The organism is Quadrisphaera granulorum (assembly GCF_003149145.1).
GTDB classification, from domain to species: Bacteria; Actinomycetota; Actinomycetes; order Actinomycetales; family Quadrisphaeraceae; genus Quadrisphaera; species Quadrisphaera granulorum.
Genome location: NZ_QGDQ01000028.1, coordinates 1 through 56219, shown reverse-complemented (window position 1 = coordinate 56219; position 56219 = coordinate 1). Strand labels below are relative to the sequence as shown.

The following is a 56219-nucleotide window of genomic DNA, read 5'->3' as shown; positions in this document are numbered from 1 at the left end:
GGGTGGACGTCGACGGCAGGGCGTGGGCGCGGCTCGAGGTCTCCGACGACGGCCCCGGCATCCCCGAGCACCTGCGCGGGAGCGTCTTCGACAGGTTCACCCGCGCCGACGACGCCCGTAGCGGTGGTGGCAGCGGACTGGGGCTGGCGATCGCCCGGGGAATCGCCCGCGCTCACGGCGGTGACCTGCTGCTCGTCGACGCACCACGTGGGGCGACCTTCCGGCTGCTGCTGCCGCTCGTCGAGGAGACCGACGGCTCTCACCACGAGACTGCCGGCTCTCACGGGGTCCGCCCGAACAGCCGCTTCTGAGAGGTTCTTGAGCGCCAGTCTCCAGGTCTCGCTGACGCGGGGCGCCGACGATCGACGTCGACGATGGAGGAGGAGCGCTCGTGACCAGCACGACCAGCACGCGCCGCGACGGCACTGAGCTGAGGCCTGAGATGTGGCCCGACATCAGGCCTGGCGTCGGGCCGGACGTGGGACCCGACCTGGGGCAGCGCGCCCGGTGGGACGCGCGCGTCCGCCTCGGCGTGCTCGCCGGTGTCTGGGCCAGCCTCCTGCTGGTCACGTACTGGTGGGTGACCGGCGGCGGCGTGCAGGACCTGGTCGGTTGGGCCAGCGGCTTGACGTCCCTGGGACGTCTGACGGGGCTGCTCGCCTCGGACCTGCTGCTGCTGCAGGTGCTGCTCATGGCCCGTGTGCCGGTGGTGGAGAGGGCCTTCGGGCAGGAGCGTCTCGCGCGGACCCACCGGCTGGTCGGCTTCACCTCCTTCACGGCGATGCTCGCCCACGTCGGCCTCATCACCTGGGGCTACGCGGCCGGTGACCTGGCCGCCGTGCCGGGTCAGCTGTGGGACCTCACCGTCAGCTACCCCGGGATGCTGCTGGCGGCCGCCGGCACCGCGTGCCTCGTCATGGTGGTGGTCACCAGCGTCCGCGCGGCCCGCAAGCGTCTGCGCTACGAGTCGTGGCACCTGCTCCACCTCTACGCCTACGCAGGCGTCGGCCTGGCCCTGCCGCACCAGCTGTGGACGGGCCAGGACTTCCAGGGCTCGACGGCGCGCACGGTCTTCTGGTGGGGGCTGTGGGCGGCGTGCGCCGTCGCCGTCCTCGTGTGGCGGGTGGCGCTTCCCCTGTGGCGCAGCGCCCGCTACCGCCTGCGGGTCACCGGTGTGGTGGACGAGGGCGACGGCGTCGTCTCCGTCCACATGACTGCCCGTCGGGGTTCCGGCCTGGCCGCCGAGGCAGGGCAGTTCTTCACGTTCAGGTTCCTGTCCGGGGCGGGCTGGACGCGCGGTCACCCGTACTCGCTGTCGGCGGCGCCGGACGGACGCACCCTGCGCATCTCCGCCAAGGAGGTCGGTGACGGCAGCGCCTCGCTGCGTCACCTCCGTCCTGGCACCCGGGTGCTCGTGGAGGGCCCGTACGGACGGCTCAGCGCCCGCGCCCGCACGCGGCGCAAGGTCGCGCTCATCGGCGCCGGAGTGGGCGTGACCCCGCTGCGGGCACTGGCCGAGGCGCTGCCGTACGCCCCCGGCGAGGTGGTGCTCGTGCACCGCTACTCCGGACGCGACCACGCGCGGCCACTGTTCGAGCGCGAGCTGCAGCACCTCGTCGAGCGGCGCGGTCTGGAGGTGGTGTGGATGCCGGGACGCCGCCGCGCCCCGGGCTCCTGGCTCGGCGACGGTGTCGGTCCCGTCGACGACACGACGGCGCTGCTGCAGTGGGTGCCCGACATCGCCCAGCGAGACCTGTTCGTGTGCGGGCCCGAGGAGTGGGCCCGCGACGTCGTCGCCAGCGCCCGTGCGGCGGGGCTACCCGCCGAGAACGTCCACGTCGAGAGCTTCGGATGGTGATGAGCAGATGACCACCTCGCACAACGCCCGCGCCACCCGCCGCAACGTGGTCTGGGGCATGAGCAGCCTGTCGGCACTGGTGCTGCTGTTCGGTTACCACACCTCCACCGAGCAGGCCTCGGCCGCTCCTGCGGTGGACGGCGCTGCCGCGGCCGGCACAGCCACCTTCGGCGCGGCCAGCTCGGGTAGCGCGCCCAGCTCGACGTCCAGCTCGTCCGGTACCGCGCCACGCTCGGCGACGGCACCGGCGACGGCACCCGCCACCAGCAGCGCGTCCACGCCCGCCACGGTCACCGGGCAGGCGGTGCAGACCCGCTACGGGCCCGTGCAGGTGCAGCTGACCGTGAGCGGCGGGAAGGTCACCGCCGTCGACGTCCTGCAGTACCCCGACCACAACGGCAGGGACCAGCAGATCAACGCTCGGGCGCTGCCGATCCTCGTCAACGAAACGCTGTCGGCCCAGAGCGCGAAGATCGACATGGTCAGCGGAGCGACCTACACCAGCAACGGGTACGTCACCTCCCTCCAGAGCGCCCTCGACCAGGCGGGGCTGGCGTGAACCCGCAGCTGGCCCGGTACGTCGAGCACGTCATGGGCATGCCCGTGAGCCTGGCGCTGCGCGGCCACCACACCGCCGACGCCGCCGCGCAGGACGCCTGGCGCTCCGTCATGGACCACCTCCGCGAGGTCGACGCCGCCTTCAGCACCTACCGCCCCGACTCCTGGATCAGCCGCCTTGACCGGGGTGAGGTCACGGTGGCCGACTGCCCACCCGAGGTCGCCGAGGTGCTGGCCCTCGCGGAGCAGGCCGAGCGCGACTCCGGCGGGGCCTTCAGCGCCCACCTGCCCGGACCTGACGGGCGGCGCCGGCTCGACCCCAGCGGCGTGGTGAAGGGGTGGGCCGTCGAGCGCGCCGCCACCGCGCTCGCGGCGCTGCCGGACACCGACCACTGCCTGTCCGCAGGCGGAGACATGACCTGCCTGACCGTCGATCCTGACGCTGAGCCGTGGCGCGTCGGCATCGAGGACCCCCACGACCCGACCGCGCTCGTCGCCGTCGTCCCGATCTTCTCCGGCGCGGTGGCCACCTCCGGCACCGCCCACCGCGGGCGCCACCTCGTCGACGCACGCACCGGTCTGACGCCGCGCGGTGTCGCCTCGGTGACCGTGGTGGCCCCTTCGCTGACGATCGCCGACATCGACGCCACTGCCGCCTACGCCCAGGGGCCTGACGCCGCGGCGTGGCTGGCGCGCCGTCCGGGTCGCTCGGGGCTGGTGGTCTGGGAGAACGGGACGACGACGGTGATCGAGCCCGTGCCCGTCTCGCTGGTCAGCCCCGTCTCGCTGGTCGGCCCCGTCTCGCTGGTCAGCCCCGTCTCGCTGGTCAGCCCCGTCTCGCTGGTCAGCCCTGTGGCCTGCGCCCCGCAGTGATCGGGAGCAGCACGCTGACGGCGGTGCCCTGCTCCGGGTGCGCGCACGGCATGTCGAAGCGCTCGTGCGCGCGGTGGTGAGCGCCGCGCGAGCACAGCCGCAGCTCGCCGCCGCTGGCCGCCACCAGTTGCTCCACCACCGACAGCCCGAGCCCTGATCCGGGGCGTTCGCGTGCCTCGCCGCTGCGGGCGAAGCGGAGCAGCGCGGTGGGCAGGAACTCCGCCGGCATGCCGGCGCCGTCGTCGGAGACGGTGAGCACCGCCACGGTCTCGCCCGCAGAGGAAGGACGGGCGACGGCGCGGCCTACACCCAGATGCACCGCCACGTGCGGCCCGCCGTGCCGCGCGGCGTTGGCGAGAAGGTTGAAGAGCACCTGCCGCAGCGCGCGCACGGGCATGCGCACGGCCATGCGGACGGGCACGGCGTCGTCGTCGTGCCCGTCGTCGTCGACAGTGGTAGCCCACCGAAGCGGCAGGCCGTCGACGCCGTCCCCTGACAGTCGTGCCACGTCGGTGACGATGGCCGCGAGGTCCGCCGGCTCCGGTGGGTGATCCGACGATGACGATGTCGATGATGACGACGCCGACGATGACGGGCTGAGGTCGAGCAGCTGCTGCGCGAGCGCCTGCAGCTCGCGGAGGTCGACGTCGAGCTCGGCCAGCACCACCTCCAGCTCCTCGCGGCTGCGGGGCCGGCGGCGGGCGAGCTCCACTCGGGTCCGCAGCAGCGTCAGCGGAGTGCGCAGCTCGTGGCTGGCGTCCTGCACGAAGCGCCGCTCACGAGCCATCGCCGCGTCCAGGGCGGCGAGCATGTCGTTGAGCGTGTGGCCGAGGCGCGTTACTTCGTCGTCGCGGCTCTCGGGGACGTCGAGCCGCACGCCCGGCTCACCGGCCGCGACGGCGAGCGCCCGGGTGCGGTACTGCTCGACGGGGCGCAGCGCGAGCAGCGCGAGCCGGTCTCCGACCAGCGTGGTCAGCACGAGCGTGGTGAGGCCCACGAGCGCCAGCTGGGCGAGCAGCTCGCGCAGCGCCTCGTCGCTGGCTGCGCGGCTCGTGGCGACGACGAGAACGGCGGCCGGCCCCGTGCCTGCCGTTCCCGTGCCTGCCGCTCCGGTCCCGCCCGCAGCATCCAGCGGCACGGCGTACAGGCGCAGTTGCCGCTCCGCGGTGGGTAGCGGTGAGCCGACGTCGTAGAACAGCGGACCGGTCAGCGCCTCGCGCACCGCGTGCTCGGGCAGCAGCGGCGCGGTGCCGATGGCGCTGCCCGCAGCCAGGACCCGCCCGGTGGCGTCGAGCACCTGGTGCTGCGAGAGCGCCGCGCCGTCGTCGGCGTCGCCGTCCTCGATCGACCCGTCGGGCCGCACGAGCGGTGCCAGCTCGGCGGAGTCCGCGCGCAGGTCACCGTTGATGCGGCGGTCCAGCGCGACGTCGACCCGCCAGAAGATGAGCGCCCCACCGGCGCTGAGCACGAGGGCCATGACGACGGCGAAGCCCGCCACCAACTGGGCCCGCAGCGGCAGCCGCCGCAGCCGCGCCACCACCGGGCCGACCAGAGAGCTAGCCACCGGCGGGGTCGAGCCGGTACCCGACACCACGCAGCGTCTGCACGGCGTTGCGCCCGAACGGCCCGTCGATCTTGCCGCGCAACCGGCCGACGTGGACGTCGATGACGTTGCTGGCGATGTCGGTGTCGCCGTCCCACACCTCGTCGAGGATGCGGTACCGCGTTACCGTGCGGCCGGCCTCGCGCAGCAGGAGCGCGAGGATGTCGAACTCGCGCGCGGTGAGCACCACCTCGGTCGGCCCGCGGAAGGCGCGCCGGGTCTGCGGGTCCACTACGAGGTCACCGGCACGCTGCGCGGCCACCACCGACGGGTTGGCCCGGCGGTGCAGCGCCCGCAGGCGCGCCAGCAGTTCGGCCACCTCGAAGGGCTTGGCGAGGTGGTCGTCAGCGCCGACGTCGAGCGCGGCGACCCTGTCCTCCAGCGCCGTGCGGGCGGTGAGCATGAGCACCGGCACAGCGTGTCCCTCTGCGCGCAGCCTCTGCAGGACGGCGGGGCCTTCGAGGTCGGGGAGCATCCAGTCGAGGACGACGACGTCGACACCGCCCGCGCGCACCGCCGCGAGCCCGCTCGCGCCGTCGTACACGGCGGAGGCGCTCCAGCCCTCCTCGGTGAGCACCTGCACGAGCAGCGCTGCCAGGCGCGACTCGTCCTCGACCACGAGCACCCGCACGTCGTCCCACCCTCCTGCGCCGTCGCTGGGGGCCATCGAACCAGCGACCTGTCGCATCAGGCGTTGGCATCAGAGTCGACGGCCGCGGCGACGGTCCGACGGGTGCCGCGACCGGCCGAGTCGTCATCTGGGCGACAGGTGCGCTGCCCAGACTCGGAGCAGCTCTGCCGAGCACTCCCCGTACCCCGCTGGAGACACGCATGCCCTCATCCCGGACGCCGCAGACGCCCCGGACATCCGTCGCGTCGGCCGCTGTGTCGGCCGCCGCACCTGCGCGGCGGGGGCTGGCGAAGGTGCCCGAGATCACCGTGGCGTTCTGGCTGGTGAAGGTGCTCACCACGGGCATGGGCGAGGCCGCCTCTGACTGGCTCGGTGAGACGAGCCTGGTGATCGGCGGCGCTGTCGGCGTGGGGTCGCTCGTGCTGGCGCTGTGGTGGCAGCTGCGGGCGCGGGAGTACTCCGCGGTGCGCTACTGGACGGCGGTCAGCGCCGTCGCCGTCTTCGGCACCATGACCGCCGACATCACCCACGTGGTCACGGGGCTCTCCTACGCCCTGACCACGGCGGGCTGGGCTGCTGCCGTGGCGGTGGTGTTCACGGTGTGGTGGCGCGTGGAGGGCACGCTGTCGATCCACGACGTCGACACGCCGCGCCGGGAGCTCTTCTACTGGACCACGGTGCTGGCGACCTTCGCCCTCGGCACCGCCGCCGGTGACCTCACCGGGTTGGCGCTGGGCTGGGGCTTCCTGCCCGCAGGTCTGCTGTTCGGCGCGGCGATGCTCGTGCCGCTCGTCGCGTGGCGGCTGGGCCTCAGTCCGGTGGTGGCGTTCTGGAGCGCGTACGTGCTCACCCGTCCGTTCGGGGCGTCCTTCGCGGACTGGCTCGGCAAGCCCGCGCACATCGGCGGTGGGGTGGGTCTCGGTGACGGTCTGGTGACCGTGGTGGCGCTGGCGGCCATCGCCGTCCTGGTGGGGTTCCTGGCGGTGACGCGCGCCGACGTTCAGACGCGTGGTTCCGCCGCAGCGCTGGAAGAGTGAGCCCTGTGGGCGTGCTCGATCCACAGCACCTGCTGGCGTCGTTCGGCGCGGTGGGGCTGTTCGTCATCCTCTTCGCCGAGACGGGGCTGCTCATCGGCTTCTTCCTGCCGGGAGACTCGTTGCTCTTCACCGCCGGTCTGCTGGCGGCCACCCCGGCGACCAGCGCCGCACACCTGCCGCTGGGCCAGGCGCTGATCGCGGGAGCCGCGGGCGCGCTGATCGGGGCGCAGGTCGGCTACCTCATCGGCCGTCGCGCGGGGCCGGCGCTGCTCGACAGGCCCGACAGGCCCAAGCTGCAGGCCGGGGTGCGTCGCGCCGAGCTCGTGCTCGCGCGGTACGGCCACGGGCGGGCGGTGGTGCTGGCCCGGTTCATCCCGGTGGTCCGCACGCTGATGAATCCGCTCGCGGGGACGGTCGGCGTGCCGGCGGGGCGCTTCACGCTGTGGCAGGTGGTCGGCGGGCTGGTGTGGAGCCTGGGGGTGACCCTGGCGGGGTACGTGCTGGGCACGCGGATCCCGGGGATCGACGCGTACTTGCTGCCGATCATCGCCGTCGTCGTGCTCGTCTCGCTGATCCCGGTGGCGGTGGAGCTGCTCCGGGCTCGCCGCAGTTCCTGACCTCCCGGTGATCATGCAGAAGACCCGCACTTTCGGCCGAGAAGTGCGGGTCTTCTGCATGATCACGGGCGCGCCAGCCCGGTGCCCCACGTTCAGACGAGGAGCGCCAGGCTCACCAGACCCGCGACCACGCAGTAGATGGCGTACAGCCGCAGCGACCCGTGGGCAAACCACCGGTCCAGGAAGCGCACCGCCACGTAGGCGCTGATCCCGGCGAGCACGCTGCCGAGCAGCACCTGCCCGCGAATGCCGTCGCCCATCGGACCGAACAGCTCCGGCAGCTTCAGCAGCCCGGCCGCGGCGATGACGGGCGTGGCCAGAAGAAACGAGAAGCGGGCGGTGTCCTGGTGGCGCAGCCCCGCGCGCAGCCCCGCGACCATCGTGACGCCTGAGCGGCTGATGCCCGGTGCGAGCGCCGCGATCTGCGCCGACCCGACCAGCACGGCGGTGCGCAGTGACAGCGCAGCCAGGCGCCGGTCCGTCGCGAGCTCTGATGACGACAACGCGGACGCAGGCGCGGCTACGCCGCCGCGGGCGCTCCGCTCGACCAGGAACAGCACGACCCCGTTGAGCACGAGGAACACCGCCGTCGGCACGGGCCGGGCCAGCAGCGTGCGCAGCGGATGCTCGAGCGCGAGGCCCACGAGCCCGACCGGCACCGTCGCCGCGATGAGCAGCCAGCCGAGGCGCGCGTCGGGGCCGGTGATCCGCCGGTGACGCACCGAGGAGGTCAGCCCGACGGCGATGCGCGCCCAGTCGCGGCGGTAGAAGAGCAGCAGCGCCGCGGCCGTGGCCACATGCATCCCGACGATGAACGCCAGGTAGGGCGAGCCGGGGGCGGAGACGTCGAGGTCGCGCGCCCAGGTGCCTCCGACCAGCGCCGGGACGAGCACCGCATGACCGAGGCTGGACACGGGGAACAGCTCCGAGACGCCCTGCAGGATTCCGACGACGGCGGCCTCGATCCAGCTCAGGTGGTGCGCTGCGGCGGGCGCCGCGGACGCCGTCGCGAGGACGGCGGTGGTGATGGGCTGCACAGCGTGCTCCTTGAGGTCATCAGCGGCGGGCTCGGCCGACGCTAGGACTGGTGTCTGACGCGCAGATGACGACGGCGCCCCCGCCCAGCACCTTGGATGCGAAGCCCCAGGTGCCGTGCAGGTGCGGGCACTTCAGGGAGTGCCGGTCGGCAGTACCCGCGGGGCTCCCAGCAGTGTCGTCACGAGCACCGCCACCACGCTGCCCGCGGCGATGAGCCCGGCCAGCACGATGAGCTGGAACCGCGCCGCGTCCAGCGGACTCGCGCCGCCGAGCAGTGCACCGATGAATGCGCCCGGCAGCGTCACCAGCCCCGTGGTGCGGGTCTGGTCGAGCACCGGAACGAGTGACTCGGCCACCGCGGCGCGGGCCACGTCCAGCACGGCCCGCCGTGGGGTGGCGCCCAGGGAGAGCCACGCTTCCACCTCGTCGCGCCGCGCGATCAGCCCCGCCAGTAGGTGCCGCCCGGCGAGCGTCGCCGAGGTCATCGTGCCGCCGAGCACGATGCCTCCGAGAGCCACCACATAGCGCGCCTCGAACGGCAGCACCCCCACCGCGAAGACCACCCCGAGGACGACGACGGCGCCCGCCGTGCACGCCAGCGCGACGGCGCGTCGCGCGGCGGCGAGGCCCTGCAGCGACGCCAGTCGGCGTGACGCCGTCCACACCGCGGTGGTGAGCATCACCGCCAGTACGGCTGCGGACGCCAGCGGTGCGTGGTCGAGCACTCCGCCCAGCACCAGCCCGATCGCGGCGAGCTGGACCCCGCCGCGCAGGACGGCCGTGAGCGGGGCCGCGCCGACCCTCACCCCGGCGACGCGCAGCACGACGACGGCGACGGCGAGCAGGACGACGACGCCGACGAGGAGCCGTACAAGCTCGTCCGAGGTCACACCCCAGCATCCCCGACGGTCAGCGAGCCACGCTGCGCGCGCTGTCAGAGGGTGAAGCGTCCGGTGAGCTGGCGCAGGCGCGCCGCCGAGGTGTCCAGCGAGGCGGCGGCTGCCGCCGTCGTGCTGGCACCCTCGCCGATCTGCTCGGTGCCGGTGGCGATGCCGGCGATGTTTTCCGAGATCTGCGCTGAGCCGGTGGAGACCTCCGTGACGTTGCGAACCATCTCGGACGTGGTGGCCGACTGCTCCTCCACAGCGGCGGCGATGGTCGCCTGCACCTCGTCGATCCTGGCGATGACGTCGCCGATGCCGCTGACCGCGGAGGCTGCTGCCGCCGCGTCACCCTGAGTGGCGGACACCTTGGCGGTGATGTCCTCGGTGGCCTTGGCGGTCTGCCGCGCGAGCTCTTTGACCTCCCCGGCGACCACCGCGAAGCCCTTGCCCATCTCCCCGGCGCGGGCAGCCTCGATGGTGGCGTTCAACGCCAGCAGGTTGGTCTGCTCGGCGATGGAGGTGATGAGCTTGACGACGTCGCCGATCTCCTTGCTGGACACCCCGAGCCGCTCGATCGCGCCGCCCGCCGAGCCCGCCGCGGTCACCGCCGAGGCGGCCATCTGCGAGGCCTCGCTGGTGGCGGTAGCAATCTGGGTGATCGCCGCGGTCATCTCCTCACCGGCGGCCGCGACCGTCGAGATCGACACCGTGACCTCCTCGGAGGCCGCGGCGACCACCTGGGCCTGCGAGCTGGACTCTTCCGCCCCCGAGGCGAGCTGGGCCGCGACCCCCGCGAGGGTGCTGGCCGAGGTGCCCAGGTCGTTGGCTTCGTCCCGAATGGCCTGCAGCACCTCCCGCAGAGCGCTCACGGAGGCGTCCGTGGAGGCGGCCAGCCGGCCGATCTCGTCACGCCGGTGCAGGCCCACACGCCCGTCGAGCCGTCCCTGCGCGAGTCCGTCGACGACGTCGACGACGCGGGCCAGCGGACGACTCACCGACCGCGCCATCACCGTCGCGATGACGATCGCCAGGAGCATCCCGAGCAGGGTGCACGCCCCGAGGAAGAGCAGTGCGTCGCGGTGGTCGGCACGGCCCTGCGACGTCATGGCATCGGCCGCGCGAGCTTCAGCCTCGACCACCGCGCTCAGGGCGTCCGTGACCCGCTTCGCCGCTGGCACGGTGGTCTGCGTCCGCAGCGCGGCGAAGCCCGCGCGGTCGCCGGCCTGCAGGCGCGCCACCAGGGGCGGAAGCGTCTGCCGATAGGCGGCCAGGGCGTCCGTGTAGGACGCCCGCTGGGCGCCGCTGGTGCTCGGTGAGGTGCCGAGGTAGGCCTGCCAGGCCGCGTCGAGCGCGTGCTGGTCGTCATCGAGCGACCGCAGCGCCGTCGCTATGGCGGCGGGGTCAGGAGCGAGGGCGGCAGCCGACATGTCGAAGCGCACCTGCAGGAAGGCGGTCCACGTGCGCTCCGTGGTCTGCACGGATCGCAGCCCGCTGACGTCGAGGTCGATCAGGCGATCCTGGGCCTCACCCAGCTTGACGGCTCCGATGCCGGCGACGGCGAGCAGCAGCGCGCACACCATCGCGAAGCCGAGGTGGAGCTTGGCTGCGATGCGCAGATCGGTGAAGCGGCGGATCACGAGTTTTCCCCCTGGTCTCGAGTGGACGGCCCGAAGCGGACCCCACGGTGTTCTCGTCGGGATGAGAGCTACTGCCCATGGGTCTTTCGTCCTCCCCGGGGAGGACCTGCGTCGTGCTCTTGTCCGTGAACAGATGCGGCGACGGGACGCCCGCGAGTGGCTCCCGCTCCGGCCGGAGGGTCGTGTCAGTGGTCAGCTCACAGGCCTGGAGGCCTCGGCGGCACGCAGCACCACCTGAGCCTCCGCCGCGTCCGCGACGTACGTGACCGGGAAGCCCGTCCTGTCCGACAGCCGTTGCATCTGCATCGCCACGAGCGGGTTGTTGGCGATGAACGCGCACCGCACGAGTCCGTGGGCCACCGCCGCCGCCATCATCGACTGGTGCGTCTCCTGGATGCGCGCCGACTGCGCCGGGTGCTGGCTGAAGTCGACCAGGAACGTCCACCCTGCGGGTGCCGTCTCGTAGGCGGCGCTGAGTTCCCGGACGTACGCCGCGCAGGTCTCGTCCGACCAGATGCCGGTGCACGTGTCCGTGAGGCGGTTGCTCGTCCGGTCCCAGGAGATCCGGAAGGTCCCCTCCTCGCCCGCGCTCGCGACGGCGATCGACGAGGTGACTGAGGTCATCTGCAGTCCCATGCGCTCGATCTCGCGCACTGCCAGCCGGCTGCGCCGGGCCGCGTCGACGTTCAGCTGGGCCCGCTCGGCGACGGTGACGATCTCCTCGGCGATGCGGCCCGCCTGCGATGCCACTCCGGCTGTCGCGCGGCTGACCTCCTGGGTGACCTGGGTCTGCTCCTCGACAGCTGAGGCAATGGTGAGCTGCGACTGCATGATCTGGTCGATCACCGTCCGGATCACCTTGACGGAGGTGACTGCTCCGGCGGAGTCCTCCTGGATCTGGCCTACCATGCGGCTGATGCGGTCGGTGGCTTCGGCGGTTTCCCGCGCGAGGTCCTTCACCTCGTTGGCGACGACGGCAAAGCCGCGGCCCGCCTCACCCGCTCGCGCCGCCTCGATCGTGGCGTTGAGAGCTAGCAAGTTGGTCTGCTCGGCGATGGAGGTGATGACCTTCACGACGTCGCCGATCTGCGCCGAGGAGACGCCGAGAGCCTCGATCGACTGGCTCGCGACGGTGGCGGAGGCGACGGCCTGCCGCGAGACGTCGCTGGCCTCGGTGGTGGAGCGGGCGATCTCCTCGATGGAGGCCATGAGCTCGTACGAGGCGGTCGCGGCAACCTGGACCCCAGCGCTCACTTCTCCGGCGGAGGCGGAGATGGCCTGCGCCGCGCGGGTGGTGGCCTCCGCGCCGTCCGCGAGGGTGTCGCCGATGATCCCGAGCTCCTCCCCGGCGACCGTCAACAGCCGGGCCTCGGGGGCGATCTGGGCCAGGGGAGAGGCGAGCGAGGCCAGTGCGTCGGCCACGGCCTGCGACCCGTGCCCTGCTGCCCGCAGCTGATCGAGGTGGTCGAGGCGACCGGAGGCCACCTCGGCGCACCACCGGGCGAGCACGCGGCTGGCCCGGGCTGATCGCTGGGCAGCCACCCACCACGCGAGCGCCGCGGCGGCCGCGGCGACGCCCGCGAGGCCCCACCGCAGACCACCGCCGGTGGCGCCGGTGGCGGCGGAGGCGAGGGCTGCAACGCAGGCCACTGCGGTGAGCACAGCACCAGCTCCGGCGAGGTGGTTCCGTGACGTTCCCATCGGGGTCAGCTCCTTGTTCGACTGCATGTTCGACTGCCTGCTCTGCTCTGGCAGTGACGCACGGCGCGCTCAGCGGTGAGTACGGTGAGCAGCATCGGCACCGCCGTGGCGTCCTCGAGGGAGGACGGGGAGTCACGGGACGTAGGGCCCGCGATGGCGAGCCTTCCGACTCCGAAGGCGTGCTGGTCCCCAGCCGCGGTGACGCAGGGGCATCTCGGTGGGCCGTGCGCGCACGGCGCGGGTACTGTCGCCGATCGGCCCGCACCGCCCGTCGAGGGTGAGAGCACGACCGTCGACGGGGACGCTCTGGGGCAGCGAGATGGGGGATGACCGTGGACGCTGCCCGGGAGTGGCTGCTGCAGAAGGTCGCCACGACGCGGGAGCAGCGCCTGAGCGAGCTGCTGCGAGAGCTGCTGGAGCAGCTGTTCCTAGCCACCTCGGAGGGCGCGTCGTTGCGCCGGCTCAGCGGCGACGGGCTCCGCCTGCCACCGGTGGCCTGGTACCACCCCCACCAGGAGCTCAGGGATTCCGTCCCCCGGATCATGGAGGCGACCGCCGCCGTGGAGGACAGCGGCACCTGGCGCTCCGTGGTCCGCGAGCGCCAGGTGATCCGCTACCACGTTCCGAGCGGTCGCCTGCCCGTCGACGTGTCAGCGGTCCAGAGCGAGGTGCTCACCCGCTACCGCGTCCGCGCTGGCATCGCCGCGCCGGTGATCGGCTCGGCCGACGAGGTCGTGGGGGGTGTCGCACTGATCCGGTTCGGCGTGGACGCCCCGTTCACCGATCGCGACGAGGAGCTGCTCACCACGTTCGCGGCGGAGGTCAGCGGTCTTGTGGACGTGCTGCGTCGCATCGTGACCGACTGATCGACCGAGCACCTGACCTCGGCGGCGTGCCCCTCAGTGACGGGTGCGGGACTGCTGACCGTGCGAGCTGCTCTCACCGCTGCGCGGCGCTGGGAGGAGCGGCACCGGGATGTGCTCAGCGGAGAGCCGGTGACGGAACACCCACAGCGACCACGCCTGGTAGGCCAGCACCAGCGGTACGAGCGCCACGGCCACCCAGGTCATCACCCCGAGCGTGTACGGCGTGGAGGAGGCGTTGCGGATGGTCAGCGAGAAGGCCGGGTCGGTGGAGCTGGGCATGACGTCGGGGAACAGCGACCCGAAGATGAGGACGACGGCGGACACGATGACCGCGCACGTCGCCGCGAAGGCCAGGCCCTCGCGACGACGGGGGACGGCGACGACGACGCCGACGAGCGCCACCGCCGCGACGGCCACCGCGGCCCACGTCCACGCCGTCCCGTGCGCCAGCTGGGTCCACAGCGCCCAGACCGCGGCGACGACGAGCACGGGCACCGAGAGTCGCTGCGCCAGTGCGCGGGCGCGCCGGCGGACCGGGCCCAGGGTGCGCAGCTGGAGGAACAGCGCCCCGTGCAGCAGGAACAGGCCCAGCGTGGTGAGTCCTCCGAGCAGCGCGTAGGGGTTGAGCAGCGTCAGCAAGTTGCCCGTGAACTGGTGCTGGGCGTCGAGGGGGACCCCGGCCACGATGTTGCTGAACGCCACGCCCCACAGCAGCGCCGGCACCGCCGACCCGACCACGAGGCACGCATCCCACCGGCGCCGCCAGGTCGGACTGTCGACCTTGCTGCGGTACTCGAACGCGACCCCGCGGACGATGAGCGCCAGCAGGATGAGCAGCAGCGGCAAGTAGAACCCACTGAACAGCGTGGCGTACCACTCGGGGAACGCCGCGAACGTCGCGCCGCCGGCCACGAGCAACCACACCTCGTTGCCGTCCCACACCGGGCCGATGGTGTTGATGATCTGGCGGCGCTCGCGGTCGTCGCGGGCGAGCACCGGGATGAGCATCCCGACGCCGAAGTCGAAGCCCTCCAGCACGAGGTAGCCGGTCCACAGGACGGCGATGAGCAAGAACCAGACCAGTTGCAGGTCCACGGTGGAGCTCTCCTTCAGGCGTCAGGTCAGGGTGGCGTCGGGTCAGCGCAGGTCAGCGCGGATCAGTACGCGACGGGCAGCGGGCGTTCTGCGGGACTGGCTCCCGGCGGCAGCGGGGCGGTGGCGGTGACCAGCTCCGCCACCTCCTCGTTCGACGGGGCCCCGTGGCTCACCGCGCGCCGGATGAGCCCGAACCACACCGCGGCGAGCACCCCGTAGACGGCGGTGAGCGCGACCAGGGAGATGGCGACCTCCCAGGAGTCGACGCGGGAGACGCCCTGCGCGGTGAGCAGGCGGACGTCGGCGGGACCCGTCGGGTTGGGCGCGACCACCCACGGCTGGCGGCCCATCTCGGTGAAGACCCACCCCGTGGCGTTGGCGAGGAACGGCATCGGCAGCGCGAGCAGGGACAGCCGCCCGAACCATGCCTGCGACGGCGTCCGGCCACGGCGCAGCAGCCACAGCGCGGCGAGGGCGAGGGCGGCGGAGAACACCCCGAACCCGATCATCAGGCGGAACGTCCAGTAGGTCACCGGTAGCAGCGGCGTGTAGTTGGCGGGGCCGTACAGCTCGACGTAGCGCGCCTGGACGGCGCGCACGCCCTCCAGCGTCGCGTGCGTGTCACCGGTCGCGAGCCAGCTCGTGAGGCCCGGCACGGTCAGCTGGCGCACGTCGCAGTTGTTGCCGACGTCGCCGACGGCGATGAGAGAGAAGCCGGCTCCGGTCTCGGTGTCGCACAGCGCCTCGGCGGCCGCCATCTTCATGGGTTGCTGGGCGAACATCAGCTTGGCCTGGGCGTCACCGCTCACGGCCACCCCGACGCCGCCGACGAGCAGCGCCACCAGCCCGACGACGAGCGCCGGCCGGAACGCTGCGGCGTCGGCGCGCCCGGTGACCCTGCCGCCGCCTTCGCGGCGCAGCAGGTGCACGCACCACCACCCGGACACCCCCGCGACGAACGTCCCGGCGACCACGAGCGCACCCGTCACCGTGTGGGGGAAGGCGGCCAGCAGCGTGGGGTTGGTCAGCACCGCGCCGATGTCGGTCATCTCCGCACGCCCCGTGGTGGGGTTGTAGGTGACACCCACCGGGTGCTGCATCCAGGAGTTGGCGGCCAGGATGAAGAACGCTGAGGCGTTCACGGCCAGCGCGACCGCCCAGATGCACCCCAGGTGCACGAGCTTGGGCAGCCGGCCCCACCCGAAGATCCACAGCCCCAGGAACGTCGACTCGACGAAGAACGCCGCCAGTCCCTCGATGGCCAGCGGAGCGCCGAAGACGTCACCGACGAAGCGGGAGTACTCGCTCCACGCCATACCGAACTGGAACTCCTGGACGATGCCGGTCACCACACCGATGGCGAAGTTGATGAGCAGCAGCTCGCCGAAGAAGCGCGTCATCCTCAGCCAGTGGTCGTGCCCGGTGCGGACCCACGCGGTCTGCATCACGGCCACCAGCGGTGCGAGGCCGATCGTCAGCGGCACGAAGATGAAGTGGTAGACGGTCGTGATGCCGAACTGCCACCGCGCGAGGTCGAGGGTGTCCACTCAGCCACTGTCGGCCGCTGCGGAAGCTCAGAGCAGCGGCGCCGGTCCCGGTCTGCCAGGACCGAGGTCCCGGATGCGCCGCTGACCCGCGAGGACGCGACGACCGGCCGTGCGCACCGCGGTCGCCTACGGTGGAGTGGTGGGTGCAACCTCCTCGCCGGTGCGGGTCTTTCTCCTCGATGACCATGAGGTGGTGCGCCGCGGGGTCGCTGATGTGCTGAGCACGGATGAGGCGTTGACCGTGGTGGGGGAGGCCAGCACCGCCGCCGAGGCGCTCGCCCGGGTGCCGGCGCTGCGGCCCGACGTCGCCGTTCTCGACGTTCGCCTCCCCGACGGCGACGGCGTCAGCGTGTGCCGGGAGCTGCGTTCGCAGCTGCCGGAGCTGAAGGTGCTGATGCTCACGAGCTACAGCGACGACGAGGCGCTGATGGACTCGATCATGGCGGGTGCGTCGGGGTACCTGCTCAAGCAGGTGCTCGGGCAGGACCTGGTGGCGGCGGTGCGGACCGTGGCGGCGGGCGGTTCGCTGCTGGATCCGCGTGCGACCTCCCTCGTCATGGAGCGGCTGCGGCGCGGCGCCGAAGACCCCGGCCCCTTGGCTCAGCTCACCGAACGCGAGCGAGAAGTGCTCACACTCATCGGTGAGGGGTTGACCAACCGGCAGATCGGGGAGCGGCTGTTCATCGCCGAGAAGACCGTCAAGAACAACGTGTCCCAGCTCCTGGCGAAGCTGGGCATGGAACGGCGTACGCAGGCCGCAGTGCTGGCCACCGAACTCAAGGGCAGCACCGAACTCAGGGGGAGTACGGAACTCAAGGGCACCCGCGCACCCGACCGCCGCCGCTGACCCCCGGCTACCCCGCCGCGACGACGGCGTCCAGCGGGGCGGACCACAGCAGACGGGTGCCGCCCTCGGGGCGCTGACGCACCTCGAAGGTGCCGCCGCGTCGCTCGGCCCGCTGCTCCAGGCCGGCCAGCCCGCTGCGCGCCGCTCCGGCCTCGATGCCCACGCCGTCGTCGTCGACCTGGACCACCACGGCGTCAGCGCCGCTGGCCGGGTCCGTGGCCGTCGCGTCGACGGTCACCACGAGGTGCGCGGCCCGTCCGTGGCGGACGGCGTTGCTCGTGCCTTCGCGCACCACGGCGATGACGTCGGTGGCCAGCGTTCCGGTGACGAGCACGTCGACGGCCCCGGTGGTCCGCACCGTCGTCGCGGCGCGCCCGGTGAACTCCTCGACCACGGTCAGCAGCTGACGGCGCAGGCCTCCGTCGGAGCCGGGCGAGGTGTGCAGCCCGAAGATGGTGGTGCGGATGTCGCGGACCACCTCGTCGAGCTGGGAGACCACACCCGCCAGACGCGTGCGGACCTCCTCCTCGTCGGGGCGGTGCAGCCGAGCGTTGAGAGCCTGCAGCGACAGCCCGGCCGCGAAGAGCCGCTGGATCACGTGGTCGTGCAGGTCGTGCGCGATCCGGTCGCGGTCTTCCAGGACGGCGAGGCGCTGAGCATCGGTGTGCAGCGCCGCGTTGGCGAGGGCGGTGCCCGCGATGGCCGCGAGCGCCTGGGCGACCTCGGAGTCTTCGCGGGTGAAGCAGCCGGCGTCACGGTCGGGGAACTTCTCGGTCAGGTAGAGGTTGCCGAAGACCTCCCCGCGCACCACCACCGGCACGCCGAGGAAGCTGCGCATCGGCGGGTGACCGGGCGGGAAGCCCACGGCCTGGGGATCTGCGGTGAGGTCGTCGACGCGCAGGGGCCGGGGGTCGGCGATGAGCCGTCCGAGCACGCCGCGGCCCTCGGGCAGGTGGCCCAGGGACGCGGCGACCTCGGGGTCCATGCCGGTGTGCACGAACCGGTCCAGTCCGCGGCCGTCGGCGGAGATCACCCCGAGCGCTCCGTAGCGCGCGCCGACGAGGTCGGTGGCGGCCTGCAGCAGGCCCTGCAGGACGGCGTCGAGGTCGAGGTCGTTGATGGCGACCACCGCGTCGAGCAGGCGGCGCAGGCGGGCTTCCACGGGTACCAGCCTGCACGCCCGGGTGCCCGGTCGGCGAGCGTCCTCCAGGGTCCGCGCCGCGGAGGACCTCGGACCCTGGTCGGTGAGGAAGGTCCCGCCTAGCGTCACCGGCGTGAGCGCTGCGACGTCTCCTGCTGCCCTTCCGAGTACCAGCGCGATCGTGCGGGTGTTCCTCCTGGACGACCACGAGGTCGTCCGCCGAGGAGTTGCCGACATGATCAGCACGGTTCCGGAACTCCGGGTGGTGGGGGAGGCGAGCACCGCGGCTGAGGCGTTTGCCCGCGTGCCCGCACTGCGGCCCGACGTCGCCGTTCTCGACGTTCGCCTCCCCGACGGCGACGGCGTCAGCGTGTGCCGAGAGCTGCGTTCGCAGCTGCCGGAGCTGAAGGTGCTCATGCTCACGAGCTACAGCGACGACGAGGCGCTGATGGACTCGATCATGGCGGGGGCCTCGGGGTACCTGCTCAAGCAGATCCTGGGGCAAGACCTCGTCGCGGCCGTGCGCATCGTGGCGGCGGGCGGTTCACTGCTGGACCCGCGCGCGGCCTCCCTCGTGATGCAGCGGCTGCGGCGAGGCAGCGAACCGACAGGTCCGCTGGCGCAGCTGTCGGAGCGGGAGCGGGAGGTGCTCGCCCTGATCGGTGAGGGGTTGACCAACCGGCAGATCGGGGAGCGGCTGTTCATCGCCGAGAAGACCGTGAAGAACTACGTCTCGCACCTGCTGGCCAAGCTGGGTCTGGAGCGGCGCACGCAGGCCGCGGTGCTCGCGTCCGAGCTCAAGATCGGTGGCGGTATCGGCGGACACCGCTGAAGGCGCGCCCGGGCCGCGGGGGTAACCCGGGGGCGCGCAGCCGTCAGACCTGGCCGTCGTCGTCGTCCTCGGTCAGCCGGCGACCGGCGATGACCTGGACCGACACCGCCAGGTAGGTCGCCACCGGGGACGGCGCCCAGGGCACGAGCCCGTCTTCGCGCAGCTGTGCCGCCAGGTGCGGGTCGGCGAGCAAACGGGCCGGACCGACGACGGTCACGGACCAGCCGGTGCGGGTGACGGGGTCGGTCTGGTCGACCTCGAAAGCCACCACGGCTCCCCGGACGGCAGCCGTGACCTTGTCCCCGGGGGTCGCGGCGATGACGACGTCGGTGCCGACCACCGTGAAGTTCACGGGCACGACCGCCGGCAGGACGGCGTCGGTGTAGGCCAGGCGCCCGACCCGCTGGCTCCGGAGCCGCTCCCAGCTTTCGGCCGTGTCGAGGGTGGGGAGCCACCGCCCGTCACAGGTGAGGTGCAAGGAAGCGCCCATCAGCACGCTGGCCCCCGCGGAGCGAGTGGCGCCGTCACCTCGGAGAGAGCTCATGACGACATCTCACGCGGGGGCTGCCACACGGGCCAGGGCCGATCGGCCCTCCGTGCCGGCCGTGCGTCTCGGATCGACGTGGTCCCTCAGCGCGGGTCCGCTCGGTGCTGACGGGCGCTTCGCGCCGGCTACCGGGCCTCAGCGCACGTCGAGGAGCACCAGCAGGTCGGCCACCTGCTCGGTGAAGAAGACGAGCATCGCCTCGTCGTCGTCGGTGAAGGCGGCGTCGCGCCCGAAGCGCAGCAGGGCGGCCCCGCCGAGCAGCTCGCCGTCCCGCCCGAGGACGGGCGCGCACATGACGGCACGTAGGGGATAGCGCTGCGACCACTCGACCTGCTCGGCCGTCGCCTCTGCCGCGGCGGTGCCGGGTGGCAGGTGCCACCGGGTGGGTCGCAGGTTCTCGACCACCGGACGCCACAGCCCCGCATCGCTCAGATCGGTGGTGTGGCTCATGATCTTGCCGATGGCTGCCCGGGCGTTGGGGTCGGGGTGGAACCACGCCACGGGCACCAGGCGCTGGCCGTCGTCGGACAGACGCCGCAGGGTCACCGCCTCCCCGCTCGCCATCGACAGGTGCTCGACCAGTTCCTGCAGCACCCCGCGGAGGCCGATGTCGCGCGTGCTGCTCACCCGGCCGGCCAGCCAGTCGAGGGCGGCGGTCGTGCTCACGCGGCACCTCCGGGTCGGTCGTCTGCGCGACCGTATCCCGAGGTCCCTCCCACCGCGGAGCGGGTCGCCAGAAGTCCGGCGTTCGGGACCAGCGGTCGTGGTCACGGGACCTTCGCCGGTGCTGGCCGGCTCCGGTCCGGCTCATGATCGGCACCGGAGGTGGGTGATGAGCAGTGAGTCTTCGCGAAGCCGGCACGGGACACTCGCGGCGGAGCCGTCGGTCCGTCCGGGCGTGGTCGTCGGCTGGAACGGATCGCTGAGCGCGCGGGAAGCGGTGCGGTGGGCGGCGATCGAGGCGGTGTCCCGGGGATGCCCTCTGACAGTCCTTCACGCAGCGGGGTCCTACGTCGACTGGATCGATCCCGTGTCGACTCCCGACGTCGCAGCGCTGGCCGTCGAGGTGGCGGCGGAGGGTGTGCACCTGGCCCGGGAAGTGGTGCGCGCCTGCTCGCCCCCGGGCGACGGCCCGGCGGGCACCGTCGTCCACCACGTCGTCGACCTGAGCGTCGCCCGACGTGCGCTCCTCGACGCCTCGCGGCGGGCTGAGCTGCTCGTGGTGGGTGACCGAGGTCGTGCTCAGCTGGCTGCGGTCGTGCTGGGGTCCGTGGCGGCCACTGCCGCCGCCCGAGCGCACTGTCCCTTGGTCGTCGTCGGTGAGGGCAGCCGGTACCTCGCCGGTCCGGTGCGGCCGGTGGTCGTCGGCGTGGACGGGTCTCCGGCATCACGGGCGGCCGTCACGTTCGCCGTCGGTGCCGCGGCTCGTGCCGGAGCGGCTCTGCGCGTCCACGCGTCATGGCTCAAGTCGGTGGCTCCGCTGGACGGGCTGGCCGACGGGCCGGCCGAGGGGCCGGCTGGTAGAGCCCTGGACTCGGCCGCTGGTGCGGGACCATCCACGGATCGGCGCGGCATGTCCGGAGCACAGGAGGCTGCCTACCACGCGGCGGTGCAGGCGGCGGCGGAAGCCGCAGACCTGGCTCGGGCCGCGCACCCCGAGGTGTCCGTCGAGGTCGAGGTCTCCGACGAGCTCCCCGTCGCCGCCCTGGTGACGGCCTCGTTGCGGGCCGGACTGGTGGTGGTGGGGTCCCGAGGACGGGGAGCCGTCCGCAGCCTCCTGCTGGGGTCCACCAGCCGCGAACTGGTGCATCGCTCGCACTGCCCGGTGGCTGTCGTGCACGCCGTCGAGCAGTCCTGAGGAGGAGGTCCGCCCGGTCCACAGGGACCGGGCGACCCGGTCATCGCGGACCTTCGGCCCTCCGCCGTGGGCCCAGGCGGCGGAAGCATCGACGCGAGGCCCCGACGTGGGGGCCGCCGCCCGGGGCCGCCGCCCCGCCACCTCTCGGAGGTCCGTCGTGAAGGCTGCCGTCGTCACCGAGTTCAAGGCCCCGCTGGAGCTGCAGGAACGCCCAGTACCGGTCCCCGGCCCCGGTCAGGTGCTCGTGCGTCTGGAGGCGAGCGGCCTGTGCCACACCGACATCCACGCCGCCCACGGCGACTGGCCCGTCAAGCCCACCCCACCGTTCGTCCCCGGACACGAGGGCGTGGGTGTCATCGAGGCCCTCGGCGCGGGAGTCACCGACCGCACCCTCGGCCAGCGGGTGGCCGTCGCCTGGCTCGGGTCTGCGTGCGGCGAGTGCCGGTACTGCATCAGTGGTTGGGAGACGCTCTGCCTGGAGCAGCAGAACTCCGGCTACTCGGTGGACGGCGCCTTCGCCGAGCACGCCGTCATCGGCTCCGCCTTCGCCAACCCGGTACCCGACGAGGTCTCCTCGATCGACGCCGCACCGCTGACGTGTGCCGGGGTCACCACGTACAAGGCCGTGAAGGTCGGGCGCGTGCAGCCGGCAGAGACCGTCGCCGTCTTCGGCATCGGAGGGCTCGGCCACCTGGCACTGCAGTACGCACGCATCGCCGGTGGCTTCGTCACCGCCGTCGACATCACCGAGGAGAAGCTCGCCCTCGCCAAGGAACTCGGCGCCGACCACCTCGTCAACGCCGCCAGCTCCGACCCCGTCGCCCAGATCCAGGCGCGCGGCGGCGCGGACGTCGCCATCGTGCTCGCCGCCTCGGCGCGAGTGTTCGACCAGGCCTACCGGTCCCTCCGCCGCGGCGGACGTCTCGTGTGTGTGGCCCTGCCTGCCGAAGGGGACATGTCGCTGCCGATCTTCGACACGGTGCTGTCCGGCAAGTCCGTCATCGGGTCCATCGTCGGCACCCGCAACGACCTCCAGGACGTGTTCGCCTTGCACGCCGCGGGCCGCACCCGCGTCATCACCGAGACCCGCCCGCTGGAGACCGTCAACGACTCCTTCGCCGACGTGCTCGCTGGGCAGGTGCCGGCGCGGGTGGTCTTCACCTTCTGACCCCCTGACTGCACCAACCGCGCGGAACCACAGCGCGGAACCACAGCGCGGAACCCCTGACCAGAACGACCACGACGACGACGTCGTGGTCGTTCTGCGTGTCCGCCCGCGGTGACCGTGGGCGCCGGTAACGGGGTGTCCGGCGCCGAAGGCCCGTCGTTCGCGGACCAGCGTTCCGGCGGCACCGGGACCGACGTCCTGACCTGATCGGCCGCACGGGGGGTGCGCGGTCTGCGCCCCCTGTCTGCCCGGTCAGCGCAGCCGATCCAGCCGGAGCGCCGCACTCGCGGCGCATCCCACCAGCCCTGGAGGCGCACATGGCCGTCCACCTCAGCCTGGAGACCGTCGCGACGGCGCTGCGGGCGCTCGTCGGTGAAACAGCGTTCCCGTCCATCACGACCCGCGTGCTGCTGCGCACGGGGGTCAACCTGCGGTCCCCCCGACCCGACCAGCTCGCCAACGCCGGAGCCGTCAGCACCGTCGTGGGTGCCCTGTCGGAGCTCGGCTACCGGGTCTGACGCAGACGTCGTTGCCGCCGAACGTTCCTCGCCGCGGGCGGTGTCGCCCGCACCCCTGATCCAGCTCCACCCCAGCAACCCGAAGACCCCGACGAGCCCGACGACGCCGACGACGCCGACGACCCGTCGTCACCATCTCAAGGAGAACACCGTGAACCGCATCGAGCTCTTCACCACACCGACCAGCACGTCCGCTGCCGCCGCGTCCGACGTTGTCAGTGGCGCTCCCGGCAGCAGCCAGGAACGAGTCCCCCTCGCCCGCGCGTTCTGGTCGGCGGAGAGCCGCGTCGCCAGCGAGCTCGACCCTTCGGAGGCGGCCGGCGAGGTCGCCTTCGACCTGCGGCTCGGCCTGCAGGCGGAGGCGGCGTCGCTGGTCCTGCTGTTCGCGTCCTCCGACATCGAGCCCGACCCGCTGATCGCGACCATCGAGGACGCGTTCCCCGAGGCGATCGTCGCCGCCTGCTCGACCGCCGGAGAGTTCACCGACGAGAGCACGGGCACCGGGGGAATCAGCGCGCTGGCCCTGCCGGCCACGGGTGTCCGGAGGGTCGCCGCCGCGCTCGCGCCGCTGGGTGGCGGCGCCAAGGCCGGGGGGGGCCTCGCCGTCGCGGACCTCGAGCGCCAGCTCGGCAGCCGTCTGCGCGACCTCGACCCCGCCCGTCACGTGGGGATCCTGCTGGTCGACGGGGTGCACGGAGACGAGGAGGCGGTCAACGAGGCGCTCGGCAACGCGGCCCCCCTGCTCGACGTCGTCGGAGGATCCGCCGGCGACGATCTCGCCTTCGCCGGCACGTGGGTGGCGCTCGGGAGCCGCATCAGCGCGCACGGCGCCGTCGTCGTCGTCCTGGAGCTGGAGGGGCCGTTCACGGTCTTCAAGACGTGCAGCTTCACCAGCACCGGACGGCGGCTGCGGATCACCGCCGCCGACCCGGCACGGCGCACCGTGCTGGAGTTCGACGGCCGGCCGGCGGCGCAGGCCTACGCCGATGCGCTCGGGGTGCCGGTGGCCGAGCTGGCGAGCCGCTTCATGGACTCACCGCTGGGGCTGATGGTGGACGGCGAGCCGTGGATCCGCTCGCCGCAGCGCCTCGAGGGCGACGCGGTGGTCCTGTACTGCCAGGTGCTGGAGGGCATGGAGGTCGAGGTCATGGCCTCGGGAGATCTCATCGCCGACACGCGCGCCGCTCTCGACGCCGCCGTGGCGCGCGTCGGCGGCACTCCTCGCGGGGCGGTGGTCTTCAACTGCATCCTGCGGCGGCTGGAGATCGATACGCGGGGCCTGGGCCGGGCTTTCACGGGCATGTTCGCCGGGATGCCCACCGCGGGTTTCCACACCTACGGGGAGTCGCTCGTGTCGCACATCAACCAGACGGCGACCGGCATCGTCTTCGGCTGACAGTTGTGATGTAGGTCGGAGCTCACCGGGGGTCGGGTGGTGCAGGTCACCACCCGACCCCCGGCGGTGTCGCGGGCACCTCGCCGAGGAGGACGATGGGTGGACAGGCGGACCGGTGGCCGAGGTGCAACGAGGCACTCCCGGAGCCGCGGAGGGAAGCAGCATGGGCAAGCACGTGGACGACGACCGCGGCCAGCAACCATCACCGCGGGGGGCTCAGGCACCGATGACGATGCTGATGCCGGCCCTGCCGAGCAAGGCGCGGGCGAGCGAGCCGCACGCCCCCGACGACGCTTCGGGCAGCGGCCCGGGGGGTGGGTCGCCGGAGCCCGGGCAGCGGCTGCGCCGCGTCCGCGAGTCGATGGGGCTGACCCGCGCCGAGGTCAGCGCCCGCGCCCGCATGGACGAGGGCTACCTGACCTACCTCGAGGAGACCTCGGCGCAGCCGTCGGCGGGGGCCGTCCTCAAGCTGGCAAGGGCTCTCGGCACCACGGTGGAGCACCTCCTCGGAGTGCAGGTGCACGACCAGCCTGGCTCCTTCGCGGCCTCCGGAGGTCACCGCTCCGGCGCGCCGGACCCGCGTCGCTGCTGGGAGATGGTCGGTGACCGGGGCGTGGCGAGGGTGGTGCTCCAGGCGCGCACGTCCGCCGGGGAGCCGTCGCTGCGGGTGGTCGACTACATGGTGTCCGGCGCCGCCCTGGTCTTCTCGGTCCGCGCCGGCAGCGGCGTCGTCGTTGCGGCACGCGATGGCGAGCAGGCCCTGGTGGAAGTCGATCACCGAGACGGCTGGACGGTGCTGCTGGGAGGCCCGGCGCGACTGCTCCCACCCGATGACGCGGCGGTCTCTTCCTACCCCTGGGAGCGGGTGCCGGACTCGATGCTCGTCTCCGTCGAGCCGACCTGGCTGACCGCCCGCAGGCTCAGCGCCAGCTGACCGCCGCGCCGTTGGCGAGCACTCGACGGCCGCCGCCGCTACGGATCGATCCGGGTTGGCTGCCCACCGGGCTTCAGGCTCACCATCGACGGCGAGGGAGGTGGCGCGGATTCGCTTGAGCGTCGCGTGGGGCCGACCGTGGACGCTGGCTTCCGGGATGGGGCCTCGAACCGAAAGTCAGCGTCCACGGTCACGCCGGGAGGGGAGTGTCAGGAGCGCGGCTCCACGAGGTGGTTCGCGTACGCGACCGTCGTGAGGAACGGCGGGAACTCCTCGGCGAGTGCCACCTCGCGGAACACCGCCGCCGCCTCGTCGAGGTGGTCGCCCTCGCGCCGCGGCAGCCACTCGACGACGTCGTCCAGCACCTCCTCGACGCGCTCGCGGGTGACGGGCCGGCCGTCGTCGGCGGTGACGGCTCCCCACCGGATCCACTGCCACACCTGCGCCCGGGAGATCTCCGCCGTGGCGGCGTCCTCCATGAGCCCGTCGATGGCGACGGCGCCGGCACCGCCCAGCCACGCCGCCACGTACCGCAGGGCGGCGGAGACGTTGGTGCGCAGACCGTCGGAGGTGATCCGCCCGGACACCGACGTGAGGTCGAGCAGTCGAGCTGCCGTCGTCGGGTCCGAGGGCAGGGACGCCGAGGGCAGGGACTCCGAGGGCAGATGCTCCGGCGGCGACGCCTCACCGCCGCGGGTGCGCTCGGCGTCGAACGCCGCCTGCGCCACCGACACCAGCCCCGGGTGCGCCACCCAGGAGCCGTCGAACCCCATCGCCGCCTCGCGGTCCTTGTCGGTGCGGACCCTTTCCAGCGCCCGCGCCGTCGCGGCGGGGTCGGACCTCTGCGGGATGAACGCGCTCATCCCCCCGATCGCCTGAGCCCCGCGCCGGTGGCACGTCTGGACCAGCAGCTGGGCGTAGGTGGCCATTGGTGGCACGGTCATGGTGACGTCGGCGCGGTCGGGCAGCAGCCACCGCGGGCCGCGCTCCCGGAAGGTCTTGATGGCCGAGAAGATGTAGTCCCACCGCCCGGCGTTCAGCCCGGCGCAGTGGTCGCGCAGCTCGTAGAGGATCTCTTCCATCTCGAAGGCGGCGTGGATCGTCTCCACGAGCACCGTCGCGCGCACGGTCCCGTGGGCCAGGCCGAGGTGCTCCTCGGTGACGGTGAACACCTCGTCCCACAGCCGCGCCTCGAGGTGGCTCTGCAGCTTGGGCAGGTACGCGTACGGACCCTTCCCGGAGGCGACCAGCTCGCGGGCGCACCCGGTGGCGAACAGCGCCCAGTCGACCAGCGACGCCGACGCCGGGCAGCCCTGCCCCGACGGGTCGCGCGGGTCGACGATCCGTAGGTGCTTCTCCGCAAGGTGCCACCCCCGAGGCCGCATGACGATCGTCGTGTCGCACGCCATGACCTGCTCGCCCGCTGTGCCGTCGGTGCTCACGGGCAGCACCTCGTAGCGGCGTCCGTCCGCCGCGGTGTGCGTCAGCTGCCCGCGGACGGCGTCGCGCAGCACCAGCTGGGAGGTGACGACGTTCTTCCACGTGGGGGAGCAGGCGTCCTCCAGGTCCGCCAACCACACGCGCGCGCCGCTGTTGAGGGCGTTGACGGCCATCTTCGGCTCGCACGGCCCGGTGATCTCCACCCTGCGGTCCTCCAGGCCGGGTCCGGGGCCTGCGACCCGCCAGGACGGGTCGCGCCGGACCTGCTCGGTCTGGGGCAGGAAGCCGGGCGTGAACCCGCCGTCGATGCGCTTCTGCCGCTCGACGCGTGCCGCGAGCAGCTCGTGGCGGCGTCCCGCGAACCGGCGGTGCAGCTCACCGATGAGCGCGAACGCCTCCTCGGTGAGCACCTCCTCGGAACGCTCGGGCAGGCTGCCTCGCACCTCGACGCCGTGGCTGCGCAGCAGCGGCCGCCGCTGGCCGTCGCCGTCGTCGTCCTGAGGGTTGCTGGGGACGACGACGAGCGGCGCCGTCCACCCCCGCATCCGCGCGAACCCCGTCCGTGCACCGAAGTCGCGGGTCTGGGTCTGCTGTGTCGTCTGCGCGCTCATCAGTGGGCCTGCCCTTCGGACTCGGTGGAGAACTGCCCGTCGAACTGCTCGGCCTCGGTGGAGCCATGCAGCGCGAGGGTCGTGCTGGCGGGGTCGACGGCGGTGGAGACCCTGTCGAAGTACCCGGTGCCGACCTCGCGCTGGTGGCGGGTGGCGGTGTAGCCGTCGGCCTCGGCGGCGAACTCCGCCTCCTGCAGTTCCACGTAGGCGCTCATCGCGTGCTCGCGGTACCCGCGGGCCAGCTGGTACATGGAGTGGTTGAGGGCGTGGAAGCCGGCCAGGGTGATGAACTGGAAGGCGTAGCCCATGCTCGCGAGCTCGCGCTGGAAGCGCGCGATGGTGGCGTCGTCGAGGTGGCGCTTCCAGTTGAACGACGGCGAGCAGTTGTACGCCAGCAGCTTGCCCGGGAACTTCGCGTGGATCGCCTCGGCGAACCGCCGCGCGAGGTCCAGGTCCGGCACGCCGGTCTCGACCCAGAGCAGGTCGGCGACCTCGGCGTAGGCGAGCCCGCGCACGATGGTGGTCTCCTCGCCCGGGCGGGTGCGGAAGAAGCCCTCGGCGGTGCGCTCGCCGGTGAGAAAGGGCCGGTCGCGCTCGTCGACGTCGCTGGTGATGAGGTCGGCGGCAAGGGAGTCGGTCCGGGCGATGATCACCGTGTCGGTGCCTGCGACGTCGGCCGCCAGACGGGCCGCAGCGAGGGTGCGCAGGTGCTGGGACGTGGGGATCAGCACCTTGCCGCCCAGGTGGCCGCACTTCTTGGCGGACGAGAGCTGGTCTTCCCAGTGCACGCCCGCGGCACCCGCCTCGATCATCGAGGTCATGAGCTCGTAGGCATTGAGCGGACCACCGAAGCCCGCCTCGGCGTCGGCGATGATCGGCGCCAGCCAGTCGCGGGTGGCCGTACCGCCGTTCTCCAGCCTGTCGATCTGGTCGGCGCGCAGCAGGGCGTTGTTGATGCGGCGGACGACCGTCGGCACGGAGTCGACCGGGTACAGCGACTGGTCGGGGTAGGTGTGCCCGGAGGTGTTGGCGTCCGCGGCGACCTGCCAGCCGGACAGGTAGATGGCCTCCAGACCGGCGCGGACCTGTTGGACGGCCTGGTTGCCCGTCAGCGCGCCGAGCGCGGGCACCCACTCGCGGGTGTGCAGCTGGTCCCACAGGCGCTGCGCGCCGCGGCGGGCGAGCGTGTGCTCGACGGCGACGGAGCTGCGCAGCGCCACGACGTCGTCGGCGGTGTGGGTGCGGGTGATGCCGGCCCAGCGCGGGTCGGACGCCCAACGGGCGGCGATCTGCTCGGCGGTCTCGGTCTGGTCGCCCGGCAGCGGTGCGCGGGTCGAGCCGGTGGAGGGGGACTGAGCGGTCTGGTGGGGCTGAGCCGTGGGGCGGTCTGCGAGCGTGGTCATGGTGGTCTCCTGTGCGGTGGCGGTGAGGGGGTTCCGCCCGGCGCTCCACGGGTCTGCGCAGCGCCGGGCAGAAGGTTGGTGGGAGGTTGGTCACCCGCCAGCAGGACGACGGTTCGTCGTCGTGAGAGGACTCTGCCCGCCCGCTTCTCGTCGTCGCCAGGGTCTCCCCCGCAGAAGTTCGGGGCTTCTTCTGCTTCCGCGAAGTGCAGCCGGTCTGTCACCCTGAACCGGTGAGCACTGACGCCACCGCCCGCCCGACTGCCCCGGAGACGGGCCTGGACGCCCTGACTGTCGGACGCCGGGTGCGGCACCTGCGCACCGCGAAGGGCATGACCCTGGAGGATCTGGCTACCGCCGTCGGGCGCGCCCCCAGTCAGGTGTCGGTCCTGGAGAACGGCAAGCGCGAGCCGAAGCTGTCGCTGCTGCAGGCGGTGGCCGGCGCGCTGGGATGCCCGCTGGCCGAGCTGCTGCAGGAGGCGCCGCCGTCCCACCGCGACGCCCTGGAGATCACCCTGGAACGCCACCAACGCGGCGCGGTGTTCGCCGGGCTCGGGCTGCCCGAGGTGCGCGTGGGCCGCGGGCTGCCCACCGACGTGCTCGAGCTCGTGGTGGGGCTGCAGGAGGAGGTGCTGCGCCTGCACGCCGAGCGGTCGGCCACCCCCGAGGAGGCCCGGCGCGCCAACGCCGAGCTGCGCGCGCAGATGCGCTCCCGCGACAACCACGAGCCGCAGCTGGAGGAGCGCGCCGCGGAGCTGCTGCGCGCCGTCGGCCACACCGGCGGACCGCTCTCACAGGGCCGCGCTGCCGCGCTCGCGACGCACCTGGGGTTCTCGCTGCACTACGTCGGCGACCTCCCGCCGACCACCCGCAGCGTCACCGACCTCGAGCACGGCCGGATCTACCTGCCGGCCTTGCGCGTCGGTGGGGCGGGTGGGTCGGGCGACCCGCGCACCACGCTGCTGCAGGCCCTCGCCAGCATCGTGCTCGGGCACGAGGAGCCGCGCTCGTACGCCCAGCTGCTGCGCCAGCGCGTCGAGTCGAACTACCTGTCGGCGGCGCTGCTCATGCCGCAAGACTCCGCCGTCGCGTTCCTGCGCGGCGCCAAGGCAGACCGGGAGCTGTCCGTGGAGGACCTACGCGACGCTTTCGCCGTCCCCTACGAGACCGCCGCCCACCGCTTCACCAACCTGGCCACCGTGCACCTGGACCTCCCGGTGCACTTCATGAAGGTCGACCGGGCCGGGCGGATCCTCAAGGCCTACGAGAACGACGGCGTCCGCTTCCCCACGGATGCGCTGGGTGCGGTGGAGGGCCAGCCGGTGTGCCGGCACTGGACCGTGCGGACCGTCTTCGACATCGCCGACCAGCTCAGCCCCTACCACCAGTACACGGACACCGCCGCCGGCACGTTCTGGTGCACGGCGCGCACACAGCCGAGCTCCTTGGGCGACTCCCTGGACCACTCCGTCGCCCTCGGCGTGCCGTACGCGCACGTCAAGTGGTTCCGCGGGCGCGCCACCACCGAGCGGGCGACCTCGCGCTGCCCCGACCCGGCGTGCTGCCGGCAGGCCGCGCCCGACGTCGCCGCGCGGTGGGAGGGCCGCTCATGGGCGAGCCCGCGCACCCCTGCCAGCCTGCTCGCGTCCACGCCGGTGGGCTCGTTCGGCGGTGTGGACACTCCTGCCGTCTACGACTTCCTCCAGGCGCACGCCCCGAAGCGCTGACGCCCACGCCAGGAGCTCACGTCAGTTCGTCGTCGCCTTCCAGCAGCGCGGCAAGGCGGGCGAGGTCGCTGCGGACCAGCTCCGCATCGGTGCGGAAATCCTCCTCGCTGACCCCGTCGCGGTGGAAGAGGGTGAACACCACCTCACTGCCGGTGCCGTTGGCGAGCACGCGCAGCGGGTTGTGGACGACGGTGCCGTCGGGCAGCGTCACGTCGTGGTCGAGGACGCCGGCCTCCAGCGGGCCAGTGAAGGCGACCTCCACGCGGCCCATGGGCGAGTCGGTGAACCATCGGCCGCCCTCCTCGCGGACGCCGGCGGCCAGGCCCGAAGCCCAGCGGGGTAGCTGGGCGGGGTCACCGGCGAGGGCCACCACGCGCTCGGGTGGAGCCTCGATGGAGCACGTGAGGTGCAGCGCCGGCCAGACCACACCGGGGAGCGTAGGTCCGTTCTCCGGAGCACACCTCCGGGCCGATCCGGTGACCAGGCCGTCGCCGCTGCGCGTTCGGGTCTACGGCCGACCTGTCGGACACGATCAATGCTTCCTCGACCCGATACGTTGACGACCATGTCGTCTGGATGCCGCTCCGCGTTCACCGCGTGGTCGCCGCTGCGATCGTCCGGGCACCTGACGGCGCGGACCGTGCGAGAGGCTGGCACGGCCGGCGTCGGTCAGTCCCACGTCACGGTCGGTGGGCCGGGGGAGGCGCACACCGTCGCACTCGACGACGCGTTGGTCGTCCAGGCTGCCGAGCTGGCCGAGCAGCTGCTCAGCACCCTCGACGACGGTGGTTCTCGCTGGCGCCACACGCAGGCCGTCGCGGCGCGAGCGTTTGAGGCGGCAGACGCGGTGGCTCCCGAGCAGGTGAACCTGCTGCTCGCCGCGGCGTGGTTGCACGACATCGGCTACGCCCCGGCGATCGCCCACACGGGCTTCCACCCTGTCGACGGCGCCGTCCACCTGCAACGCTCGCTCTGGCCTCCAGCGGTCGCCGGGCTCGTGGCCCACCACTCCGGAGCGCGATTCGTGGCGGCCGTCAGTCAGCTGCAGCACCACCTGGAGCCGTTCGCCCGGCCCGGGTACTGGTCGGGCCCGGTGGCCGACGCGCTCACATGGGCCGACCAGACGACGGCGCCCGACGGCCAGCGGGTCACCGTGCGTGAGCGCCTCGACGAGGTGATCCAGCGGCACGGCGCCAGCAGTCCCCAGGCGCGCTGCCACGCCCAGCGCGGTCCGGCGCTCATCGCCGCGGTGCGCGCCACCGAGGACAGGCTGATGCTCGCCCGCGCCGCGCACGTCAGCACCGCCTGACGGCAGCCGCCCCCTTCCTGGCCGCGTGAGAGGTGATGTGAGGTCCGAGGGGCTGTTCGGTGTGACATTCCGGAATGTGAGGTTTCCGGGGTGTGAATGTTCAGTCGCCCCTCAGTCGCTGTTCAGGAGCTCCGCACATCATGAGGTGCATGACACCTCACCGCACGACCGGGGGAGCGGGCGCGCGTGTCGAGCGCGCCGATCCCGTCGCCGTCGTGCGGCGATGGGAGGAAGAGCAGGGCCGTCGCCTGGTCGATGCCACACTCGCGTCCTGGGACGACCTCGACAGCGAGGCCGTCATCCTCGCCCGCACCGCCTGGCGGGCACCGGTGCCCGGGGGTACGGCGTTCTGGGCGCGGCGGCGGTACCTGAGCTTCGACGCGGAGGGTGCCCCCGATCGTCTTATCGAGGTGCAGCTGCTCAGCGGTCCCCAGCCGTGCGTGCGCGCCCGCCACTCTGATCTGCTCGTGGCCGGAGCGCTGGGGGATCGGTACTGGATCTACGCCCTCACGAGCGGCTCCTCTGGCGACGTGCACCTGCGCACGCTGCAGGATCCGGCCAGTTCCGCCTGGGACCCGGTGCTGCCGCAGAGCGCCGCGGTCGATCACGACCCGCTGTGGGTCTTGCCCCTCAGCCGGGTGAGGAACCGCCCGGTGCGTCTCACCGCGGCGTGACCGCGCCTGCCGCCGCCCTCCACTGCTCGTTCAGCTCGGCCGCGGGGACCGGCCGTCCGAGGGCAAACCCCTGGGCGTGGACCAGATGCCCCGGTCGCTCCTCGGCCAGCTCACGCAGCGCCTGCAGGTGGGCCGACGTCTCCACACCCTCCGCGGTCACCGCCGCGCCCAGTCCGTGCGCCATGGCGACGAGCATCCGCACGACGGCGGCGTCGCGCTCGTCGGTGAGCATGCCCGCCACGTAGCGGCGGTCGATCTTCACGCCGTCCAGCCGGAGGTCCCGCAGGTGCGCCAGGCCTGCGGCGCCGGAGCCGACGTCGTCCAGCGCGATGGCCACACCTGCTTCGCGCAGGGCAGCCAGGGAGCTCGCGGCGGCGTTCAGCTGGGCGCTCGTGGCGATCTCCGGCAGCTCCAGGTGGAGAACCTGCGGCGGTACCCCCGCAGCGTCCAGTGCCGCGAGGACGACGTGCGCGAGGTCGTCGCGGAGCAGCCCGGGGACCGACAGGTTGACGTTGACTGCGCGTGGGGCTCCTTCGCCGAACTCAGCGCGCCAGCGAGCCTGCTGGGTCAGCGCGGCGCGCAGCACGTGGGCGTCCAGCTCCGCGGCGAACCCGGCAGCGACCACGTCACTGAGGAAGGCTCCCGGGGCGAGCAGACCGCGGAGCGGGTGCTCCCAGCGCACGAGCGCCTCCGTGCTGGTGACCTGCCCGGTGAGGACCTCGCAGATGGGCTGGAAGTTCAGCACGAAGCGCCCCTGGGCGAGCGCCGCGTGCAGCTCCGTGCGATCGGGTGCGTGGGCGGTGATGGTGCACGGCGAGGCGGAGCCGTCGACGACGGCGCAGCGTGAGCCCCCGGCAGCCTTCGCCCCGTACATGGCGAGGTCGGCTTCGTGCAGCAGCGCGCCTGGATCACCGGGAGTCTGGGCGGTGACCGCCACCCCCACACTGGCCTGGCCGGGCAGCACCCTGCCGCCCAGGTGCACGGGCTCCGTGAGGCACGCCAGGAGGCGTTGCCCCATCCCGCGGGCCCACGAGACCAGGTCGCTTTCCTCCACGGGGGGACGCAGCAGCAGCGCGAACTCATCACCCCCCAGGCGCGCGGCGAGGTCTCCGGGGCGGACGGCGCCGCGAAGCCGCTCGGCCACTGTCTGCAGCACCTTGTCTCCGGTGCTGTGACCGAAGCCGTCGTTGATGGCCTTGAAGTCGTCCACGTCCACGTACACCAGGGCCAGTGGGCCGCGGGTGACGTCGAGCTGTCGTAGGAAGTGCTCGCGGTTGGCCAGGCCGGTCAGCGGGTCGGTGAGCGCCTTGTGCGCGAGCTCCGCCGCGAGGCAGCGCAGCACGTCCTCCACTTCCAGGCAGCTCGTGCCGTTGTCGTCGTCGAGCACCAGCACCTCGCTGTAGCGGGCCGCGCGGTCTCGTTCGAGAATCCGCTGAGCGGCCTGCCCCAGCGTGACGCGCGGGGAGATGACCAGTGCCTCCCAGTCCGCGAGGACGCTCACCGGTTGGCGCCCGTAGACGGCGCGGCCGTACCCGAGCCGGCCCGCCATGGCGGTGAGGAAGGGGCCGCGGGAGACCAGACCCCACCGCTGATCACCAGCCGTGAGGCGTGGGGACACCGCTAGACAGCTGAGTCCCGGATCGGTGCGGAAGGCCTCGTCGACGTCAGCGCACGGCGTGTCGGGAGCCACGACGCGCACCGGCCGGGACAGGTGCGACACGTCCCCAGTCTCGGAGACCGGCTCGCCCAGGGCGGCACGAAGATCAACGCTCACGCTTCGTCCATCGGCCACTGCTTAACGGGGCTAGAAGTCCATCAGGTGAACAGTCGGTGGTCATCGGCGATCACTTGCTCGCGCAGGATGTCGGCGTGGCCGCAGTGGTGGGCGAGTTCACGCAGGACCTGCAGCAGCACCCACCGCAGTGTGCGTGGCCCGGAGCGGTGGCCCGTCACCACGTCGTCCAGGGACCGGTTCGCGACCAGGGCGCGGGCTGTCGCGCAGGCACCCTGGTGCGCCGCCAGCACTGACCTGATGGTGTCCTGCGCGGTGAGCTGGAACGAGTCCTCGGGCGTGGCCACGAGACCGAGGCTGGCGCGCGGTGTCCCGCCCACACACTCCTCGAACCACACTCGTTGCATCCAGGTCACGTGCTTGACCAGCCCCAGCAGCGTCGTCGCCGAGGGGACGAGCCGCCGGCGCGCTTGCTCCTCGCCGAGGCCGTTCAGCGTCGCCTCGATCGCCCCGCGGTAGTGCTCCAGGAAAGCGGTGAGCTGGGTGCGCTCGTCAGCGAGAGACACGGCGAACGGGTCGCCGGTGAGGCCGGACGGCACCGGGGTGGTGGAGGCGACAGGGACGGCGACTGGGTCCACCACAACCCAAGCCTCACACGGGCGCACTGCGGGTGGCGGCCCCCGGGGCAACGCGAGGCCCACGAGCCGCCAGGAGGTTGCCGGTGACCTCAGGTGGTGTCGGTGTCGGTGTTAGTGCTGGTGTCTGTGCCCGCGCCGCCAGCGACGCGGTTCAGGAACTCGACCACGGCAGTCGCGATGCCCGCGCCGTTGTGCCCTGCGTCCTCGACGACCACGAGCTCACCGTCGGGCCAGGCCTTCGCCAACTGCCAGGCGACGTCGAGCGGTCCGCTGACGTCGTAGCGACCGTGAACCATGACGCCGGGAATGCCCGCCAGGCGGTGAGCGTCTCGGAGCAGCTGACCGTCGTCCAGGAAGCAGCCGTTGCCCCAGTAGTGCGTCACCAGCCGAGCGAACGCCAACTGGAACGCGGGGTCGGCTACGGACAGAGCTGGTCGTGCCCCGGGGCTGAGGGAAACGTGGGTGTCCTCCCAATCACACCAGGCCTGCGCGGCCCGTTGGCGCACCTCGGCGTCTGGGGAGCGGAGCAGGCGGCTGTACGCCGCGGCGAGGTCGCCGTCGCGGTCCTCCGGGGGCACACCGTCGCGGAACGCCTCCCACTCGCGGGGGAAAACGCGGCCGATGTCGCGGGTGATCCAGCGCAGCAGCCAGCGGTCGGGCGAGGTGATGGCGGCGAGGGCCAGCTCGGTGACGCGGGCCGGATGCGCCTGCGCGTAGGCGAGTCCCAGCGTCACGCCCCACGAACCGCCCCAGACGAGCCAGCGATACACCCCGAGGTGCTCACGCAGGGCTTCGATGTCGGCCACGAGGTGGGGTGTGGTGTTCGCCGAGAGGTCCACCTCCGGCTCTCCCGCCCACGGTCGGCTCCGGCCGGAGTTCCGCTGGTCGAAGAGCACCACCCTGTATCGCCGCTGGTCGAACAGCTGGCGCATTCCCGGATGGCAGCCGGTTCCCGGGCCGCCGTGCAGCACGACAGCGGGCTTGCCGTCTGGGTTGCCGCACTGCTCCCAGTACAGCGAATGGCCGTCTCCGACGTCGAGGTAGCCGGTCTCGTAGGGCTCGATCGGGGCGTGGCTACGGTCGGGCACCCGCTCATCTTCGTCGCTGCCACCAGCCAGCTGCCGACACCTGCCGACACCTGCCGACGCCGTCGGCCCGGCACCGTCGGGTGCCGGGCCGACGATCGGCCGAATGCCGCTCAGCGGGCGAGCACGTCGTCCACGTGGACCTCCACGGGACGCGGCACTGTCGTACCCAGCGCCGTGATGGCCTCGTGGACGGCGCGGGCGGTGGTCCGGACGTCGACGCCGTAGTCCACCGCTACGTGGACCTCGGTGCCGGTGTCGCGCAGGGCGATTCCGTCGATACGCCGCCCCGGCAGCAGCGTGGCGGCCGAGCCGACTGGCCCCGCGCTCAGACCGGCCACCCCGGGGACGGCGAGGACGGCGGCGACCACCGCCTCGACGGCCTCGAGCGCGGCGTCCGAGTCAGTGGCGACGTCGGTGTCGAACGGGGTGGTGTCCGCCGCGGGCAGTCCCGTGGCCGTGCCGCTCACTGGACGCGGGCGGGCTTGGTGGGGACGTCGGTCTCGTCGTCGTCCTCGGAGGGGATGTGGACGTCGTTGACGTCGATGTTGACCTCGGTGACCTCCAAGCCGGTCATGCGCTCCACGGAGCTGATGACGTTGCGGCGCACGCCGGCGGCGAGGTCGGCGATGGCGACGCCGTACTCGGCGATGAGGTCGATGTCGATGGCGGCCTGCTTCTCGCCGACCTCGACGGAGACGCCCTGGGAGTGGTTGGTGGTGGCGCCGGGGATGCGCTCGCGTAGGGCGCCGATGGCGCGGGCGGTGCCGCCGCCGAGGGCGAAGACGCCGTTGACCTCGCGGGTGGCGATGCCGGCGATCTTGGAGACGACGGTGTCGGCGATGGTGGTGGAGCCCTGGGTGCTGGCCAGTGCGCCCGGCTTGGTGGAGGTCACGACGGCGGTGCTGGGCTTCACGGCGGTCTGGGACATGGGTTCCGTCCTCCCTATGCGCCGGCGCGAGGCCGGCTCTCGACTGTGTCTGCGTTGATCTGTCGGGCGTTGATCTGTCGTGCGTCGGGCTCCCGGCGGTGGCGCCCGGAGCGCGTGACAGTGGGTGAGAGTCAGGTGGCGTCGGATCGTCACGGTCGACTTCGCGTGACCTGGGTCACACCTTTGCGTGCGGCGCGTGATCGGTCGGTACGGTCGGTACGTGCTGATCCACTGCACCGGGTGGTGGCCGTCCTTGCGACGGCCTTGACCCGACCCCATGGGCTGTCCAAGGACAGCCCGTGCGTGTCTCGTGCGGTGACCGTCCGAAGGCAGCTCCCGACTCACCCGGAGATCTGCCATGACGACGACCGCCACGCCCTCCCTTCCCGCGACCGCCACGGATACCGCCGCGATTCCCACCCCTGACGACTCCTTCGCCGTTGCCGCCGCGCGCAGCGCCGCCCTGGAGGCGGAGGTCGCCGATGATCCCGGCCGCTTCCGCGTGCTCACCGGAGATCGCCCCACCGGGCCGCTCCACCTGGGGCACTACGTCGGCACCCTGGCCAACCGCGTCAGGCTCCAGGAGGCCGGGGTGGACGTGGTGCTGGTGGTGGCCGACTACCAGGTCATCACCGATCGTGACGGGGTCGGGACCCTCTCGGCGACCGTGCTGGAGCTGGTCGCCGACTACCTGGCTGCCGGCATCGACCCGAGCCGCACGACGGTGTTCGCGCACAGCGCCGTCCCCGCGCTCAACCAGCTCATGCTGCCGTTCCTCAGTCTCGTCACGGACGCCGAGCTGCGCCGCAACCCGACGGTGAAGTCCGAGCTGGCGGCCACGGGTGGCCGTCCCCTGTCCGGGTTGCTCCTCACCTACCCGGTGCACCAAGCCGCTGACGTGCTGTTCTGCAAGGCGCACCTGGTGCCGGTTGGGCGTGACCAGCTGCCGCACCTGGAGGTCACGCGGACGGTGGCGCGGCGGTTCAATGAGCGGTACGCCGGCGGGCGGCAGATCTTCCCCGAGCCCGATGCCCTGCTCACCGCGGCGCCCGTCCTGCTGGGCACGGACGGCACGAAGATGAGCAAGTCGCGACGCAACGCCATCGAACTGCGCGCCACCGAGGACGAGACCGCCAGGCTGCTGCGCGGAGCCAAGACCGACAGCGAGCGGGGCATTACCTATGAGCCCGAGCGTCGCCCCGAGGTCGCCAGTCTCCTGCTCCTTGCCGCGCTGCTCTCCGGGCAGGCGCCGGAAGAGCTGGCCGCGCAGGTGGGCAGCGGCGGCGGGGGAGCGCTCAAGGCCCTCGTGACCGAGGCCGTCAACGAGCACCTGCGTCCGCTCCGGGCGCGGCGTGCGGAACTCGTGGCCGACCCGGGCCACCGGCTCGCGGTGCTGCGAGCCGGCAACGAGCGTGCCAACGCCCTGGCCGACGCGACACTGGCCGAGGTTCGGTCCGTGATGGACATGACCTACTGAGCGGGTGCGGGCTGAACGTCGCCCGTACGCCAGGGTGCGCCAGCAGGTGCTGCTCACCGACGACGAGCCTCGCCATGGGGCCTTCTACTCCTCGCTGGGCTTCGCGGAGGCCGGTGAGCACCCGGCGGGACCTCTCCGAGCCTTCGTGCGCTTCGCCAGCTGACGCGTCGACGTCCACCCGCTCGCAGTGAGGGGACACCAGGGGACATACGGCACGGACCGTCACGAGGCGGTGCCGATCGGCCACTGAGGCGTGGCTGATTGTTTCAGGAACGTGAATCTTGGTCAGAGATCTTGGAGCAACCTCTTGTCGAGAGATGCCTGATACATCTCTAATACAAGAGATCGCGGGCCAGTGTTGGGACCAGTGGCGGAGTCGCTGCTGACCCTCAGTCCGTCGTCGTCGCTGTGCCGTCGTGTTGCTGGTTCTGACCTGTCGCCGCACCCCCGTGGAGCACGCATGACCACCTCGCTCGAGTTGCCCGCCGACCCTGTGGCGGCTGGTGAGACCGGTGTGGCTGCTCCCGTAGCCATCGAGGTGTCGCACCTCACCAAGGTGTTCGGTGCGCCTGCGCGCCGAGGGCTCGGCCGTGGCCGCTCCGACACCGGTGGCGGCAAGCCGCCCGCGGTCGCTGACGTGTCGTTCACCGTCGCCAAGGGCGAGTTCTTCGTGATCATGGGTCTGTCCGGATCGGGCAAGTCGACCCTGCTGCGGATGCTCAACAAGCTGGTGGAGCCCACCTCCGGCACGCTGACGATCGACGGGCGCGACGTGTCGCGCCTGCGCGACGGCGAGCTCCGCGAGCTGCGCAACAAGAAGATCAACATGGTCTTTCAGCACTTCGCGCTCTTCCCCCACCGCACCGTGCGCGACAACGCCGCCTACGCGCTCCGTCTGCGTGGCGTGAACCAGAACGAGGCTGCTCAGCGCGCCGACGAGGCGCTGAAGACCGTCGGCCTCGAAGGCTGGGGTGACTCGCTGCCCGGTGAGCTCTCCGGCGGCATGCGCCAGCGCGTCGGCCTGGCCCGGGCGCTGGCGAGCGGCGCCGACATCCTCCTCATGGACGAGCCGTTCAGCGCGCTCGATCCGCTCATCCGCCGCGACATGCAGGACCTCCTGCTGCAGCTCCAGCGTGACCACCAGCGCACGGTCGTCTTCGTCACCCACGACCTCAACGAGGCCATGCGCCTCGGTGACCGGATCATGGTCATGCGCAACGGCAAGGTCGTCCAGCTGGGTACCGGCGCCGAGATTCTGTCGATGCCCGCGGACGATTACGTAGCCGATTTCGTCTCCGACGTCGACAGGTCGCGCGTGCTCACTGCCGGCACGATCATGCGCCAGCCGCTCGTGACTGCCCGCCTCGACGAGCGACCCGAGCAGGTTCTGGACCGCATCGGCGCGGCCGAGGGGCTGGGCGCCTACGTGCTCGACGAGGACGGCCGCATCCTCGGCGTCCTGTCCAACGACCGCCTGGCCGACGCCGTCCACCAGCGCAGCACGAGCCTCGCGGACCACCTCACCGACCAGTACGCCTCTGTGCCCGACAGTGCGCCGCTGGTTGATCTGTGTTCCCTCGTCGGCCGGCACAGCGTCCCGTTGGCGGTCACCGACGACGCCGGCCGCCTGGTCGGCGTCGTCCCTCGCGCCGCTCTGCTGGCGGCCATCGCGAACACCGAGGAGGCTCCCCGTGCCTGAGATCGACATCGGCACCCCCGTCGCGAACGCCGTCGACTGGCTTACCGAGAACTTCGAGCCGCTCTTCGACGCCATCCATGCGGTGATGGAGTTCTTCACCAACGTCGTCCTCTACCTGCTGACGGCCCCGGCACCGTTCGTGGTGATCGCCGTGTTCACGGCTCTGGCCTTCTGGGCCCGGAAGTGGGGCTTCGCGGCGTTCACGCTGCTGGCGTTCCTGCTGGTCGACGCCATGGGCCTGTGGATCGCGGCCATGCAGTCGCTGGCCATCGTGCTGGTCGCCACGGTGCTCGCCGTCGCCGTGAGCATCCCGGTGGGCGTGTGGGCGGCCCGCAGCGACCGGGCGAGCAGCGTGGTCCGCCCGGTGCTCGACTTCATGCAGACCCTGCCGGTGTTCGTCTACCTCATCCCGGCTGTCTTCTTCTTCGGGATCGGCGCGGTGCCGGCCGGCGTCGCCACGCTCGTCTTCGCGATCGCCCCCGGTGTGCGCCTCACCGAGCTCGGCATCCGCACGGTGGACGCCGAGACCGTCGAGGCAGCCCACGCCTTCGGCGCCAAGCCGTGGCAGATCCTGCGCGAGGTGCAGCTGCCCCTGGCCATGCCGTCGATCATGGCGGGCGTCAACCAGGTGCTCATGCTCGCGCTGTCCATGGTGGTCATCGCCGGCATGGTCGGCGCCGGCGGTCTGGGGGCCGAGGTCATGCGGGGCATCAGCAACCTCGACGTCGGCACCGGCTTCCAGGGTGGCGTCGCCGTCGTCATCCTGGCGATCTTCCTGGACCGTCTCACCAGCGCCTTCGCCGCCAAGAAGCGCCGCCGCAAGCGGCGCGCACCCGCAGGCCCGACGGCGACGACGACGCCGGGCACCGCTGCGCAGCCCGAGCGCGACCTGGCCGCAGTCTGACCTGACCCGGCCCCAGTACTTCCCGCTCCCCAGTACTTCCCGCTCCCCAGCACCACCCGGGAACCCTTTCCGACGCGGTACCGCCGCGCCGGTCTCCACCGCATCTCGAGACAGGACATCCATGTCGAACCCCACCCGCCGGGCCATCATCGGCGCGGCCCTCGCCGGACTCGCCCTGCCCGCTGTCGCCGCCTGTAGCGGCCAGGCCGCCCAGGTCGGCGGCAGTACGTCCGGTGGCGACAGCAGCCCGAGCGCAGGCGGCGAGAAGAAGGTCACCCTCGCGCTGGTCGCCGGCTGGGACGAGGGCGTGGCCGCGACCTACCTGTGGAAGCAGATCCTCGAGGACAAGGGCTTTTCGGTCACCGTCAACGAACTCGAGGTGGCCCAGTCCTACCTCGCGGTGGCGGAAGGTCAGGCCGACCTGTTCCTCGGCGCCTGGCTGCCGGCCACGCAGCAGCCGTACTGGGAGAAGAACAGCGACAAGCTGGAGAAGGTGTCGGACTGGTTCACACCCGCGACCCTGCTGCTGGCCACGCCGAACTACGTCAGCGACGTCAACACCATCGCCGACCTCACCGGCAAGGGCGGCGAGTTTGGCGGCCAGATCGTCGGCATCGAGCCGGGTGCGGGCCTCATGCGCCTCACCAAGGAAGCCGTCATCCCGCAGTACGGCCTGACCGACTACACCCTCGTGGAGTCGAGCACCCCCGCGATGCTCGCCTCGCTGGAGAAGGCCATCGGTGACCAGAAGCCCATCGTCGTCACCCTGTGGAAGCCGCACTGGGCGTTCACCAAGTACCCGATCAAGGTCCTCGAAGACACCAAGGGCGCCTTCGGTGCGGCGGACAACGTCACGGCCATTGCCACCAAGGGCTTCGCGACCAAGCAGGCCGACGTGTCCGGATGGATCAGCAAGTTCACGATGGACGACCAGCAGCTGGGCAGCCTGGAGCTGCTCATCCAGCAGAAGGGCCAGGGCCAGGAGCAGGCCGCAGCCGCTGAGTGGATCAAGACCAACCAGTCGCTCGTCGACAGCTGGACCGCCTGACCTCTGCGCGTCCACCGCCCGGCCGTCTCCGCTGTCCGCAGGGGAGGCGGCCGGGCGCGGTCATGCCGCGGGGATGGGGTTCTCGTCGGTGCTGCGGGAGCTGCTGAGCGTCAGCGCACCGACTCCCGCGAGCAGACCGACGACGACGGCGAGCGCGGCGAACGCCACCCGCTCGCCGCGGAAGAACGCGCTGACCAGCTCGGTGCTCCATGTGCCGGCGGGCAGCACGGTGGTGACGAGGACGGCGATGAGGGTGCCGACCACGGCGGTGCCGATGCTGGAGCCGACCTCCTGGGCGGTGTCGTTGAGCGATGCGGCCAGCGACGTGCGGTTCTCCGGTGCCGCACGCACCAGCGCCACCGCGCAGATGGTCATCACCGTGCGCAGGCCGACCGTCATGACCACCATGCAGGCTGCGATGGCGGGGTAGCCGTGGTCGACGGAGACCGCAAGGCCGACGAGCGACCCGGCCATCAGCGCGGCGCCGATGAGGCAGGCGACGCGGTGCCCGAAGCGTTGCGCGAGCTTCTCCGAGATCGGCGTGGCGGCGATCATCGTGATGATCAGCGGCAGGTTGGCCAGTCCGGCGCGGACGGGGCTCCAGCCGTAGGCGTACTGGAAGTGCAGGATCAAGGCGAACATCACCGCGGACATGGCGATGGCCGTGCCGACCTGGGCGATGGACGCGCCGCGGACCGTGCCGTCGCGGAAGAGCGCCAGGTCGAGCATGGGCTGTGCCGTCCGGCGCTCGTGGGCGACGAACGGGAGGAGTGCGAGGGCGGCGCCGAGCGCGCACCCGATCGTGGCCGGTGACAGCCATCCGTGGTCGACACCGCTGGTCAGCGTGTAGCAGGCCAGGCCGATGGTGGTGAGCGATAGCACCGCGCCGGGCAGGTCGAGCCTGTCGTCGGTGAGGTCGTCGCGGTGGTCGGCGGGCACGCCGAGGCGCACCCCGATCCATGCCAGCAGGGCGACGGGGGCGTTGACCACGAGGAGCCACTCCCAGCTGACGTGCGCGAGCGCTGTGCCGCCGAGGAGCGGGCCCAGGATGAAGCCGCTCATGCCGACGACGATCATCACGGTCATCGCGCGCATCCTCAGCGCCTCGTCGTCGAAGAGGCGGAACACCAGGGAGTTGGTGATCGGGGCCATCGCGGCGGCGGCGATGCCGAGTGCCGCGCGCAGGGCGATGAGCTCGCTCGTCGTCGTGACGGCTACCACCGTGAGGCTCACGGTGCCGAAGACCGCCAGCCCGACCAGCAGTACGCGGCGGCGTCCGAGGCGGTCGGCCAGCGACCCGGCGGTGAGCAGGAGCCCGCCGAAGGTCAGCGAGTAGGCACCGGTGACCCACTGCAGGGCGGTGGTGCTGCCGCCGAGGTCGCGGCCGATGGTCGGCAGGGCGATGGACAGCAGGGTGTTGTCGACCATCTCCACGAAGAACGCTAGGCACAGGGCGAGCAGGGGGATCCACGCCGCGCGCAGCGAGGTGTACGTGCGCGCGCTCGTCGTCGTCCCAGTGGTGGTGGTGGGAGCGGTGGTGTGGGGGGTGGGGGCTGTCGTGGGCGCGCTGGAGCTCATGGCGTCCCTCCTCTCGAGGGTGGGGTCGGCCGCTCGAACCGAACGGCGTTCGGTCAACATAGAACGACGTTCGGTTTGCGCGCAAGCATGTGGTGGGATGTCGGCATGGCGGACGCACGCACCACACGAGGTGGCACCCGGCAACGCGCCTCGCACTCCCTGGAGGCCGTCGTCGCCGGTGCGGTGGCGCTGCTCGACGAGGCGGGCGAGTCGGCGCTGACCTTCCGTTCGCTGGCCGCGCGGCTGGGCGGCGGCGTCGGCAGCATCTACTGGTACGTCTCCAGCAAGGACGAGCTCATCGCCCGCGCCAGCGACCACGTGCTCACCGACGTGCTCGCCGCCACGGAGAGCGTGACCACCGCCGAAGACCCGGTCGACGCGCTGCGGGAGATGGCGGTGGCGTTCTATCGCGTCATCGCCCCGCGGCCATGGCTGGGCGCCTACTTCCAGCGCGACTCAGGGCTGCAGCCCAACGGGCTGCGCCTCTACGAGCGCATGGGCCAGCAGGCGATGCGCCTCGACCTCACCGCCCGTCAGCGGTTCCACGCCGTCTCGGCGGTCACGGGGTACGTCATCGGTGTGGCCTCTGACCTCGGCCGTCACCCGCAGGACGGCGCCGCGCAGGACCTGGCCACCTTCGACAGGGAGGACACGTCGCGACTCGACGACGCCGTCGAGCACTGGCGCGCCCTGCCCGAGGCTGAGTACCCCTTCGTCCACCACATCGTCGACGAGTTCGCCACTCACGACGACGAAGACGTCTTCGTCGCCGGGCTCGACCTGCTGCTCGACGGCATCTGCCGGCAAGCCGGCCGCTGAGCCTCGAGAGCCGTGATGGGCGCAGCGAGCGGAACGGGCCACGGACCTGTTCGTCAACCAAGCGGCGCGGAGCGTCCAGCTCGGTGACCGCCCCAGTCATGGGTCAGCCCCGGCCGAGGTGTCTCCTGGGGCGGGGAAGACCTCGCGGGCAGCTGTGAACTGTTGGCCCCTTGGGAGTGACCGGCCGCTCACGCTGATGGGGCTAACTCTTCACAGCTCCCGGAGACGCTCACGGGCGGTAGCGGTGGGCCGGGTTGGCGCCTTCGCCGCCGGCCCCGCGCGTGCTCGCGGCCACGGGGGAGGCACGCGGGTGACACGTCGGTGACGGCTCCAGAGGGTCCTCCGCTGCACCGATGACCACCGTGTGACAGCTCCACCTGACGAGACCGGCGGCACCCGAGCGGTGCGTGGTCGTCGTCGGGTGCCTTGGGCCGGCCTTGGCGCAGTCCTCGGTGTCGGCGCGGTGCTGCTCATGGTGATCGTCGGGCCGGGCCGCAGCGTGGTCGTGCTGCCGGCGGGCGTGTCCCAAGCCGTGGTCGACCTGCTGCTCGTCGTGCTGAGCGTGGCTGCCGCCGTGCTGCTCGCAAGGCGCGTCGTGCTGACCGTCCGCGCGGGCGGCGATGCCCGGGAGGTGGCGCCCTGGGCCGCCTACGCGGCGGGCATGGCCAGCTACAGCGCAGCCCAGGTGCGCTTCGCCTGGGTGGAGCTGGTGGTCGGCGGCAACCCGCGCGGCGAGCCGCTGACCAACCTCGGCTACCTGGTGGCCGCAGCGCTCGTCCCGGTCGCCATGGTGCTGGCCGTGCGGGCGGCGCACGCGTCGACCTCGCGGGTGCGCACCCTGCTTGACGGGCTCCTGGCCGGCGGGGGACTCCTCCTGCTGGGGTGGCTCTGGCTCGTCGCACCGGCGCTCAACGACGGTGGCGTCACCGTCCGCCAGGTCATCCTGCCGTCGAGCAGCGTGGTGTCCGCCGTCGCCGTGCTCACCGCCGCCCTCGTCATGGCTGCGCGCTGTCGGCCGTCGCTGTCGGTGCAGCTCCTCGCGGCGGGCTGTCTGGTGTCGGCGACGAGCCAGGTGCTGTACCTGATGCTCGTCCGCTCCGGGACGTTCGTCCCCGGCGGGTGGACCGCCGTCCTCAGTGCCATCTCACTGGTCCTGCTGACCTCCGGGGCCGTGGTCCGCCGCCCGACGGGCGTCGGCGCCGGGCGCGCCTCGGACCGCGGACCGATCGGGTGGCTGCACGCCGGCCTGCTGGCGGGGCTGCCGTACCTGCCGCTGCTCATCGCGGTACCCGCCGTGCTGGTGGTGGCGACGCACCGGCAGATCGGCGTGGTCGAACTGGCAGGCACCCTGCTCCTCACCACCGTGCTCCTGCTGCGCCAGGCCCTCGTGGTGGTGGAGAACCGGCGGCTGGCCGGTGCGCTCCAGGAGCGGACGGACGTGCTCGCGCGTCTGGCGTACCGGGACCAGCTCACCGGGCTGGCCAACCGGGCGGCGTTCACCGCCGCACTCGACGACGCTGTCGCCCGGGCATCGGTGCACGGCCGGGCGGTGGTCGTCGCCTTCTGCGACCTCGACGGCTTCAAGGCCGTCAACGACGCCTGCGGCCACGCCCAGGGCGACGCTCTCCTCGTCGCTGTCGCGGCACGCCTTCAGCAGGTGGCGCGTGCCGATGACGTGGTCGCGCGGCTAGGAGGCGACGAGTTCGCCGTCCTCATCCGTGACGCCGGAACCAGGGACGACGACGGCGCCCTCGCCGCCGCTGACCTGCGCAACCGGCTCCACGTTGCCCTGTCGGTGCCGTTCAGTGCCCCCGGTGATGGGGACGACGACGACAGCGGCCGCGCCGCCGCGCAGGTGCTGGACCAGGTATCCGCGAGCATCGGGGCGGTCTCCTCCAGCGAGCTGGTCGCGACGGGCGTGATGAGTAGCCCCGTGAGCGCCGACGAGCTGCTCCGCGAGGCCGACCACCGCATGTACGCGGCCAAGCGCCGCCACCACGCGGCCCGCGCCGGCTGATCCAAGCTCGCCGACCCGAACTCGCTGCGCAGCGTCAGGCGCTGAGCGCCGCGAGCTGCTGGAGGCCTGAGTCGTCGTCGTCAACCAGATTCGCCCAGTGGTGAAGCGCGGCATCGGCGCCGCCGGGCAGATGCCAGGTCACGTCGACGGTGGCGGCAGGTAGCTGCTGGACCCACGCGCGTAGCGCGTCGATGTCGGCGTGGGGGTCGTCCGTGTGGACAAGGACGCGGGTACCGACCTTGCTCGTGCTCGCGTCGTCGATCCCGGCGATGCGCATCGGCGCCTGTTTCAGCTCGAAGGCGGACTCGAGGAGCTGGTCCACGAGCAACCCCAGGTCCACGCCCGACGGGGTGCCGGTGACGACCAGGGAAGGCCCCGCGTACTGGCGCGGGGCGTAGGCGACCCACGCGTAGTCCGTGAGTCCCTGCGCCTGGGCTGCCGCGATCACCTCCGGCGGAGGTCCCGGCGGAGCCGGCGGCACCTCGGGCGCGGGGACGACGTCGAAGCGGCAACCTAGCCGCGCTCGCACTGGCTCGCCGGCCAGGAGCGCGGGGAGGTCGACGTCGACGGCGGCCTCCGCCGGCGCCGGGGGCACGGGCAGCAAGCGCGACGGACGTGTGTCGCCGGCACGGGCGGCCGTCAGCGCGTCGAGCACTGCCGACAGTCCGAACCCCGGGCGCATCGCGAGTGCCTCACCTCCGAGCGCTGGTGTCGGATCAGCCGCCGCGACAGGCACCTTCGACGACGACTCGGTCAGCTTCCGGTAGCGGGGGTGGAGGTCGCCGAGCACCAGACCGAGCGGCACCGGACCGCACTGAGCATCAGCCGCGTGCAGCGCGAGACGTCCCAGGGGTGACAAGCCCACGCGCGTGTACTCGTCGTCGGCGGGCTCGTCGCCGTCCCGCCAACCCCAGTTGCCGTCGTGCCTGAGCAGCGGGTGCAGCGTGCGCCACGGGTGACCGAGGGCTGCGAGGCGGGCGCGTGCCTGGTCCGGGGAGAGGCCGTCGGGCGTGAGCTGCCGGACGGCCCGCGTGGTCGGGGCGGTGGTCGGGCGGCGCGTTCCCCACGTGCACGCCCTGTCGACGGCACGTAGCACCGCGAGGACCGCCACGTCGAGGCCCGTGCGCGGGGCGAGGCGCCCTGCCCTCCAGTCCTGCTCCTTGATCACACCGTCGATCACGCGGCGAGTGTGGCAGTGACCTCCGAGGTCCTCTCTGGCCGTAGAGAGGATGCCGCCATGGACGCCGCCCGTGACGCCGCCGGAGCCAACGACCACGTGTCTGTGCACGTGCGCCCCTGGGAGCCCGCCGACGGGGAATCGGCCGGAACCTCCTCGCGGCGGTCCGCGCGGCGCGCCCGGAGCCGCTGCCGCTCGCGAGCAAGGTCCGACCGTCGAACACCGCGGCGATGGGTTTTCTCGAAGCCACCGGTGGCGGGGTGCGGCAGCGGTGCCCCGGGCAGGTCATTGACGCCGCTGATCCGAAGGTCCTCGCGTGGGTGGACGTCTACAGCGGGTTAGCGCAGACGGAGGATCCGCCGGAGCTGGTCGTGGACTCCCTCGAAGCGCTCGACAGCGACCAGGTGGCCGCCGCTTTCGTGGAGCAGTACCTGTGGGTGCATGCCCCGTGGGCACCGGTGTCACCCGGGGCGCCCCGCCGTGCGCTCGCGGAAGTGGCCGCTGCCACCGTGGCCGACGTCGATCGTGCGTGCAGCTCAGGCGTGTGGTGGGACGGACGTCTCGCGGCGACCGTGCTCGTGTTCGCCGCCGACGACGGATGGGAGGCGGTCGCAGAGACCGTCGTTCCGGACGTGACGGCGGTCGGCGTTCCGGGACACCTGACGGGGGTGGCCCTGCTGCGTCGGGCGCTGGCTCGCTCGTTCGCCGAGATCGCCCAGCGCAGCGCCGGGCCTTCAGCGCACGTCGAGTTTGACGGACACGTCGATGACCCCCACCTGCAGCCCGCTCTGGACGGCGTGCCGCTGGCCGCCGTCAGACCGCTGCTGCTTGTGCAGGCGCCGTGAGGTCGTGCGGCCCGTAGAGGGCGGCGGGTGCCCCGGTCTTCAGCGCCCAGTACCGGTCTCCGTACGACCAGTGCCACCACTCGGTGGGGTAGTTCACGAGGCCCGCTTCGGTGAGCACCTCGACGAGGAGCCGTCGGTTGGCCGCAGCCCGCTCGGGCAGCCCCGGAGCAGCGGTGAAGCAGCCACCGTCGCTCTCCTCGGGGGTGGCGTCGTAGGCGCAGCCCAGGTCGAGCTCGGTGCCGTCGTCGTCGCACAGGGTCAGGTCGATGGCGGCGCCGGAGGGGTGCGGCGCGACCTCCGGCGGTGAGATGTAGCGGCTGGCCGCCGCGCGCAGCGCGCCCTCGTCGAGGTCGGGGCGCAGCGCCCGCAAGGTCTCGCGGTACCGGGTGAAGCCTCGTTCCTGGCGCTGCGGCGACCGGTACCCCTCCAGCACGAGCAACCTGACCCCGGGCGGCAGCAGCTGTGCGGCCCGCTCGAGGCGCTCGACCACTCCGGCGCGCAGCAGCCGCCATTGCCCGTGCTCGTCGGCCATCCGGTCGTCGACGCGCAGGTGCTCGCTGTCGGCGGTGTCGACCAGCGGCTCGCCGCACTCCCGCACCGGGATGGCGGCGACGCGCGGGTCGGCCATGACGATCACTCCAAGCACCGAGGGAGTCTGCCAGTCAGCGAGAACCCCAGTGCAGCAACCCGCCGGCCAGCAGGGACGCGACGAACCCGACGAGCCCGCCGAATCTCTCCGTGGGATAACGAGGCCTGGGCAGGCCTGGTGTCGGGCCGGCGAACAGCGCGAAGAGGATCGCGCCAACCGGCGTGAAGCCCACCCAGAACCACGCCCACCGCGTCAGCCGCCACGTCGGCGGCACGTTGAGGATGAGGAACAGGAGGAGCAGCGCCCCGGCGAGCATCAGCGGCCCGAGCACCTGCGGCGCCGGCAGGTACCAGCCGAGGAAGGTCGTGGAGCTGAGGCTCCCGACGTCGGTGCGATGCACGACGAGCGCCGGCCGCGCGTCGCGCAGCACGTCGGCGACGTCGCGTCCGAGCACCGGAACGCCGTTCGTCTCGGACGTGCTGAGGCCGTCTGTGTTCGCATCCGTGCCGGAAGGGCTGTTCGACCACGTCACTTCGGCGCGGTGCCGGAACCACCCCTCGCGCCAGGACACCTCCTGTGTGAGGTAGCCCGACCACTCCGCTCCGGGGTTCTCGGGTCCGGCGGCGACGGTCACCTCGCGGACCGCTCCGGAGGACACCGCGGCCAGTGCGTCGTCGAAGGTGCTGACCCGCGTGCCGGCGAACACCCCGACCAGCAGCAGCGCCACCCAGCCGACGCTGAGCGCCCAGCGCAGCCGGTCCGTCCAATGCACGGGGCGGGGGGATGTGGGCACTTTCCAGTCGAGCCGGGTGGTGCTGGGGACATCGACGACGACGACGGAGCCCACCGCCGAGGCGCCGCCCGCCAGCGGCGCGTTCTGGGTGCTCACGGGATCGGGCTCGCTGGCTGCGCGAAGGCCCCAGCGGCGGCTGGCCCACACCACCCCGGCGGCGAGACCGGCGACGCCTGACCATGCGAGCCAGAACTGCATCCGGTCGCGATGGTGGTGACTCCACCAGCTGCCGGGCTCGATCGACTCGACCGACCGCCACAGATGCCAAGAGTTCCCCGCCGCGATCATGAAGACCGCGGCGGCTGCCACGAAGGCCCATCCGATCCAGGGGTCAGGACGGCGGTGATCCCTGTTCACTCGCGCAGCGTAGGACCGCACGGTGGCGCTGAGGAGGCGATCACGCGTCGCGTGTCACACCACGGGCAGTGGGCTCGGAGGCTTGGTGATGCCGTAGGCGAACGTCGTCTGGATGGACTCCACCCCGGGGATGCCGCGCAGCTGCGTGCGCACGAACAGCTCGTACGCCTCGAAGCTGGCCACGGCCACCTTCAGGAGGTAATCGTGGTCACCGGCGAGCAGGTACGCCTCGATGACCTGCGGCAGGGCCCGCACGCGCTCCTCGAAGAGCGTCACGCCCTCGGGGGCGTGCGAGACCAGGCGCAGCCGCACGAACGCCGTGATCGGCAGCCCCACCTCCCGTGCCGACACCACCGCGGTGTACCCGGTGATGAGGCCGCGCTGCTCCAGCAGCCGCACCCGCCGCAGGCACGGCGACGGCGAGAGGCCCACGCGGTCGGCGAGGTCTTGGTTGGAGAGCCTGCCGTCGAGTTGCAGCTCGTGGAGGATGTGCTTGTCGATCTCGTCCATGAATGGCAGATCCTGCCACGTGAGCGCCGACACGCAGCAGAAGACGCAATCGGCTGCTCACCCGTTCTGGCTAGCGTCGCAGCATGCCGACCTCCGGACCGCCGCTCTCTCGCAGGCAGGGTCTCGGTCTGCTCGCGATGGCGCTCACGGTGCTCGTCTGGGCGTCGTTCGCGCTGAGCATCCGCGCCATCGCCACCTCCTCCTGGACCCCGGCCGACGTCGCCCTGCTCCGCTTCGGCCTGCCGCTGCTGGTACTCGCGCCGTGGCTGCCGCGGGCGCTGCGCCGCGTCCGCGGTGAACGCCCCGCCGTCCTGGCGGCGCTCGCGATCGGCGCCGGTCTGCCGTATTTCCTCGTCTGCGCGGCCGGGGGAGCGATGTCCTCGGCGACGCTCGTCGGTGTCGTCGTCCCCGGATCGGTCCCCGTGTTCGTCACCGCGCTCGTGGCCGCGCTGTGGGGAGCGAGCTGCAGCCGCAGGCAGCTCGTCGCGCTGGCCGGCGTCGTCGTCGGGATCGTCGTCATCGCCGGGACGGGCGGCGGATCGAGCGGGAGCCACGTCGCGGGCACCGCGGTGCTGCTCGCCGCCGGGCTCGTCTGGAGCGTTTACACGCTCGGGCTGCGCGCCACCCGGCTCGACCCGGTGTCGGCGGCCGTCGTCGTCTGCCTGCCGTCGTTCGTCGTCGTGCTGCTCGCTTCGGTGACGGGGCTGCTCCCGTCGCATCTGCTGGCCGGGGCCTCTGTCACGCGTGAGCTGCTGATGTTCGCCGCGGTGCAGGGCGTCGGGGTCGGGGTGCTCGCCGGCCTCGCGTACGCCGTCGCCATCCGTGAACTGGGAGCTCCGCGCGCCGCGACGATCGGCGCGCTCAGCCCGGTGCTCGTCGCCGTCCTCGCCGTGCCCCTGCTCGGCGAACACCTCGACGCCCGCGTGCTCGTCGGCGGTGTGCTGGTCGTCGCCAGCGTCCTCGCGTTCCACGTCCGCCCTGTTCGCCGTGCCCGCTCTGTCTCTCCGGAGGTCCGCGATGCTCCTCGCCCAGCTGCGCCCGTGTCCGCCCGACCCGGTCTGGTCGCTGGTGGCGCGAGCCGCCGCTGACCGGCGCCCGGGGGCTCTCGACCTCACTGTCGGGGTCTACCGCGACGACGACGGCCGCGTGCCCGTCATGGAGGCCGTCGCCCGCGCCACCGACCGTCTCGCTGCCCGCCGCGGCTCGAAGGCCTACCAGGGCATGGCCGGCAACCCGCGCTTCACGACGGCGATGACGTCGCTGCTGCTCGGGTCGTGTGAGCGGGTGGAGCGGGCCGCCACGGTGCAGACGGTGGCAGGCACGGGCGCGCTGAGACTGCTCGCCGAGCTCGTGGCAGTGGCCAGTCCCACGCGCCGCGTGCTGCTCGGGACACCGGCGTACGTCAACCACGTGCCGCTGCTGCGCGCCGCTGGCCTGACGGTGGTGACGCACCCGTGGACGACGTCGACGGGTGCGCTCGACGAGGCCGCCCTGCTCACCGCCGTGCGTTCCGCGCGCCCCGGCGACGTCTACCTCGTCCAGGGCTGCTGTCACAACCCGACGGGCACCTCGATGTCGCTGTCGCTGTGGGACTCATTGGCGACCGCCTGCCTCGAGGCGGGCGTCACCCCGTTCGTCGACATGGCCTACTACGGGCTCGGCGATGGCCTCGACGCCGACCTCGCCGGCTTGCGGCTCCTGGTCGACCGCGTGCCCGAGGTGCTCGTGGCGGTCAGTGCGTCGAAGGCCTTCGGGCTGTACAGCGAGCGGACGGGCTGCGCCGTCGTCGTCGGTGCTTCTGATGGGGGCGCGGGCGTCGCCGCGGCGCAGACCGTGCTGGAGTCGACCGCGCGGTCGCAGTACTCCCAGCCCCCGGGGCACGGCGCCGAGCTGGTAGCCGAGATCCTCGACGACGACGACCTGCGCTCCCTCTGGCGTGCCGAGCTCGATGGCGCGCAGGTGCGGCTGACGCGGCTGCGGGAGGCGCTGGTCGCGGAGCTGTGCTCGCGCGGCGCGGTGTCGGTGGCGGACGTGGTGAGCGGGCAGCGCGGCATGTTCCTGCAGCTGCCGCTGACGCCGTCGCAGATGGAGGTGCTGCGGGTCGAGCACGCGGTGCACGGCATGCCGGGTGGGCGCATCAACCTCGCGGGGGTGCCGGCGTCGAGCATCGAACGCCTGGCGGCTGCGGTGGCCGAGATTTCGGGGACGGAGGTCTCAGCGGCTGGGCGGGACGCCGTGTCAGTCGTCTGTGCCCGCGGTGCCGTCCAGGAGGGCCAGATGCTCCACCAGTGAGCGGGCCTCGTGGTGGCCGGGGCCGAAGAAGGCGAGGTCGGCGGCCTCGACGTCCTGGGTCGCGGCCCGAGCGAGGGCGGCGCCGGCTGGTGTGGCGCTGACGCGGACGGCACGGCGGTCGCGCGCATCGGTACGCCGGGTCACGAGCTGCTTCTTCTCCAGCGTTCGCATGTCGCCAAGCTCGACCGCCGGTTCACGCTGCGCGAGCACCGCATCGCTGAGCTGATCATCGCCGACCGCGGGGGCTGACGCGCCTGGCGAGCCCCCCGGCCACGGAGAACACCAGCGTGCACCGATCAGGCATGACCCGTGCCGCAGGCATCCGATCGCGCGACCGCGCCGCCGTCGTCGTCGTCCTCGCCGCCGTCGCCGTCGCGGCGCTGCCGGTGCCGCAGGCCCCGACGACCATCTTCGTGGTTGGCGTCAGATGACGCGCATCGTCTTCACCGGCAGCGGCAAGGCCGGTCACCACGCGTGGCGCCCTTCGTCACGGTGCGGGGCCATCGGTTCACGGATGCCGACCTGGCCTCACTGCGCCAGCCCGACGTCACCGACGTGCGGGTGGACTTCACCGGCCGTTGCCGCTGAAGATCACGATCGTGTCCCGCTGACGCTCCTCGTGCGGGAAGCTGCTGTGTGGATCGTCTGCTGGGCGCGAGACGGCCCTCAGCCTCAACGCCCTGAGAGCTCGTGCTCGACGGCTCGTCGGATCCAGTTCGACAGCGACCGGTCATCAGCAGCCGCGCGGGCCCGCACCTGCTGCAGTAGGTCCTCGGGGAAGCGCACGGGGATGGGGTCGCTCAGCTTGGCCTTGGTGCCTCGGCGACGGCGGACCGGCGGCCCTTGAGGGGTCTGGTTGCGGGGGTCGGCGTAGAAGGCGTTCTCCTGCTCTGGCGTCATGGCGGTCGTGGAGGTGGGGTCGTGATCGGCGGTGCTCATCGGTCCTCCCGGTAGCGGCGGGCGAGGTGTTGGGCTGCCTGGTAGCAGCCGATCGGTCGGCACCGGCGCGGATCGCCGGAGCGGGACGGCGCCAGTGGCACGGTGAGTACTTGGCCGGCGACTTCAGCCACCATCAGCCAGTGCGCCGGTGGGGTGGCCGGGTAGAACAGCGGACTGCTCGCCCAGACCTCCTCGACGTCGTCCAGGCCCAGCCCTGGGTGCTTGAACAGGTGTGCGGCCTGGACGTCGACCTCGAAGGGCGCGTCGTCATCGAGCTCGTCGAGGTCGAAGCGCTCCACGAACCAAAGTGTATTCCGTTCGACTACAGCTAGAGGTAGTCCTCACTGGACCGCTGCTTGACGCTCGCCCGGAGGCGATGGCAGTAGATGCCGTCTGGACTGACGCTCGAACAGGACACAGTCGGGACCTTGTCAGCACCTGTCCCAGCTGCCGACCGTTCTGCTGGAGCGTGCCTCTGTTGGAGCGTGCCGCTGCCGACCGCTGATCGGCACACCTGAGGCACTCAGGGCTGTCGCCGCCGGCGGTCGCGATCATGTTCCGCTGGGGATCGCCATCCGAGATCCCGCGAGGTGTGGAGGCGCCGATCCCTTCCTCTACTCTTTGCGCATGGACGCAAGTAATGCGTGTCGGCGGCAGCTACCCACAGACCAGGTCGACCTGGCGGTTGAGGTTTTCCGGATGCTCGCCGACGCCACCCGGGTCCAGCTGCTGTGGGCCCTGATCGACCGCGAGCTACCCGTGGGCGAGCTGGCCACGCACGTCGGCAAGCCGACCCCGTCGGTCTCCCAGCACCTGGCCAAGCTGCGCATGGCGCGCCTGGTGGCCACCCGCCGCGACGGCGTGCAGATCTTTTACCGCCTGGAGAACGACCACGTCGCCCAGCTGGTCACCGACGCCATTCACAACGCCGAGCACGCCGGATCAGGTATCCCCGGGCACCACCGCGACACCGCCGGCCTTGCGGCCCTGCACGATGGCGTAGAGGCCGGCTGATGGGCACCCATCACGAGCACGGCCACTCGCACGACCATGGGGAGCGCGGCCACGAGCACGCCACCGGCGTCAAGGGCGTGCTGCAGGGCATCTTCGCCCCTCACAGCCACGACGCCGCCGACTCCATCGACGACGCCCTGGAAGCCAGCAGCGCCGGTATCCGCGCCGTCAAGATCTCCCTGGTGGTCCTGGGCCTGACCGCACTGCTGCAAGTCGTCATCGTCGCCGTCTCCGGCTCCGTGGCCCTGCTGGCCGACACCATCCACAACTTCTCCGACGCCCTGACTGCCGTGCCCCTGTGGATCGCCTTCGTGCTGTCCCGGCGAGCAGCGACCAAGCGCTTCACCTACGGCTACGGCCGCGCTGAGGACCTCGCGGGCCTGTTCGTCCTGGCGATGATCGCCCTGTCCGCGGTCGTCGCCGGCTACGAGGCCATCCGGCGCCTGCTGGACCCCCAGCCCATCGACAACGTCGGCTGGGTCGCTGCTGCTGGCCTGGTCGGGTTCCTGGGTAACGAGGCCGTCGCGCTGTACCGCATTCGCGTCGGGCGCCGCATCGGCTCGGCCGCTCTCGTGGCGGATGGCTTGCACGCCCGCGCTGACGGCTTCACCTCGCTGGCGGTCCTGGTCGGTGCCGGCGGAGTGGCCCTGGGCTTCCCGATCGCCGACCCCATCGTCGGGCTGGTCATCACCGTGGCGATCGTGGCGGTGCTGTGGGGCGCTGGCCGCGACGTGCTGAGCCGGCTCATGGACGGCGTCGACCCCGCACTGGTCACCACCGCCGAGCGTGCCCTGACCGCCTGCCCCGGGGTCCGCGAGGTCCGCACCGTGCGGATGCGCTGGGTCGGTCACGAGCTGGTCGCTGAGGCTGAGCTCGACGTCGACCCGTCGCTGAGCCTGGCCCAGGCCCACGAGGTGGCTCACGACGCCGAGCGGGACCTGACCCGAGCGATACGCAAGCTCGCACGAGCGACAGTGCACGCCTATCCCGCTCACGGCGACGTGCACAGGCACGCCCACGCCGGTCGGGCCGGTGAGCATCGCCCGGATTACCTGCACGCTCACTGACCGCCGGTTGCGGGGCGTTCTTGGTCACGTCCGTGGAGCCGGAGATCGCTGTCTCGATCGAGGACCGCTCAGCGGGATCCCGCCGCAGGGGATCGGGTTCGGTCACCCCGGGCACCGTTGGGCCTCCTCACGCCGGTCGATGATCGTGAGAACGTGCATGGATGGCCTCGCCGCGACCGCATGACAATCGGCTGCCCCGGCCGCCGGGAACGTCGAAGGTCGATGGCTCCTTAGCCGACCGAGGCGTTGCCCGAGCCGGAGTCCTGGGTCACGTCCCTCGGAGTGGTGTACTTCCGTTGTCACCTTGCGAGGTCAGCTTCGCTGATCATGCCGTCATTGCTGGTGCAGCGTCCAGAGCGGT

General features: G+C 72.2%; 57 protein-coding genes (1 of these 57 running past the window's edge). 30 read left to right on the top strand and 27 right to left on the bottom strand.

Annotated elements, in window-relative coordinates:
* From BXY45_RS18275 to BXY45_RS18260, 4 genes are all read left to right on the top strand, one after another.
* Positions 1–311, top strand: partial view of a sensor histidine kinase gene (locus BXY45_RS18275; RefSeq protein ID WP_109775957.1) — the 3' portion only. Its footprint begins 1258 nt before the window's first position; 311 of the gene's 1569 nt are visible here — the last part of the coding sequence; its start codon lies off the left edge, out of view; the stop codon is at positions 309–311.
* A 131-nt stretch (positions 312–442) separates the two neighbouring features.
* On the top strand, positions 443–1858 hold the full coding sequence (locus BXY45_RS18270) for a ferredoxin reductase family protein (protein WP_109775974.1): 1416 nt from the start codon (positions 443–445) through the stop codon (positions 1856–1858).
* A gap of 7 nt (positions 1859–1865) precedes the next feature.
* Entirely contained in the window at positions 1866–2417 is a 552-nt protein-coding gene (locus BXY45_RS18265) for an FMN-binding protein (RefSeq protein ID WP_109775956.1), read from the top strand.
* A complete protein-coding gene (locus BXY45_RS18260; RefSeq protein WP_211319726.1) occupies positions 2414–3289 on the top strand; it encodes an FAD:protein FMN transferase in 876 nt (291 codons plus the stop codon). The genes BXY45_RS18265 and BXY45_RS18260 overlap by 4 nt, the downstream gene beginning before the upstream one ends.
* Here the strand turns inward: BXY45_RS18260 and BXY45_RS18255 are convergent.
* Together BXY45_RS18255 and BXY45_RS18250 are read right to left on the bottom strand one after the other, a co-directional pair.
* Positions 3261–4853 carry a sensor histidine kinase gene (locus tag BXY45_RS18255; RefSeq protein ID WP_146211265.1) on the bottom strand — a complete coding sequence of 531 codons (1593 nt, stop codon included), beginning with the start codon at positions 4851–4853 and terminating at the stop codon, positions 3261–3263. The two genes, BXY45_RS18260 and BXY45_RS18255, sit on opposite strands and share 29 nt — an antisense overlap.
* The gene (locus BXY45_RS18250; RefSeq protein ID WP_218566944.1) at positions 4846–5559 is read right to left on the bottom strand and encodes a response regulator transcription factor; all 714 of its coding nucleotides are present in this window, start codon (positions 5557–5559) and stop codon (positions 4846–4848) included. The genes BXY45_RS18255 and BXY45_RS18250 overlap by 8 nt, the downstream gene beginning before the upstream one ends.
* A 257-nt stretch (positions 5560–5816) precedes the next feature.
* On the opposite strand from BXY45_RS18250, the gene BXY45_RS18245 reads away from it, so the two are divergent.
* Positions 5817–6560 carry a COG4705 family protein gene (locus BXY45_RS18245; RefSeq protein ID WP_211319725.1) on the top strand — a complete coding sequence of 248 codons (744 nt, stop codon included), beginning with the start codon at positions 5817–5819 and terminating at the stop codon, positions 6558–6560.
* Between the two features lie 5 nt (positions 6561–6565).
* Positions 6566–7177 (top strand): DedA family protein, encoded by a 612-nt coding sequence (locus BXY45_RS18240; RefSeq protein ID WP_218566945.1) that lies wholly within the window; start codon positions 6566–6568, stop codon positions 7175–7177.
* Between the two features lie 92 nt (positions 7178–7269).
* On the opposite strand, the gene BXY45_RS18235 is transcribed toward BXY45_RS18240, so the two are convergent.
* The 4 genes from BXY45_RS18235 to BXY45_RS24610 form a co-directional block, all read right to left on the bottom strand.
* On the bottom strand, positions 7270–8205 hold the full coding sequence (locus BXY45_RS18235) for an undecaprenyl-diphosphate phosphatase (protein ID WP_109775970.1): 936 nt from the start codon (positions 8203–8205) through the stop codon (positions 7270–7272).
* 141 nt (positions 8206–8346) lie between these two features.
* Positions 8347–9105, bottom strand: coding sequence for an ABC transporter permease (locus tag BXY45_RS18230; RefSeq protein ID WP_109775953.1), 759 nt, complete (start codon positions 9103–9105; stop codon positions 8347–8349).
* 44 nt (positions 9106–9149) lie between these two features.
* Positions 9150–10736, bottom strand: a complete 1587-nt coding sequence (locus tag BXY45_RS18225; RefSeq protein WP_245961911.1) for a methyl-accepting chemotaxis protein — start codon at positions 10734–10736, stop codon at positions 9150–9152.
* 192 nt (positions 10737–10928) lie between these two features.
* Positions 10929–12437 (bottom strand): methyl-accepting chemotaxis protein, encoded by a 1509-nt coding sequence (locus BXY45_RS24610; protein WP_281270623.1) that lies wholly within the window; start codon positions 12435–12437, stop codon positions 10929–10931.
* Positions 12438–12763: 326 nt separating this feature from the next.
* Between BXY45_RS24610 and BXY45_RS18215 the strand changes: the two genes are divergently transcribed.
* Positions 12764–13303, top strand: a complete 540-nt coding sequence (locus BXY45_RS18215; RefSeq protein WP_109775951.1) for a GAF domain-containing protein — start codon at positions 12764–12766, stop codon at positions 13301–13303.
* Positions 13304–13336: 33 nt separating this feature from the next.
* Here the strand turns inward: BXY45_RS18215 and cydB are convergent, their stop codons facing one another.
* Positions 13337–14398 (bottom strand): cytochrome d ubiquinol oxidase subunit II, encoded by a 1062-nt coding sequence (gene cydB, locus BXY45_RS18210; RefSeq protein ID WP_109775950.1) that lies wholly within the window; start codon positions 14396–14398, stop codon positions 13337–13339.
* Between the two features lie 62 nt (positions 14399–14460).
* Positions 14461–15945, bottom strand: a complete 1485-nt coding sequence (locus BXY45_RS18205) for a cytochrome ubiquinol oxidase subunit I (RefSeq protein WP_109775949.1) — start codon at positions 15943–15945, stop codon at positions 14461–14463.
* 139 nt (positions 15946–16084) lie between these two features.
* Here BXY45_RS18205 and BXY45_RS18200 point away from each other — a divergent pair, with 139 nt between their 5' ends.
* Positions 16085–16792 (top strand): response regulator, encoded by a 708-nt coding sequence (locus BXY45_RS18200; RefSeq protein ID WP_172601972.1) that lies wholly within the window; start codon positions 16085–16087, stop codon positions 16790–16792.
* 7 nt (positions 16793–16799) lie between these two features.
* Here the strand turns inward: BXY45_RS18200 and BXY45_RS18195 are convergent, their stop codons facing one another.
* Positions 16800–17954, bottom strand: a complete 1155-nt coding sequence (locus BXY45_RS18195; protein ID WP_211319724.1) for a GAF domain-containing sensor histidine kinase — start codon at positions 17952–17954, stop codon at positions 16800–16802.
* Positions 17955–18066: 112 nt separating this feature from the next.
* Here BXY45_RS18195 and BXY45_RS18190 point away from each other — a divergent pair, with 112 nt between their 5' ends.
* Positions 18067–18765, top strand: a complete 699-nt coding sequence (locus BXY45_RS18190; protein ID WP_281270622.1) for a response regulator — start codon at positions 18067–18069, stop codon at positions 18763–18765.
* Between the two features lie 43 nt (positions 18766–18808).
* Here the strand turns inward: BXY45_RS18190 and BXY45_RS18185 are convergent, their stop codons facing one another.
* Positions 18809–19309, bottom strand: a complete 501-nt coding sequence (locus tag BXY45_RS18185) for a pyridoxamine 5'-phosphate oxidase family protein (protein WP_109775946.1) — start codon at positions 19307–19309, stop codon at positions 18809–18811.
* 138 nt (positions 19310–19447) lie between these two features.
* Complete coding sequence (locus tag BXY45_RS18180; RefSeq protein WP_109775945.1) at positions 19448–19978, bottom strand: GAF domain-containing protein; 531 nt, start codon at positions 19976–19978, stop codon at positions 19448–19450.
* Between BXY45_RS18180 and BXY45_RS18175 the strand changes: the two genes are divergently transcribed.
* From BXY45_RS18175 to BXY45_RS18160, 5 genes are all read left to right on the top strand, one after another.
* The gene (locus BXY45_RS18175; protein ID WP_109775944.1) at positions 19920–21170 is read left to right on the top strand and encodes a universal stress protein; all 1251 of its coding nucleotides are present in this window, start codon (positions 19920–19922) and stop codon (positions 21168–21170) included. The genes BXY45_RS18180 and BXY45_RS18175 overlap by 59 nt on opposite strands.
* 157 nt (positions 21171–21327) lie before the next feature.
* Complete coding sequence (locus BXY45_RS18170) at positions 21328–22338, top strand: zinc-dependent alcohol dehydrogenase (protein ID WP_109775943.1); 1011 nt, start codon at positions 21328–21330, stop codon at positions 22336–22338.
* 317 nt (positions 22339–22655) lie between these two features.
* Complete coding sequence (locus BXY45_RS23465) at positions 22656–22856, top strand: hypothetical protein (RefSeq protein ID WP_170131595.1); 201 nt, start codon at positions 22656–22658, stop codon at positions 22854–22856.
* A gap of 151 nt (positions 22857–23007) precedes the next feature.
* Entirely contained in the window at positions 23008–24252 is a 1245-nt protein-coding gene (locus BXY45_RS18165) for an FIST signal transduction protein (protein ID WP_170131594.1), read from the top strand.
* Positions 24253–24415: 163 nt separating this feature from the next.
* Complete coding sequence (locus BXY45_RS18160; RefSeq protein ID WP_146211264.1) at positions 24416–25186, top strand: helix-turn-helix domain-containing protein; 771 nt, start codon at positions 24416–24418, stop codon at positions 25184–25186.
* A 209-nt stretch (positions 25187–25395) separates the two neighbouring features.
* Here the strand turns inward: BXY45_RS18160 and aceB are convergent, their stop codons facing one another.
* The gene (gene aceB / locus BXY45_RS18155) at positions 25396–27237 is read right to left on the bottom strand and encodes a malate synthase A (RefSeq protein WP_245961910.1); all 1842 of its coding nucleotides are present in this window, start codon (positions 27235–27237) and stop codon (positions 25396–25398) included.
* Positions 27237–28640 (bottom strand): isocitrate lyase, encoded by a 1404-nt coding sequence (gene aceA / locus BXY45_RS18150; protein WP_109775940.1) that lies wholly within the window; start codon positions 28638–28640, stop codon positions 27237–27239. The genes aceB and aceA overlap by 1 nt, the downstream gene beginning before the upstream one ends.
* Before the next feature lie 230 nt (positions 28641–28870).
* Here aceA and BXY45_RS18145 point away from each other — a divergent pair, with 230 nt between their 5' ends.
* Entirely contained in the window at positions 28871–30364 is a 1494-nt protein-coding gene (locus BXY45_RS18145; protein ID WP_245961909.1) for a helix-turn-helix transcriptional regulator, read from the top strand.
* Between the two features lie 16 nt (positions 30365–30380).
* Here BXY45_RS18145 and BXY45_RS18140 read toward each other — a convergent pair whose 3' ends face one another.
* Positions 30381–30791, bottom strand: coding sequence for an SRPBCC family protein (locus BXY45_RS18140; protein ID WP_109775938.1), 411 nt, complete (start codon positions 30789–30791; stop codon positions 30381–30383).
* A 138-nt stretch (positions 30792–30929) separates the two neighbouring features.
* Between BXY45_RS18140 and BXY45_RS18135 the strand changes: the two genes are divergently transcribed.
* The gene (locus tag BXY45_RS18135; protein WP_109775937.1) at positions 30930–31673 is read left to right on the top strand and encodes an HD domain-containing protein; all 744 of its coding nucleotides are present in this window, start codon (positions 30930–30932) and stop codon (positions 31671–31673) included.
* A gap of 149 nt (positions 31674–31822) precedes the next feature.
* A complete protein-coding gene (locus BXY45_RS18130; protein WP_109775936.1) occupies positions 31823–32347 on the top strand; it encodes a hypothetical protein in 525 nt (174 codons plus the stop codon).
* Here BXY45_RS18130 and BXY45_RS18125 read toward each other — a convergent pair.
* The 5 genes from BXY45_RS18125 to BXY45_RS18105 form a co-directional block, all read right to left on the bottom strand.
* Positions 32334–34067, bottom strand: coding sequence for a putative bifunctional diguanylate cyclase/phosphodiesterase (locus BXY45_RS18125; protein ID WP_146211263.1), 1734 nt, complete (start codon positions 34065–34067; stop codon positions 32334–32336). The genes BXY45_RS18130 and BXY45_RS18125 overlap by 14 nt on opposite strands.
* A gap of 95 nt (positions 34068–34162) precedes the next feature.
* The gene (locus tag BXY45_RS18120; RefSeq protein ID WP_109775966.1) at positions 34163–34678 is read right to left on the bottom strand and encodes a DinB family protein; all 516 of its coding nucleotides are present in this window, start codon (positions 34676–34678) and stop codon (positions 34163–34165) included.
* 128 nt (positions 34679–34806) lie between these two features.
* Entirely contained in the window at positions 34807–35805 is a 999-nt protein-coding gene (pip, locus tag BXY45_RS18115; protein ID WP_109775934.1) for a prolyl aminopeptidase, read from the bottom strand.
* Between the two features lie 110 nt (positions 35806–35915).
* The gene (locus BXY45_RS18110; RefSeq protein WP_211319723.1) at positions 35916–36272 is read right to left on the bottom strand and encodes an Asp23/Gls24 family envelope stress response protein; all 357 of its coding nucleotides are present in this window, start codon (positions 36270–36272) and stop codon (positions 35916–35918) included.
* The gene (locus tag BXY45_RS18105; RefSeq protein ID WP_109775933.1) at positions 36269–36733 is read right to left on the bottom strand and encodes an Asp23/Gls24 family envelope stress response protein; all 465 of its coding nucleotides are present in this window, start codon (positions 36731–36733) and stop codon (positions 36269–36271) included. Before BXY45_RS18105 ends, BXY45_RS18110 begins: the two co-directional genes overlap by 4 nt.
* Before the next feature lie 358 nt (positions 36734–37091).
* Here BXY45_RS18105 and trpS point away from each other — a divergent pair, with 358 nt between their 5' ends.
* The 5 genes from trpS to BXY45_RS18085 all read left to right on the top strand — a co-directional run bounded on the left by trpS (position 37092) and on the right by BXY45_RS18085 (position 41861).
* Positions 37092–38210: a tryptophan--tRNA ligase gene (gene trpS / locus BXY45_RS18100; protein WP_109775932.1), complete on the top strand. Its 1119-nt coding sequence runs from the start codon at positions 37092–37094 to the stop codon at positions 38208–38210.
* Between the two features lie 4 nt (positions 38211–38214).
* Entirely contained in the window at positions 38215–38373 is a 159-nt protein-coding gene (locus BXY45_RS23460; RefSeq protein WP_170131593.1) for a hypothetical protein, read from the top strand.
* Positions 38374–38670: 297 nt separating this feature from the next.
* Positions 38671–39909 (top strand): quaternary amine ABC transporter ATP-binding protein, encoded by a 1239-nt coding sequence (locus BXY45_RS18095; RefSeq protein ID WP_109775931.1) that lies wholly within the window; start codon positions 38671–38673, stop codon positions 39907–39909.
* A complete protein-coding gene (locus BXY45_RS18090; protein WP_211319722.1) occupies positions 39902–40813 on the top strand; it encodes an ABC transporter permease in 912 nt (303 codons plus the stop codon). The genes BXY45_RS18095 and BXY45_RS18090 overlap by 8 nt, the downstream gene beginning before the upstream one ends.
* A 121-nt stretch (positions 40814–40934) precedes the next feature.
* On the top strand, positions 40935–41861 hold the full coding sequence (locus BXY45_RS18085; protein WP_109775930.1) for a glycine betaine ABC transporter substrate-binding protein: 927 nt from the start codon (positions 40935–40937) through the stop codon (positions 41859–41861).
* A gap of 60 nt (positions 41862–41921) precedes the next feature.
* Here the strand turns inward: BXY45_RS18085 and BXY45_RS18080 are convergent, their stop codons facing one another.
* Positions 41922–43439: an MFS transporter gene (locus BXY45_RS18080; RefSeq protein ID WP_109775929.1), complete on the bottom strand. Its 1518-nt coding sequence runs from the start codon at positions 43437–43439 to the stop codon at positions 41922–41924.
* A gap of 105 nt (positions 43440–43544) precedes the next feature.
* Between BXY45_RS18080 and BXY45_RS18075 the strand changes: the two genes are divergently transcribed.
* Positions 43545–44258, top strand: coding sequence for a TetR/AcrR family transcriptional regulator (locus tag BXY45_RS18075; RefSeq protein ID WP_109775963.1), 714 nt, complete (start codon positions 43545–43547; stop codon positions 44256–44258).
* 364 nt (positions 44259–44622) lie between these two features.
* Positions 44623–46275 carry a GGDEF domain-containing protein gene (locus tag BXY45_RS18070; protein ID WP_146211262.1) on the top strand — a complete coding sequence of 551 codons (1653 nt, stop codon included), beginning with the start codon at positions 44623–44625 and terminating at the stop codon, positions 46273–46275.
* A gap of 34 nt (positions 46276–46309) precedes the next feature.
* Here the strand turns inward: BXY45_RS18070 and BXY45_RS18065 are convergent, their stop codons facing one another.
* Positions 46310–47455 (bottom strand): hypothetical protein, encoded by a 1146-nt coding sequence (locus BXY45_RS18065; protein WP_109775927.1) that lies wholly within the window; start codon positions 47453–47455, stop codon positions 46310–46312.
* Positions 47456–47682: 227 nt separating this feature from the next.
* Here BXY45_RS18065 and BXY45_RS18060 point away from each other — a divergent pair, with 227 nt between their 5' ends.
* Positions 47683–48297, top strand: a complete 615-nt coding sequence (locus BXY45_RS18060) for a hypothetical protein (protein ID WP_109775926.1) — start codon at positions 47683–47685, stop codon at positions 48295–48297.
* On the opposite strand, the gene BXY45_RS18055 is transcribed toward BXY45_RS18060, so the two are convergent.
* From BXY45_RS18055 to BXY45_RS18045, 3 genes are read right to left on the bottom strand one after another with little or no spacing between them, the layout of a single operon-like run.
* Complete coding sequence (locus BXY45_RS18055) at positions 48266–48943, bottom strand: M15 family metallopeptidase (protein WP_211319721.1); 678 nt, start codon at positions 48941–48943, stop codon at positions 48266–48268. The two genes, BXY45_RS18060 and BXY45_RS18055, sit on opposite strands and share 32 nt — an antisense overlap.
* Before the next feature lie 16 nt (positions 48944–48959).
* A complete protein-coding gene (locus tag BXY45_RS18050) occupies positions 48960–50036 on the bottom strand; it encodes a hypothetical protein (RefSeq protein WP_146211261.1) in 1077 nt (358 codons plus the stop codon).
* 54 nt (positions 50037–50090) lie between these two features.
* Positions 50091–50546 (bottom strand): Lrp/AsnC family transcriptional regulator, encoded by a 456-nt coding sequence (locus BXY45_RS18045; protein ID WP_170131592.1) that lies wholly within the window; start codon positions 50544–50546, stop codon positions 50091–50093.
* 83 nt (positions 50547–50629) lie between these two features.
* Between BXY45_RS18045 and BXY45_RS18040 the strand changes: the two genes are divergently transcribed.
* Together BXY45_RS18040 and BXY45_RS18035 are read left to right on the top strand one after the other, a co-directional pair.
* Positions 50630–51634, top strand: coding sequence for a DMT family transporter (locus BXY45_RS18040; RefSeq protein ID WP_109775924.1), 1005 nt, complete (start codon positions 50630–50632; stop codon positions 51632–51634).
* Positions 51564–52838, top strand: coding sequence for an aromatic amino acid transaminase (locus BXY45_RS18035; protein WP_109775923.1), 1275 nt, complete (start codon positions 51564–51566; stop codon positions 52836–52838). Before BXY45_RS18040 ends, BXY45_RS18035 begins: the two co-directional genes overlap by 71 nt.
* On the opposite strand, the gene BXY45_RS18030 is transcribed toward BXY45_RS18035, so the two are convergent.
* Positions 52785–53009 carry a winged helix DNA-binding protein gene (locus BXY45_RS18030; RefSeq protein ID WP_146211260.1) on the bottom strand — a complete coding sequence of 75 codons (225 nt, stop codon included), beginning with the start codon at positions 53007–53009 and terminating at the stop codon, positions 52785–52787. The genes BXY45_RS18035 and BXY45_RS18030 overlap by 54 nt on opposite strands.
* Positions 53010–53140: 131 nt before the next feature.
* Here BXY45_RS18030 and BXY45_RS24605 point away from each other — a divergent pair, with 131 nt between their 5' ends.
* Positions 53141–53269, top strand: coding sequence for a hypothetical protein (locus BXY45_RS24605; protein WP_281270621.1), 129 nt, complete (start codon positions 53141–53143; stop codon positions 53267–53269).
* 241 nt (positions 53270–53510) lie between these two features.
* On the opposite strand, the gene BXY45_RS18025 is transcribed toward BXY45_RS24605, so the two are convergent.
* On the bottom strand, positions 53511–53777 hold the full coding sequence (locus tag BXY45_RS18025) for a YlcI/YnfO family protein (protein ID WP_211319720.1): 267 nt from the start codon (positions 53775–53777) through the stop codon (positions 53511–53513).
* A complete protein-coding gene (locus BXY45_RS18020) occupies positions 53774–54076 on the bottom strand; it encodes a hypothetical protein (RefSeq protein ID WP_109775921.1) in 303 nt (100 codons plus the stop codon). The genes BXY45_RS18025 and BXY45_RS18020 overlap by 4 nt, the downstream gene beginning before the upstream one ends.
* A 328-nt stretch (positions 54077–54404) precedes the next feature.
* Here BXY45_RS18020 and BXY45_RS18015 point away from each other — a divergent pair, with 328 nt between their 5' ends.
* Entirely contained in the window at positions 54405–54791 is a 387-nt protein-coding gene (locus BXY45_RS18015; protein WP_109775920.1) for an ArsR/SmtB family transcription factor, read from the top strand.
* The gene (locus tag BXY45_RS18010; RefSeq protein WP_109775919.1) at positions 54791–55858 is read left to right on the top strand and encodes a cation diffusion facilitator family transporter; all 1068 of its coding nucleotides are present in this window, start codon (positions 54791–54793) and stop codon (positions 55856–55858) included. The genes BXY45_RS18015 and BXY45_RS18010 overlap by 1 nt, the downstream gene beginning before the upstream one ends.
* The last annotated feature ends 361 nt before the right edge of the window (positions 55859–56219 follow it).

Coding starts and splice junctions, on each gene's coding strand:
- BXY45_RS18080 (WP_109775929.1), bottom strand. CDS start 43,439: ATGAGCTCCAGCGCGCCCACGACAGCCCCCACCCCCCACACCACCGCT.
- BXY45_RS18010 (WP_109775919.1), top strand. CDS start 54,791: ATGGGCACCCATCACGAGCACGGCCACTCGCACGACCATGGGGAGCGC.
- BXY45_RS18105 (WP_109775933.1), bottom strand. CDS start 36,733: ATGTCCCAGACCGCCGTGAAGCCCAGCACCGCCGTCGTGACCTCCACC.
- BXY45_RS18175 (WP_109775944.1), top strand. CDS start 19,920: ATGTCGCGCGTGCTGCTCACCCGGCCGGCCAGCCAGTCGAGGGCGGCG.
- BXY45_RS18045 (WP_170131592.1), bottom strand. CDS start 50,546: ATGGACGAGATCGACAAGCACATCCTCCACGAGCTGCAACTCGACGGC.
- BXY45_RS18030 (WP_146211260.1), bottom strand. CDS start 53,009: ATGCGAACGCTGGAGAAGAAGCAGCTCGTGACCCGGCGTACCGATGCG.
- BXY45_RS18215 (WP_109775951.1), top strand. CDS start 12,764: ATGACCGTGGACGCTGCCCGGGAGTGGCTGCTGCAGAAGGTCGCCACG.
- BXY45_RS18025 (WP_211319720.1), bottom strand. CDS start 53,777: ATGAGCACCGCCGATCACGACCCCACCTCCACGACCGCCATGACGCCA.
- BXY45_RS18270 (WP_109775974.1), top strand. CDS start 443: ATGTGGCCCGACATCAGGCCTGGCGTCGGGCCGGACGTGGGACCCGAC.
- aceB (WP_245961910.1), bottom strand. CDS start 27,237: ATGAGCGCGCAGACGACACAGCAGACCCAGACCCGCGACTTCGGTGCA.
- BXY45_RS18095 (WP_109775931.1), top strand. CDS start 38,671: ATGACCACCTCGCTCGAGTTGCCCGCCGACCCTGTGGCGGCTGGTGAG.
- BXY45_RS18040 (WP_109775924.1), top strand. CDS start 50,630: ATGCCGACCTCCGGACCGCCGCTCTCTCGCAGGCAGGGTCTCGGTCTG.
- trpS (WP_109775932.1), top strand. CDS start 37,092: ATGACGACGACCGCCACGCCCTCCCTTCCCGCGACCGCCACGGATACC.
- BXY45_RS24605 (WP_281270621.1), top strand. CDS start 53,141: ATGACCCGTGCCGCAGGCATCCGATCGCGCGACCGCGCCGCCGTCGTC.
- BXY45_RS18015 (WP_109775920.1), top strand. CDS start 54,405: ATGGACGCAAGTAATGCGTGTCGGCGGCAGCTACCCACAGACCAGGTC.
- BXY45_RS24610 (WP_281270623.1), bottom strand. CDS start 12,437: ATGGGAACGTCACGGAACCACCTCGCCGGAGCTGGTGCTGTGCTCACC.
- BXY45_RS18160 (WP_146211264.1), top strand. CDS start 24,416: ATGGGCAAGCACGTGGACGACGACCGCGGCCAGCAACCATCACCGCGG.
- BXY45_RS18185 (WP_109775946.1), bottom strand. CDS start 19,309: ATGAGCTCTCTCCGAGGTGACGGCGCCACTCGCTCCGCGGGGGCCAGC.
- BXY45_RS18130 (WP_109775936.1), top strand. CDS start 31,823: ATGACACCTCACCGCACGACCGGGGGAGCGGGCGCGCGTGTCGAGCGC.
- BXY45_RS18060 (WP_109775926.1), top strand. CDS start 47,683: ATGGGTTTTCTCGAAGCCACCGGTGGCGGGGTGCGGCAGCGGTGCCCC.
- BXY45_RS18250 (WP_218566944.1), bottom strand. CDS start 5,559: ATGGCCCCCAGCGACGGCGCAGGAGGGTGGGACGACGTGCGGGTGCTC.
- BXY45_RS18265 (WP_109775956.1), top strand. CDS start 1,866: ATGACCACCTCGCACAACGCCCGCGCCACCCGCCGCAACGTGGTCTGG.
- BXY45_RS18135 (WP_109775937.1), top strand. CDS start 30,930: ATGTCGTCTGGATGCCGCTCCGCGTTCACCGCGTGGTCGCCGCTGCGA.
- aceA (WP_109775940.1), bottom strand. CDS start 28,640: ATGACCACGCTCGCAGACCGCCCCACGGCTCAGCCCCACCAGACCGCT.
- BXY45_RS18075 (WP_109775963.1), top strand. CDS start 43,545: ATGGCGGACGCACGCACCACACGAGGTGGCACCCGGCAACGCGCCTCG.
- BXY45_RS18035 (WP_109775923.1), top strand. CDS start 51,564: ATGCTCCTCGCCCAGCTGCGCCCGTGTCCGCCCGACCCGGTCTGGTCG.
- BXY45_RS23465 (WP_170131595.1), top strand. CDS start 22,656: ATGGCCGTCCACCTCAGCCTGGAGACCGTCGCGACGGCGCTGCGGGCG.
- BXY45_RS18085 (WP_109775930.1), top strand. CDS start 40,935: ATGTCGAACCCCACCCGCCGGGCCATCATCGGCGCGGCCCTCGCCGGA.